Origin of the sequence: Ruegeria profundi, assembly GCF_049800715.1 — a bacterium.
GTDB classification, from domain to species: Bacteria; Pseudomonadota; Alphaproteobacteria; order Rhodobacterales; family Rhodobacteraceae; genus Ruegeria; species Ruegeria profundi_A.
Genome location: NZ_JBNAFO010000010.1, coordinates 56,896 through 114,566 on the forward strand (window position 1 = coordinate 56,896; position 57,671 = coordinate 114,566).

Consider the following 57,671-nt stretch of genomic DNA (forward strand, 5'->3'; position numbering starts at 1 on the left):
ATATGAGGACAGTTGCAACACCGATGGTCCGCTGAGGCCGCGATGGGTGAACAGAAGTGCTTCGTCAAAACTGGTGCGGTCGTTGGAAAGACGTGCGGGCAGAGAGACGCCCGACAGTTCCTTGAATCTCCCGTCCGAGAAGGTGAACGGGACCAGCGCAGCACGGGTATCTGTGACGCGCAGATTGAATTGCTGCGCGATGTCATAGGCCAGGCCGGTTGCACCCATTTTGGGGATCGATTTGCCGCCGGTTGCCAGCACAAGGTTGCGGCCGGTCAGGCTGTGCCGGGCACCTTCGCGGTCGACCTCCAGCGCGAACCCGGCTTCGGTCTTGCGCAGCGCTTTGACCTCGGTCCGCAGCCACAGGTCAGTCCCGGCCCGGGTCATCTCATCCAGCAGCATCTGAACGATCTGCTTCGATGAGTCGTCACAAAACAACTGCCCCAGCGTTTTCTCATGCCATGCGATGCCATGACGCGCGACCAGATCGATGAAATCCCATTGCGTATAGCGCGCCAACGCGGATTTGCAGAAATGCGGGTTCTGTGACAGGAAATTGGCAGGCCCCGCATACATATTGGTGAAGTTGCAACGCCCGCCGCCCGAGATACGGATCTTCTCGCCGGGCGCTTTCGCGTGGTCGATCACCAGAACCCGCCCGCCGCAATGCGCCGCGCACATCATGCCGGCAGCACCGGCCCCGAGGATGATCGTGTCGAAGGTCATGCGCTGCGCATGGCGTGGATTGACGCGGATGGCAAGGGCCAGTGAGGCTTCTGCTCAATAGTTCGATGCAGATCCAAGGGCGTGAGTTTTCGATGCGACAGGCATTGATTGCGATACCGCGCGCCTGAACAGCAACAGATTAACGTATTTTGAACCGGTGTGAGGCCTAGCACCTGTTACCTTGGCCTGAGTGACGATAAATAAGTGCCAAGTTCCGAGTTGTTTCCCGTTTTGCGGAGTGTAATCACTATGCCGACCAATGTTTTCGGTGCGTTCCGAACCGATACCGATCTGTCTGCGAATGACGTTACCTTCGATCCAACAGGCGTTGTCTTCGAGATTTCGGCCTACAGCCAGATCACTATCGAAGATGGGGCCGACGCCACAATCATCGATGGTGATGACCAGAACAACGAGTTTCCAAACGATCCAACGCAGACCTTCAATGGCAATGTGATCTTCTGGGACTTCACCATCGAAGTCACTGACGGCACCAATACGTACCAGATCGGTATCTTCGACTACGACATCGACGGCAATGGAAACTCGAACGTCATCAACGCGGAATCCGGGTTCTTCATTGGGTTTCTTGATGGCTCTGTTCCACCGCTGAACACACCTCTGACCGTCAACGGGGTTATCGACAACGGCCCCGATATTGATGTGGATACGGTGGTACCTTGTTTCGTTTCGGGCACCTTGATCGATACACCTGATGGCCCGCGATTGATTGACGATCTTGACCCGGGTGATTTGGTTCTCACTCAGGACAACGGTGCTCAACCCATCCGTTGGATTGGCAAGCAGAGCCTCGACAAAATCGACCTGACGCTGAAACCCAAGCTGAGGCCGATCCGTATCGCGCAGGGTGCTTTGGGGCAGGGGGTGCCTGCACGTGATCTTTGCGTCTCGCCGCAACACCGCATGTTGGTCAGGTCAGCCATCGCCAAACGCATGTTCGCTAAAGATGAGGTCTTTGTCCCGGCCTGCAAATTGCTCGATCTGCCTGGCGTTTCAGTGCAGACGGGAGGCGCGACGGTTACGTATATCCACCTTCTCCTTGACCGCCACGAGATCATCTTTGCCGAGGGCGCGCCGACGGAAAGCTTGTTCACGGGTCCCGAAGCGCTTAGGGCGATCGGGAAGGATGGGGTCGAAGAGTTGCGGCAAATTTTCCCGCAATTGTTTTTAGACACCCACGAGCCTGAACACGCGCGACTGGTCCCTAGACGTGGGCGCCAAATGCGCAATCTCGTTCAGCGTCACGTGAAAAACGGCAAGCCAGTGGTTCAAAGAAAGGCGCAGGCCAACAGGGGTAGATGACGCTCTTTGAGGCGCCGTTCTTCGTTTGCAAAGCTCATTTCCCTAGCCCAAACGCCAATTTCACTGTAGACTCTCAAACAGATCCCGAAAACGGGGCGCGAGTGAGGCAGTAAGTGGCGGTATCTCATGACTGAGATGGTGTATGGCGCGGTCCAGGACCAGCGCGGGGAACCGATTCTACCAAAGTGGTGGCGGACGATTGATCGCTGGACGATGTCCTGCGTTCTGATTCTGTTTGTCATCGGATTGTTGCTGGGGCTGGCCTCGTCGCCGCCTCTGGCCGGGCGCAACGGGTTTGATCCGTTTCACTATGTTGAACGACAGGCGCTCTTCGGCGGATTGGCGCTGATCGCGATGCTGCTGACCTCGATGATGTCTCCGACACTGGTGCGCCGTCTGGCGGTATTGGGCTTTCTGGGGGCCTTCGTGGCGTTGGCCTTCCTGCCGGTCTTCGGGACGGATTTCGGCAAAGGCGCTGTACGCTGGTACTCGCTGGGCTTCGCCTCATTGCAACCGTCCGAGTTTCTCAAGCCCGGATTTGTAGTCGTTGCGGCGTGGTTGCTGGCGGCCTCGCAAGAGATCAATGGCCCTCCGGGGCGGTTGTGGTCCTTTGCGCTGTGTATGGCGATTGTCGGCATGCTGGTGATGCAGCCTGATTTCGGGCAAGCCTGCCTGATCCTCTTCGGCTGGGGCGTGATGTATTTCGTGGCCGGTGCGCCGATGCTTTTGCTGGTTGGTATGGCCGGAGTGGTCGTTCTGGGCGGGATGTTCGCCTATTCCAACTCGGACCACTTTGCTCGCCGTATCGACGGATTCCTGAACCAGGAGGTCGATCCGACCACTCAGCTGGGCTACGCGACCAATGCCATCCGTGAGGGTGGTTTGTTCGGCGTCGGCGTAGGGGAGGGGCAGGTCAAATGGTCTCTGCCCGACGCGCATACGGATTTCATCATCGCCGTCGCGGCCGAGGAATATGGGCTGATCCTGGTGCTGATCATCATCGCGCTTTATTCGATCATCGTTGTGCGCTCACTGATGCGCCTGATGCGCGAGCGGGATATGTTTATCCGTCTGGCAGGCACCGGGCTGGCCTGCATGTTTGGCGTTCAGGCGATGATCAATATGGGTGTGGCCGTGCGCCTGTTGCCTGCAAAGGGCATGACGCTGCCTTTTGTCAGCTATGGCGGCTCATCGCTGATCGCAGGTGGTATTGCGGTTGGCATGTTGCTGGCCTTCACACGCTCGCGCCCACAGGGTGAGCTTGGCGATATTCTGCGCGGACGAGGCTGATGGGCAAACCTTACCTGATGATTGCGGCTGGCGGCACCGGGGGCCACATGTTCCCGGCGCAGGCTCTGGCCGAAGCGATGCTGCAAAAAGGCTGGCGCGTGCGTCTGTCGACCGATCCTCGGGGTGCTCGCTACACCGGGGGCTTCCCGCACACGACCGAGATTGTCGAGGCGTCCTCGGCCACTTTTGCACGCGGCGGTTTGGCCGCAAAAGCGCTGGTGGGGCCGAAGATTGTAGGTGGCGTAACCAGCATGGCGATGCAGATGTTACGCGACCGTCCGGACGTGGTTGTGGGCTTTGGCGGCTACCCGTCGATCCCGGCACTGGGTGCCGCGACGCTACTGAAACTGCCGCGTATGATCCACGAACAGAACGGCGTTTTGGGGCGTGTGAACCAGCTCTTCGCCACACGCGTGGCGCAAGTGGCCTGCGGTGTTTGGCCGACCGATCTGCCCGAAGGGTCCAGCGGTATTCACACCGGCAACCCGGTCCGGGCTTCGGTGCTGGAGCGGGCCGGTGCGCCCTATATCCCACCCGGCGAGTATCCGATGTCGGTGCTGGTGATGGGGGGCAGTCAGGGTGCACGGATCCTCAGCGATGTGTTGCCCGAGGCGATCGCCGCTCTGCCCGAGTTCCTGCGCGGATTCATCCGCGTCTCGCATCAAGCCCGCGACGAGGATGGCGAGAGGGTCGCGGCCTTCTACGCCGATCACGGCATTCGCGCGGATGTGCAGCCGTTCTTTGACGACGTTCCGCGCCGCATGTCGGATGCGCAGCTTGTCATCAGCCGTTCGGGCGCGTCGAGCGTGGCCGATATCTCGGTCATCGGTCGACCCTCGATCCTAATCCCTTTCGCCGCCGCTGCAGGGGATCACCAAACCGCCAACGCCCGAGGGCTGGTGCAGGCGGGTGGGGCGATCATGATCCCCGAAAAGGCGCTTGACGTTCCCTCACTGACCGAGCAAATGACCACGGTTTTAACCAACCCGGAAGCCGCACAAAAAATGGCCCATGCCGCCCTCTCGACAGGAGCCCCCGACGCCACCGAGCGCCTGGTCGCCCTTGTCGAGCAACTGGCGCAGAAGGAGACCACATGAACCCCGCAACCAAACTGCCGCAGGACGTAGGACCGATCCATTTCGTTGGGATCGGAGGGATCGGGATGTCGGGGATCGCCGAGGTGTTGCTGAACCTTGGCTACCGGGTGCAGGGGTCGGACCTGAAAGCCTCAAAAATCACGGATCGGTTGGCGTCTCTGGGGGCCGAGATTTTTGTGGGGCAGAAGGCTGAAAACCTGCAAAACGCCGCCGTGGTCGTTACCTCGACCGCGATCAAACCGGGCAATCCGGAACTGGACGAAGCGCGCGCGCAGGGCCTGCCCGTCGTTCGCCGCGCCGATATGCTGGCCGAACTAATGCGCCTGCGCTCGAACATCGCAATCGCCGGGACGCATGGCAAAACCACCACGACCACGATGATGGCCGAGCTGATGGTGGCCGGAGATTTCGACCCAACCGTCATCAATGGCGGTATCATTCACGCCTATGGCTCGAACGCGCGCATGGGGCAGGGCGAATGGATGGTGGTCGAAGCCGACGAATCCGACGGCTCCTTCAACCGCCTGCCGGCAACCATCGCCATCGTCACCAATATCGACCCCGAGCATATGGAGCATTGGGGTGATTTCGACAGGTTACGTGATGGGTTCTATGAGTTCGTATCGAACCTGCCCTTCTACGGTCTGGCGGTGTGCTGCACGGACCATGCCGAAGTACAGGCGCTGGTCGGGCGCATTACCGACCGCCGCGTGCGCACTTATGGCTTCAACGCGCAGGCCGATGTGCGGGCCGAAAACCTGACCTACAAAGCCGGCGTCGCGCATTTCGACATCCACCTGCAATACGAAGACAAGGTGATCGAAGGCTGTACTCTGCCGATGCCGGGTGACCACAATGTCTCGAACGCGTTGTCGGCTGTTGCGGTGGCACGTCATCTGGGGATGAAGGCATCCGAAATCCGCGAGGCGCTGGCCAATTTCGGCGGCGTCAATCGCCGTTTCACCAAGGTCGGAGAGATCGACGGTGTCACCATCATCGACGATTACGGCCACCACCCGGTCGAAATCGCCGCCGTCCTGAAAGCCGCTCGCCAAGCGACCGAGGGCCGCGTGATCGCCGTTCACCAACCGCACCGCTATTCGCGTCTGTCCAACCTGTTCGACGATTTCTGCACCTGCTTCAACGACGCTGACGTGGTTGCAATCGCCGACATCTTCGCTGCCGGAGAGGACCCGATCGAAGGTGCTTCGCGCGATGATCTGGTGCAGGGCCTCATCCGTCACGGCCACCGCCACGCACGCGCCTTGCTGGACGAAAACGATCTGGAGCGTCTGGTCCGCGAACAAGCTCGCCCGGGCGACATGGTCGTATGCCTTGGGGCAGGGACAATCAGCGCATGGGCGAACGGGTTGCCTGAGCGGTTGCAACGAAAACAGGCTGTTTGACGACTGATCTTATTTACTGCACAACCTGAGGGTGTGTGACCTATTGCCAAGACCGCGTCCCAGGAGGGGACAATGGACTATTCGACCATCTTTGCCGCCCTTTGGGCGATCAGCGCCACTATCGTGGCCTTGTTGCCGATGCGGCTGCAATTCCCTCCGGGTATTGTCCTGTTGCTCTGCGCGCCGGTGATGATCATCTGGCTGGGCTATGACCATGGATGGGTCTGGTCGGTTCTGGCCTTCGGAGGTTTCGTCTCGATGTTTCGCAACCCGATCCGCTATTACTGGCGCAAATGGGTGCGCGGAGAGGTGATGGAATGACCCTCTCTCTTGCCCTCGCGGCCCTTTGGGGCCTTGTTGCGAACCTTCTGGCGATGATCCCCAGCAATGACAACCACTGGACCCGCGCCTATATCCTGATCGCGGTCGGGATCCCTCTGCTTGGATATGTCACCTATGAGAATGGCCCATGGGTCGGGCTGATCGTGCTGGTGATGGGTATGTCGATCCTGCGCTGGCCGGTGATTTATCTGGGGCGGTGGCTGCGTCGGCGGATTTGACCGTTTCACTGCGGATACAGGTTGCCAACTCCCTCTGAATCCGCGAGTTAGCAGCTATGACTGTTCTTCCTGTAACTCGTGGCAAACTGTCCGAAAACCGAAGCCTCAGCGACCTGACATGGCTGCGTGTCGGCGGTCCAGCTGACTATTTGTTCCAACCTGCGGATATTGAAGATCTACAGGGCTTTTTGCGCGAGCTTCCCGATGACGTCGTAATCTTCCCGATGGGCGTCGGCTCGAACCTCATAGTACGCGATGGCGGATTGCGCGCCGTGGTGATCCGGCTGGGGCGGGGCTTCAACGGGATCGAAGTCGAGGGTACTAAGGTCACCGCAGGCGCGGCGGCTTTGGATGCGCATGTGGCGCGTAAAGCGGCGGATGCCGGTGTGGATCTGACCTTTTTGCGCACGATTCCGGGGTCAATCGGTGGCGCCGTTCGCATGAACGCAGGGTGTTATGGCAGCTACACGGCGGATGTTCTGAAAAAGGCCACTATCGTCACACGGCAGGGTGAAGTGATTGAGCTTGACCCCGAGGACTTGAATTTTCGCTACCGTCAATCCGATCTGCCTGACGGCGCGGTGCTGATCTCGGCAACCTTCGAAGGTCCCAAAGGTGACCCCGACGCGCTTCATGCCCGAATGACGGCGCAGTTGCAAAAGCGCGACGAGACCCAGCCCACCAAAGACCGCAGCGCCGGGTCGACCTTTCGCAATCCGGCAGGGTTCTCCTCGACCGGGAAGGCAGATGATGTGCATGACCTCAAGGCTTGGAAGGTCATCGACGATGCGGGCATGCGTGGGGCCAAGAAAGGTGGCGCGCAGATGAGCCCCAAGCACTCGAATTTCCTGATCAATACGGGCGAGGCGACCGCGGCGGACCTCGAAGGTCTGGGTGAAGAGGTGCGAAAAAAGGTTTACGAAACAAGCGGCATCACGCTAGAATGGGAAATCATGCGGGTCGGTGATCCGCTGAAAGAATAAAGCCCCAACCGTCAGACCATAACAGGCAATTAACGGCGACGGATCAAAGGCATAAACGCAGTACGGACCACCACATAAGGTCCGGGGACATTGAGGCGCACGTTGGGTATGTCGAGCAGGACAAACCCCAAAGTGGCGGTATTGATGGGTGGCCCCTCGGCGGAACGCGAGGTGTCTCTCAGCTCTGGGCGCGAATGCGCAGCCGCCCTTGTGGGAGAAGGCTTTGAAGTGGTTGAGCTGGACGCAGGTCCCGACCTCTACGCGCGCCTTTTGGATATCAAGCCGGATGTGGTTTTCAACGCGCTGCATGGCCGCTGGGGCGAGGATGGCTGCGTGCAGGGTCTGCTGGAGTGGATGCGTATTCCCTACACCCATTCAGGCGTTTTGGCCTCGGCGTTGGCGATGGACAAGCAGCGCAGCAAAGAGGTCTATCAGGCCGAAGGGCTGCCCATTGTTCCAAGCGTGATCGTGCCCAAGGTCGAGGTGGTTGAGGTTCACGTGATGGAGCCGCCTTACGTCGCCAAGCCCAACAACGAAGGGTCGAGCGTCGGCATCTACATCGTGCACGAAGGGTCGAATGGTCCTCCGCAATTGTCGGAGGATATGCCCGACCACATCATGGTCGAAAAATACGTCGCGGGTCGAGAACTGACTGTGACCGTTATGGGTGATCGCGCCCTGACCGTGACTGAGATCATGACGGATGGTGGTTGGTACGACTACGATGCCAAATACAAGCCCGGCGGCTCGTGGCATGTGCTGCCCGCTGACATCCCGCAGGATATCTTTGACCGCTGCATGGACTACGCTTTGAAAGCACATAACGCTTTGGGCTGTCGCGGCGTGACCAGGACCGACTACCGGTGGGACGACACTATGGGCGCGGATGGTTTGTTCCTGCTGGAAACCAACACGCAGCCCGGTATGACGCCAACCTCTCTGGTGCCGGAACAGGCAGAACACTGCGGGATGAGTTTCGGACAGCTCTGTGCCTGGATGGTGGAGGACGCCTCATGCGACCGCTAAGAGCCTCCCGCGCGCCAGTGATCCATCGGGCCAAACCTCTGGCCGGGCCAGATGCCGATTTCGAATCCGCCGATACCGAATCCCATGAAACGCAGCCTGTTCTGCGTTTGGGCGGGGTGAAGCTGTTCAACCGCACCGCGCGCCGGTCTGACCCGGCACCATCGCGCCTCAGTTATCGGTTCCAGCGTTGGATGCTGACACCGGGCATCCGCATGGGCGTCAAGCTGGGGCTGCCCGTCTGCGCTGTTGCGGCTGCCGTTGGTCTTTACTTCACGTCAGAGGAGCGGCGCGAGGCGCTCGATACCTATATCGCCGACATACGCACCTCGATTCAGGAGCGTCCTGAGTTCATGGTCAATCTTATGGCCATTGATGGTGCAGGTCCCGGCCTGTCGGACGATATTCGCGAAGTGGTGCCTTTGGATTTCCCGATCAGCTCTTGGGATTTGGATGTCGAACAGATGCGCGACACGATCACCGGGCTTGATCCGGTGAAATCGGCCACTGTGCGCATTCGGCCCGGTGGCATCCTGCAGGTGGACGTTGTCGAACGTCAGCCTGTCATCGTGTGGCGCACCCGAGAGTCTATCGAGCTATTGGATGAGACCGGCGTTCATGTGGACCTGATCGCATCGCGCAAGGAACACAGCGATCTGCCTTTGATCGCTGGCAAAGGCGCGGATGAACATGTTGCCGAAGCGCTTGAGATTTTCCGCACCTCACGCAGCCTTGGCACCCGTGTTCGGGGCCTGGTGCGTATTGGCGAGCGGCGCTGGGATTTGGTGCTGGACCGCGGCCAGCGCATCATGCTGCCGACGGACCGTCCGGTGCGCGCGCTCGAACGGGTGCTGGCCGTGAACGAAGTGCAGGATCTGTTGGAGCGTGACGTGGCCGTTGTGGATATGCGCCTCGGACAGCGGCCAACAATCAGAATGACCAAAGCCGCCAGCGAAGACTGGTGGAATACAAAAGTGACAGTGGGTAACGGGCAGTAACGACCATGATGACCGATCTTTATCAGTCCCAACGCGCCATGCGGCAAATGCGCAGACAAGCGATGCAGCGGGGCGTTATCGCCATTCTGGATGTGGGTAGCTCGAAAATCTCGTGCCTCGTGCTTCGGTTTGATGGCACCGGGCGGTTGAGTGAGGATAACACCATCGGCTCGATGGCCGGGCAGACCGGGTTTCGGGTCATTGGCGCGGCGACCACCCGTTCGCGCGGGGTGCAGTTCGGTGAAGTGACGGCCATGCAGGAAACCGAGCGCGCCATTCGCACCGCTCTGCAAGCCGCGCAGAAGATGGCGGATATCCGAGTCGATCATGTGATCGCTTGTTTCTCGGGTGCGAACCCACGTTCCTACGGTCTTGACGCGCAGGTCGATCTTGAAGGCCAGCTTGTGACCGAGGCCGAGGTTGGCCGTGTTCTGAACGCCTGCGACGTGCCCGACTACGGGGCAGGGCGTGAGGTTCTGCATGCCCAACCGGTGAATTTCGCCTTGGACAACCGCTCGGGCCTGATCGACCCGCGGGGGCAGATGGGGCAATCTCTGGCCGTCGACATGCATATGCTGACCGTCGACGCGATTTCGATCCAGAACATCGTCCGCTGCATCAAGCGGTGCGATCTGGAGCTCGCAGGGATTGCGAACTCGGCCTATGTGTCGGGTATCTCGGCGCTGGTCGAGGATGAGCAGGAGCTGGGCGCGGCCTGTATCGACATGGGCGGCGGTACGACCAGCGTGTCGATCTTCATGAAGAAACACATGATCTACGCTGATTGCGTGCGCATGGGTGGTGATCACGTCACGCAGGATATCTCGATGGGTCTGGGTGTGCCAACCGCCGTGGCCGAGCGGATCAAGACCTTCAATGGCGGTGTCCACGCGACCGGAGCCGACGATCGCGACCTGATCGATATCGGCGGCGATACCGGCGATTGGGAACATGATCGCCGCACCGTCAGCCGGGCCGAGCTGATCGGGATCATGCGCCCTCGGGTCGAAGAGATTCTGGAAGAGGTTCGCGTCCGTCTGGATGCCGCCGGGTTCGAGCATATGCCCAGCCAGCAGATCGTGCTGACCGGTGGAGGCAGTCAGATCATGGGGCTGGACGGCCTCGCGACCCGTATACTTGGCCAGCGCGTCCGTTTGGGCCGCCCGCTGCGCGTTCACGGCCTGCCGCAATCCGCGACTGGTCCGGGCTTTTCCTCGGCCGTTGGTCTAAGCCTGTTTGCGGCGCATCCGCAGGATGAGTGGTGGGATTTCGAGGTCCCTGTCGACACCTATGCCGCGCGGCCGTTTAAGCGCGCCGTTCGGTGGTTCCGTGACAATTGGTAGAACTCTGCGCCGCGCCTTGTGCGTGGCGCTTGCGCCCGGCCTCGCTTCGGCGCAGTCCGTCATCTCACCTGAGACGTTTCTGGATGCTGTGCTGGGCAAAACGGTGCAGTTCCACGAAATCCGCAGCGGTGATCTGGTGGGAACCGAGCAATTCCTGAACCGCAAGACCTCGGTCTGGCGGGTTGAAGGTGGGGCATGCGTCTACGGTCAGATCACAACACCGAATGGGCAGGTCTGTTTTCTCTATGATGATGATACAGACGGCATTCCTGTTTGCTGGTGGTCGTTCGAGTACGAGGGCCGTTTGATGGTCCGGCTGGCAGAGCTGGGCAATGGTGAAATCCAGGAGGTGCGCAGCATGACCAATCACAGCCTGAATTGTCCAAGTGCCCCAATCAGTTGAAAAACACCTTGCGGAGGCCTGCTTTATCCCTCAAGATATCCACAGGACCCGTCAGAGGTCTTGCGGCAGGACATTGAGCAGTTTTCCGCACTAGTTTTGGTTTGAATCTGGGGCGTGACGCGTAGGCCGTTCACTGCTCGGATGCTCTGTGTCTTGTAGTGTTCCGCGTTGTTTCCGCTATATTTGTCAAAGCCTGCGAAATGCCGCCGGTCTTTGCCTTATTTCGTCCATATTTTGTGGAATCACGTGATTTTTGACGTGACCTTTACGCACCACATCGCTAGAATCGAAGATGGATAGGTAAAGAAAAACACCGCTTTGGCGGAACAAAAATACAGGCGGACAGAGCATGACATTGAATCTTTCGATGCCCGGGCACGACGAACTGAAGCCTCGGATTACGGTATTTGGCGTTGGCGGCGCGGGCGGTAATGCAGTCAACAACATGATTGAAAAACAGCTGGACGGCGTGGATTTCGTCGTCGCGAACACCGACGCGCAGGCGCTGCAGCAAAGCCAGTCCTCGGCGCGAGTGCAGCTGGGTGTGAAGGTCACCGAAGGTCTGGGGGCAGGGGCCCGTCCGACCGTTGGGGCCGCGGCTGCCGAAGAAAGCATCGAACAGATTGTCGACCATCTAGCGGGCGCGCATATGTGCTTCATCACTGCTGGCATGGGCGGTGGCACAGGTACGGGTGCTGCTCCGATCATCGCGCAGGCCGCGCGTGAGCTGGGCGTGCTCACGGTTGGTGTCGTCACCAAGCCCTTCCAGTTTGAAGGGGCCAAGCGCATGCGTCAGGCCGAAGACGGCGTTGAGTCGCTGCAAAGGGTCGTCGACACGCTGATCATTATCCCCAATCAAAACCTGTTCCGTTTGGCCAACGAGAAGACCACCTTCACCGAGGCGTTCTCGATGGCGGACGACGTTCTGTATCAGGGCGTTAAAGGTGTGACCGATCTGATGGTCCGTCCGGGCCTGATCAACCTCGATTTCGCGGACGTGCGCGCCGTGATGGACGAGATGGGCAAGGCGATGATGGGCACAGGCGAAGCCACTGGCGAAGATCGCGCCATTCAGGCCGCCGAAAAGGCGATTGCCAACCCGCTGTTGGACGAAATCAGCCTCAAGGGCGCGAAGGGCGTGCTGATCAACATCACCGGTTCGCACGACCTGACGCTGTTCGAACTGGACGAAGCCGCCAACCGCATCCGTGAGGAAGTGGACCCCGAGGCAAACATCATCGTCGGGTCGACGCTTGATACCGCAATGGAAGGCGGCATGCGCGTTTCGGTCGTCGCAACCGGCATCGACGCCAGCGAGAAGACCTCGGAAGTTCCGGTCGCGCGCCGTTCGATGTCCGAGCCTTTGACGCGCACTGTTTCCGCTGAAGAGCCGGTCCAAGAAGAGGCACCCGCCGCAGCCGAGGCCGCGCCGGTTCAGACCGAAAACCGCGAACCGTCGTTATTCGAAGCGGCGGAAGAGCCGGCCCCAAGCCAGTTCCAGCCGCAGGTTGAGCAGGATGATGATGGTCTTCCGCCCCCGGCCTACCAACCGCGCGTGGCCGAGTTCGAGCCGCAGCCGGAACCGGTTGAAGAGACCCCCGAAACCTACGCTGCGCCACATCAGCATTCTGCTGGCACCCCCTCGCCCGAGGCGCTGCAGCGCCTTCAGGCCGCCGTTCAGAATGTCCCCTCAGCGGCGCAGCGCCTGACGGCCACTCGGCCACAGGAACCGGCCCCTCAGCCGCAGGCAGAACACGAAGAGCGCCCCCGCTTCGGGTTCAATCGTCTGATCGACCGGATGACCGGTCACGCGGCAGATACGCCCGCGCAACCGCCGCGTCATCAGCCGCAAATGCGCCAGGCTGACGCTACGGCACCTGTCCAGGACGAGGCTGATCCGGATCAGGATCGTATCGAAATTCCGGCCTTCCTGCGCCGTCAAGCGAACTAATCGCGGTAACAAAATCATCGTAAAGGGTCGCCAAAAGGCGGCCCTTTCTTCATGATTTACAGGATCTTAAATAGCCCTGAGCAGGGTTTTGCCGATCTGTCACATTCATGTTTCATTCAGTTGCAAAGAGTGAGTTGAGCCTGAGAGGCCTCTTCCTTAACTCAGTGTCCAACACAGCCCGCATAGGCTGGACACCACGCTCTGAGGCCCATTTTGCAACATACGCTCAAATCTCCGGTTACGTTTAAAGGCGTTGGACTGCATGGCGGTCAGCCTGCAATCATGGTTCTGAAACCGGCAGCTGCCGGTCACGGGATCTGGTTCAAACGGACGGATATTGAGCTGGGCAATGCGTTGATCCCTGCAGTTTACGACATGGTCGAGCGTACACCGCTTTGCACCCGTCTGGTGAATGACGCCGGTGTTTCCGTCTCGACCATTGAACATATCATGGCGGCGCTTGCCGGGTGTGGGGTCCACAACGCCCTGATCGAAATTGATGGTCCCGAAGTTCCGATCATGGACGGATCGTCGATCGACTTTGTGCGTGGCATTATGGGGAAGGGCGTTCGCCGTCAGGCCAGCCCGGTTCTGGCCTATGAAGTGCTGAAACCCGTTACGGCGTCTCGTGAAGGGGCCAGCGCCTCGATCAAGCCTGCGGACGGGCTGATCATCGACTTCCATATTGATTTCGAAGACGCGGCCATCGGAAGCCAAACGAAAACGCTGGACATGCGCAACGGGTCCTTCGTGCGCGAACTCAGCGATAGCCGCACCTTTTGCCGCCGGATCGACGTCGAAACAATGCGTGAGAACGGCTTGGCTTTGGGCGGGACGCTGGAAAACGCGGTGGTCGTTCAAGGCACCGAGATTCTTACACCGGGCGGTTTCCGCCACGCGGATGAAGCTGTGCGCCACAAGATGCTGGACGCGCTGGGTGATTTGTATCTGGCTGGTGGCCCGATTCTGGGTCACTTCACCGGCGACAAGTCGGGCCATTCCATGACCAACACGCTGTTGCGTACATTGTTCGAAACACCTGGCGCGGTTCGTCCGATCCTTTGTTCACCCGAGCAGGCCGACCGTCTGCCCGGTCAGGGCCTGCTTGCCGCCGAAATCCCTGCTGTCGCCTGATCTGATCAACTCTGACGACATTTCCGCCAGCGGGTGGATAAGGCGTTTTGCACCGGAATATTCTGTGCTAGACCAAGGCTCGATCCGGTTAGGATCCTGTAAGTAAGACGACTAAGGATGAGCGGTATGGTTGGCAGCAAAGCGGCAGTCAGATTCGCAAGTGCGATTCTTCTGGCAGCAGTTTTGAGCGCCTGCGGCGGCGCAGGGGGCCTGTTCAGTAGCAAAGGCGCGGATCGGGATCAGAACCTTGAAGGGTTTACACCGGAACAGATTTATACGCGTGGTGAATATGAGCTGTCGCAGAATCGCTCGGACGACGCGGCGTGGTATTTCTCCGAAGTTGAGCGTCTGTATCCCTATTCCGATTGGGCTAAACGCGCGCTGATCATGCAGGCGTTTTCGTTCCACACCGACAAGAATTACGAAGAAAGCCGTGCTGCGGCTCAGCGGTATATCGACTTCTACCCAACCGACGAGGATGCGGCCTACGCGCAGTATCTTCTGGCGCTCAGTTATTATGACCAGATCGACGAAGTCGGCCGCGATCAGGGCCTGACCTTTCAGGCCCTGCAAGCGCTGCGCACCGTGATCGAGGTTTACCCGGACAGCGAATACACCACTTCTGCCGTGCTGAAATTCGATCTGGCCTTCGACCATCTGGCCGGCAAGGAAATGGAGATCGGGCGCTACTACCTGCGTCAGGATCACTACGTCGCGGCCATCAACCGGTTCCGCGTCGTGGTCGAGGACTTCCAGACCACCTCTCACACCGCCGAAGCGCTTTATCGCCTGATCGAGGCGTACCTGTCGCTCGGCCTGTTTGATGAGGCTCAGACAGCCGGTGCGATCCTAGGGTATAACTACCAGTCCTCGGAATGGTATGATGACGGGTACAAGCTGCTGACCTCGCGTGGGTTGGATCTGAAGAGCCGTGGCAACAACTGGCTCAGCACGATCTATCGCCAGACGATTAAAGGTGAGTGGTTGTAATCGCCATGTCATCAGGCTTGGGACGTTAAAGACCCGATGCTGCGCGCCCTCGATATTCGCGACATGCTGATTATTGACCGGCTGGAATTGAGTTTTCAGCCGGGCTTGAACGCGTTGACCGGTGAAACTGGCGCGGGCAAGTCGATCCTTCTGGACTCACTGGGCTTTGTTCTAGGCTGGCGTGGACGGGCCGAGCTGGTTCGCCAAGGCGCTGCACAGGGCGAGGTTGTCGCCGAGTTCGAACTGCCTGAAGGCCACCCCGCCCATGCTGTTCTGTCTGAGGCCGGTTTGCCAGGTGGCGAAGAACTGATTCTGCGCCGGGTTAACACGGCAGAGGGCCGAAAAACCGCTTGGGTCAATGATCGCCGCTGTTCAGGTGAAGTCCTCCGCGCTTTGTCGGAAACGTTGATCGAATTGCATGGGCAGCATGATGACCGGGGTCTGCTGAATCCTCGTGGGCATCGTGTGCTACTGGATGACTACGCTCAGGTCTCGGAACTATTGGCCAAGGTCCGTCAGGCGTGGTCCGAGATGTCGCGCAGCCGCAAAGCACTGGCCGAGACAGAAGCCGCTTTGGCCGCCATGCGGGCCGAGGAGGAATTCCTGCGCCATTCCGTGGCCGAGTTGGACAAGCTCGATCCGCAACCCGGCGAGGACGCAGACCTCGATGCCCGCCGCCGCATGATGCAGGGGGCAGAGCGTATCCGCGACGACGTTGCTCGCGCATTTGATCTGCTGGGTGGCGACGGGGCCGAAGGCGCGATGTCGGATGCGACACGCTGGCTCGAAGGTGTGTCGGACTCGGCAGGTGGCCAGTTGGAGGAGCCGATTGCAGCGCTTGGCCGGGCCATGATTGAATTGGGCGAGGCGCAGGATGGTGTGAACGCCTGCCTTCAGGCGCTGGACTTTAACCCTGCCGAACTAGAAGCCGCCGAGGAACGTTTGTTCGCCATCCGCGCACTGGCCCGCAAACATGATGTGGCCCCAGATGAATTGGGCGCATTTGCTGATACGCTGCGTGATCGCTTGGGTAAGCTGGATGCGGGTGATGCCGATCTGGCAGATCAGTGTGCCGCGGTTGAGGCGGCACAGGCGACGTATGACTTGGCTGCGGCGGACCTTAGCGCTGCGCGTGCAGCGGCGGCTGGACAATTGGATCAGGCCGTCATGGCCGAGCTGGCACCGCTGAAAATGGAACGCGCGGTGTTTCGGACAGAAGTTACCACGTCCGATCCTGGACCCGAGGGCACCGACGCGGTGGCCTTTACGGTCGCCACCAATCCCGGCGCACCGTCGGGGCCGCTGAATAAGATCGCCTCGGGCGGGGAGCTCAGCCGCTTTCTACTGGCGTTGAAAGTTTGCCTGTCCGGCGACGACAGCGCCCGGACCATGATCTTTGACGAGATCGACCGGGGTGTGGGCGGTGCGACGGCTGATGCGGTGGGCCGCAGGCTGGCGTCTCTGGCACAAGGCGGGCAGGTTCTGGTCGTCACGCATTCCCCTCAGGTCGCCGCGCGCGCAGCCCATCACTGGCGTGTGCAGAAGCAGGTCACCGATGGCCAAACGCTTTCGACCGTTGTGCCGCTGGCCGCAATAGATCGCGTCGACGAAATTGCACGCATGGTCTCGGGCGATACGATCACAGAAGAGGCACGCGCCGCTGCGCGCGCTTTGTTGGAGGCTTAATGCGTCTTTGGCGCAATCTGCTGGCCTGACCGTCGCTATCTTACTTTTCTCAGACCTCGCCGTGGCTTACTAAGGGTTAAGTTATGATCCCCGAGAGCCAATGACCCAATCAACCCGCACCGTTCTGCGCAACCAGCTCAATCAGGCTCTGGCCGCGATCAAGGATGCGTTGCGGGTGATGCGTCGCCGGGGGCCAAGCCAAATCCAGTTCTGGTTTATCGCTCTGGCGATCGGGATTGCGGCGGGGTTCATGGCGCTAGGGTTCCGCAAGGCGATCCGCGGCTTGCAGGCCTATATCTACGATACCGAGGATATCCTGCTGTTGCACAGTCATGCCGAGAAGCTGCCTTGGTTCATTGTGCTGATCATTCCGATCATCGGCGGTGTGATCGTGGGCCTGATCCTCACGCGTTTTACTGATGATGGCCGTGTCCGTTCGGTCGCGGATGTGATCGAAGGGGCGGCGGTCAGCGATGGACGGGTTGAGACCAAAGCTGGCATCGCCTCGTTCTTTGCCTCTCTGATTACGCTCAGCACCGGCGGCTCCACAGGGCGGGAAGGGCCTGTGGTGCATATGGCCGGGGTCATCTCGACCTGGGTCAGCGACCGCATCCATGCAGACGGAATCACCGGGCGCGACCTGCTTGGATGCGCAGTGGCTGCTGCAGTCTCGGCCAGCTTTAACGCCCCTATAGCAGGCGCGCTGTTCGCGCTTGAGGTCGTTTTGCGCCACTTCGCCGTCCACGCCTTTGCACCCATCGTCATTGCCTCGGTCGCAGGGACGGTGATCAACCGGCTGGAATATGGCGACGTTACCGAGTTCACGTTGGATACGCCCGGCTCGCTGCAATTCTACGTCGAACTGCCTGCCTTCCTGATCCTCGGGCTGATCTGCGGGTTGGTGTCCTTGCTTCTGATGCGTTCGATCTTTTTCGCCGAGGATTTTGGCAATCATGTTCAAGCGCGACTTTCCCTGCCCGGATGGCTGCGCCCGGCGGTTTCGGGTGCAATGCTGGGCCTTCTGGCGATCTGGTTCCCGCACATTATTGGCGTCGGGTATGAAACGACGATCCGTGCCCTGACCGGCGATCTGGTGCTGACCACAGCGATCCTGTTTGCAGTCCTCAAGACAGTGGCCGTCGCGATCACGATGGGCGGGCGCATGGGCGGAGGCGTATTTTCGCCTTCGCTGATGATTGGAGCGCTGACTGGGCTGGCCTTTGGGCTGATCGCCACCGGATTGCTTCCGGATGTGTCGGGTACCCATACCCTTTACGCTTTTGCCGGTATGGGGGCCGTGGCCGCTGCGGTTCTGGGCGCGCCGATCTCGACCACTTTGATCGTGTTCGAGCTGACCGGAGACTGGCAGATCGGTCTGGCGGTGATGGTATCTGTCTCGATGTCCACCGCCTTGGCCTCGCGCCTTGTGGACCGGTCGTTCTTCCTTACCCAGCTGGAACGTCGCAATGTGCATCTGGCAGCGGGACCACAGGCCTATCTGTTGGCGATGCTGCGTGCTGGAGCGGTAATGCGACCGATTGGCGATGCGCGCTCGATCACCAAGGATGAGGCGCGGGCGCTGATCGAAAAAGGCCTCTGCGTCAAAGCAAGCGCGACACTCGAGGCGGCGATGCCCTATTTTGACCGCGATGATATTCCTTGTATCCCCGTGATCGTCATGGACGAAAACGGGACAGAGACGCCGGTTGGCGCGCTCTATCACATCGACGTTCTAAAGGCCTATAACCGGGCGCTGGCTGCGACAGCGGCCGAGGAACATTCCTAGCCGTTATACACGCTCGCCGCGTCGCCCAGGTAGTTGTCCCACGCGAACCAATAAGAGATATGCCCGGCCACGCGCGGCAATTGTGTGCCATCCGGTCCGATCAGCATCTCTTCAGACAAGGTCCATTTGCGACCGCTCTCATCGACCAGACCTCCGCCTGATGCTTTGAACCGGTGGCCCGCACGCTCGTAGGCGCGCACTGTCCGGCGGTCTGAGTTGCCGATCAGAACCAAAGGTCGATCCGCGATTGCATCGTTAATCACACGAGTTCTGTCGAAAGCGTCCAGCGGCCAGGCCCGCGCGGCGCCGAACTGGCGGATGGTGAAAATGTAGTCTTTCTGGCGATGCTCGGACTGATCCACCAAAGCTGGGAACATCAACTCGGGCGAGGCGAAATACTCGCGATACACCACGCCCGAGCCATAGTTGCGACGATGCCCGGTGCTGAGCGACAAGACGCGCGTGTCCGGGTGCGAGGACTTCCAGTTGTCCCAAGTCGTGATCACCACGGGGCGCTGCTTCAGCTCGATCCCGCTGTCCACCAGGGGGCCCACGACGGGTTTGCCCGTATACTGGTTCCACAGCGAATGCGTCTCGCGGTCGAACATCAGCTTGTTCGAGCGATACAGGAACCCCGAGGAGCCGAAGACAAACGGTTTGCGCCGCCCCGGCACCTGCGTCTCAAACAAGATGCCCGACCCGCAGAGGGTGCAATAGGCCAGCGCCACCGGCACGCCGCCGATCACCTCGTTGAACATCTCGTGCCAGCCCATGATCCGCAGCGGGTAAGCGCGCACGTCGCCGTTGATCGAGACCCCAAAGACCAGATCATCGTCTTTCAGATAGTCGGCGTCCGAGGCCGAGATCAGCGTCGGATTGTCCAGCGAAGGGATGCCATCCTTGCGCACGCCACCCCAGGTGATCTCCTCCAGCCGGATCTTCATCCGCTGGCGCTGCAGGTATTCGGGACGCAGGAACAGGTCGAAATTGTCGTCGATCTGCAGCAGGACCTCGCGCTTGAACGGGATCAATGAAGGGTGTGGGACGATCTGAGGATTCTGCTCTTGCCAGAGCATCCAGTCGAACCAGTCGGTGCCGAGTTGCTCGCCGGTCAGAGTCTCCATCACCTCAACGATATCATCGCGCCGCCGGTCGGTGAAGCGCATGGCGGTCAACAGGGCAGGGACCACATCCGGGTTCCCACGCTGTACCAGAAAGGCCATCTTGGCCTCGAAATCCGTACGACCGCCGCGCAACGTGCTGTGCAGTGCGTCCAGCACAGGGTCTTCCTGCGCCCAGCTTGTGGCAGGCGCCAGCGCGCTGGCTCCGACCATTCCAACAAATTGGCGACGAGAAACAGGCATGGCACCCTCCGATCCTTTTTCGCGCTTAGTATGAGGGCAAATGCACCGCCTTGCATGAAACAGCTGCGTGATTGGCGCGTGATCACCCGCGATCGTTGATTTGAGGGGCGAGGTCTGAAAAACAGAGATGGTATTTTTCAAAGCAGATTTCCCATGACCAATGGGACGCTGGGTGGTCAATCGCGTCCCGCGCTTTGGCTGGCAGGGAGGCCTTTCTCCAGCGCATTCCCTGACGTTCACCGTTTTGCCCATTTTCTATGTTTTGGGGCCGGACTTCCCGGCTGTGCAACCGATTTTGATCGCAACCTCTTTGCTGGCGGTAATAGCGGCTGAGGAACACTCATGAGGTTTTGGTGGCGGCCGGGCCACTATGGGCTTCTCTTTGAATTGAACACGTTGTCTGAAAGTGCGATGTCTCCTAGCCTAATTGACGAACTTCTCATGAAAGTCACTCTGATTGAGGTTTGGACATGTCTTACGAACGATTTTCTTGGCTGATAGCGGCGGTTGCGATCTCGATGATTGGTGCTGCCCAATCTCGCGCGCAGGAGGCGCCGTATGTCACTGGCTTTCTCGGTGTTACCGATATGGGCGACTATGATTTTGATTTCTTTCAAACGGTTCCTTCAATCGTGGTCGGTCAAGGCACAATCACAACCGACACTGGAATCTCCTACGGACTGGCCGTCGGAATGAAGGTCGCGCCAAATCTGCGGGCCGAATTCGAACTTTCACACGCCTCGAATGATACAAAGGAAATCGGCCGCCCGTTTACCCAGTACGACGGAAGCTTTGATGCGACATTCGGGATGGTAAACCTCTGGTATGACATCCCGGTGCAGGGCAGGTTCAAGCCCTATATTGGCGGGGGACTTGGGTTTGCGCGGGTTTCCCACGACGGTCAGTCCGGTGCTGGCGTCACATTGGTCGATGACAGTGACACCGCTATCGCAGGGCAATTGGGGTTTGGCGGCCGCTTCCAAGTAGGGGAACGCGGAAACATCGACATCGGGTACCGCTACAAGACGACCGGCGATCTTGATTTCACCACGACCCAAGTGTTCATCCCGACTGATCTCACGGATGGCCGCTACTCGTCGCACTCGCTCATTCTTGGGTACAGCTACAGTTTCTGACAGACGTAACTAGGTACTTCCGGCCCTCAAATCTGTTCGATCTTGATCGAGTCCACCGGGTAGAAAGCCAGATAGTCTTTGAGGCCGGCGGTATCCTTGCCGGGGGCCTCAAAGCTCCAGGCCGCGTTTTCGGTGACCGAGGACTTGTTCACGATCGAGAAATGCGTGGCATCGCCCTTGTGTGGGCAGTGAATCACCTTGTCCGTGCGGTCCAGGAAGGCCATCGCGATGTCAGAACGGGGGAAGTAGATCACGGGTTCCAGATCACCTTCGCGCAACTCAAGCGCGTTCGAGCTTTCGCCCAGAATGGCCCCACCGGAGCGGACGCTCCATTTGCCGGGTGCTTCGGTGATCGTGATTTCAACCATGTCTTTTCCCTCGTTTTTGTCAGGGCTTCTCCTTTGCCCATCTTATGTGACAGTCTGATGTCAGACTGGCGCAATTGCGGCATCCAACCACAGTTGAGCGTCCTCGCCCAGCCTTGGCCTGATTTTTTCCGCAACGTCGCGGTGATAGCTGTTCAGCCAATCCCGTTCTTGTGCGGTCAACAAGTCGACCAGGATCAGGCGGCGGTCAATTGGCACATAGGTTAGCGTGCGCCACTGCAACATGGCCCTTTCTGCATCGCCGTCGGGAAGCGATGGTGCTTCCTCCACGACAATCAGGTTCTCGATCCGAATGCCAAACGCGCCCTCGCGGTAATAGCCGGGTTCGTTCGACAGGATCATGCCGGGCTCAAAGGGTACATGGCTGACACGCGACAGGCGTTGCGGGCCTTCATGCACGCTCAGATACGCGCCGACCCCGTGACCGACCCCGTGGTTGAAGTCCTGCCCCGCCTGCCACAGCGGCGCGCGTGCCACGCATTCGATATCGCGCCCGGCCAGTCCAATCGGCCAGCGCAGCATCGACATGGCGATCATGCCTTTCAACACGCGGGTAAAGCAGGCCTTTTCGGTCTCTCCGACCTCGCCTATTGCGATGGTGCGCGTGATGTCGGTGGTGCCGTCCAGATACTGCCCGCCGCTGTCCAGCACCAACAAATGACCGTCCTGCAAGGTGCTGTCGGTCTTTTCAGTCACGCGGTAATGCATGATCGCCCCGTTGGGGCCGGTTCCGGCGATCGTGTCGAATGAGATGTCCTGCAGCGCGTTGTCCCGCCGACGGGCCTCTTCCAACCGGGTCACGACCTGCGTTTCGCTGATCTGCCCCGGCGTTTGCTGATCCAGCCAGAACAGCGTTTCGACAACGGCAACGGCATCGCGCAGGTGTGCCTCGGCGCTGCCTGCGATTTCGGCCGGGTTCTTGCGCGCTTTGGGCAGGGCGCAAGGGTCGCCTCCATCAACCATCCGGTCCCCAAGCGCATCCGCCACAATCTGAGGCACTGTGCCCGGATCGACCTGAACCTTACCTTCTAGGGCAGCAACGGCGTCCAGAAATCCATCAGGCTGGTGAACCGAAACCTGAGGGCTCAGATGTTCTCCCACTTCGCCTAGTTTTGCTGCAGCCATGAACAGATCAACACGCCCGTCCGCATGCAGAATGGCAAAGCCATGGGCGACCGGGTTGTAAGCAATGTCCGAGCCGCGAATGTTCAACAACCACATGATCGAGTCTGGCAAGGTAATCACCGCCGCGCTTCGCCCGCTGTCACGCAGGCCATCAGCCAGTCGGGTGATTTTGCTCTCAGCGGTTTCCCCTGCAAACTCAATCGGATGTACCTTGACCGGGTTCATCGGTGGGGCGGGCTGATCCTGCCAAATCCGGTCCACCAGATTGGCACAGCGCACCAATTCAATCCCGCTCCCCTCAAGATCTTTCTGCGCTGCTTTGATCTGCCCTGCGGCATGAAGCCAAGGATCAAATCCGACCGATCCCCCGTTCGGCAACTGCTGTTTCAACCAACTGCTCAGGCTCATATCGGGCCAGGGCACCGGAGTGTAGTCATCGGCCACCTGCGCCTTGACCTGCGTCCGATAGCGCCCGTCAATGAACACCCCGGCCACGTCCCGCAGGGCGGCGCAAAACCCGGCCGAGCCAGTGAACCCGGTCAGCCAGGCCAGTCGTTCGTCCCGAGGGGCCACATACTCACCCTGATGCGCATCCGCGCGCGGCACCAGAAACCCGTCCAAACCTTCGGGCTCTAGTTCCTGCCGCAAAGCAGTCAATCGCGGAGGTCCCTGTTCGGGCCGTGCTGTCACCTCAAAAGACTGAAACATACCTGCCTCCCTCAAGCCAAAGTGTGGTTTCAAGCCACCTCTTTATCTTTTTGAAAATATACCCGGCGGAGGCAAGGCCAGCCTCAGCTGGCCCTTTTCATCCCCATCACCCGGGCCCGCGCGCGCGGGTCGCTGTCGAACAATGCCGCCAACTGTTCGGTCATAGCACCGGCCAGCTGTTCCACATCGGTGATCGTAACTGCACGGTCATAGTACCGGGTCACGTCATGCCCGATCCCGATGGCCAGCAATTCCACCATCTTGCGCTTTTCGACCATGGCGATCACGTCGCGTAGGTGTTTCTCCAGATAGTTCGCCGGGTTCACACTCAGCGTGGAATCATCGACCGGAGCGCCATCGGAAATCACCATCAGGATCTTACGCGCCTCGCGCCGCGCCAACATCCGGCGATGGGCCCATTCCAGCGCCTCGCCGTCGATGTTTTCCTTCAGCAGGCCTTCTTTCATCATCAGACCAAGATTGGGCCGCGCCCGCCGCCATGGGGCGTCGGCACCTTTGTAGATGATGTGACGCAGATCGTTCAGGCGTCCCGGCTGCTGCGGGCGGCCTGCATTCAACCAAGCCTCACGGGCCTGACCGCCTTTCCATGCGCGGGTCGTAAAGCCCAGAATTTCGACCTTCACGTTGCAACGTTCCAGCGTCCGGGCCAGAACATCCGCGCAGATGGCCGCAATTGAAATCGGACGCCCGCGCATCGATCCCGAGTTGTCCAGAAGCAGGGTTACTACGGTATCGCGGAACTCGGTGTCCTTTTCGACCTTGAAGCTCAGCGGCGTAGTCGGGTTGGCAACCACGCGCGCCAGACGTCCGGCATCGAGGATACCTTCCTCGCGATCGAACTCCCACGACCGGTTCTGTTGCGCCTGCAAGCGACGCTGCAACTTGTTGGCCAAGCGGCTAACCGCACCTTTCAACGGCTCAAGCTGTTGATCCAGATAGGCACGCAACCGTTCCAGTTCAGCAGGCTCTGCCAAATCCTCGGCAGCGATTTCCTCGTCATGGGTGTTCAGGTAGACCTTGTACTCTGGATCAGCCTCGGACGCAGGCGGAGGGGCAGGCGGCTCCAGCGGAGCCTCTCCCTCGGGCATCTCCGCCTCATCGCCCATCTCATCCTCGGCCATCTCGTCCATCGAGACTTGGGCCTGAGATTGATCCTGCTGCTCTTCCTGCGACTGCTCGGGCGTGGCGTCAGGATCCTGTTCCTCCTGATCATCCTGTCCGGTGCTGTCGGGATCGGGCTGCTCTTCGGCGTTTTCCTCGGCCTGATCTTCCTGTTCTTCGTCCAGCTCATCAGGATCATCACCCAGCTGGTCGCCATATCCCAGATCCTTGATCACCTGACGGGTGAACTTGGCAAACTCTGCCTGATCCGAGAGGATTTCGTCGAGCTTCTCAAGCGTGCCGCCGGCCTGTTCCTCGATGTATCCACGCCAGAGGTTCATGACATTATTAGCCGCCGGCGGCAGATCACGCCCGGTGGCCAGATGCCGGATCAGATAGCCCGCAGCAACGGACAAAGGCGCGTCGGCGGGCTGCTTGCACTGGTCATAACCGCGCCGTAGGGCTTCATGGCTAATCTTGACATCAATGTTGGAGGCCGTCCCGGGCATATCCCGCGCGCCCATCGCCTCACACCGGGCGGTTTCCATCGCTTCATAAAGGTCCCGCGCCATGTCTCCCGGCGGTGCATAGCGCATATGGGTCGCGTCATCGTGATAGCGGCGCTGCAAGGCCAAGGCATCGGCGGTTCCGCGCGCCAGCAAAACCTCTTCGCGCGTCATCCGGCGGGATACCTGAGGCAACCGCATGGCCTCGCCCGAAAGGCCTGAGGGATCGACGGTATAGCTTACGGAAAGCTCCGGATCGTCGGCCATGACCTTTGTAGCCTCGGCCAGAGCCTTTTTGAACGGATCAGCAGGGTTGTCGTTCTTTTGTGCCATGTCCCCAAGCCTTTCACATTGCCGTCCCGATTTCCACCAAACAGGAAGCCGGATCCGCCTTCATCTGGCTAAAAATACCTCCGCCGGAGGCATTGCGCCCGAAACCGGGCGCAATTCGGCGTTAGCCCAAGCTCACGCTTGCCGCGCTTTCCGGCAGTTCTTCGTCAAAGCAGCGCTGATAGAACTCGGCCACGGTCTGGCGCTCAAGCTCATCGCACTTGTTCAGGAAGGACAGGCGGAACGCATAGCCCACATTGCGGAAAATCTCAGCGTTTTGGGCCCAGTTGATCACGGTCCTTGGGCTCATCACGGTCGACAGGTCGCCATTCATGAAAGCGGTGCGGGTGAGGTCGGCAACGGTGACCATCTGGCTGACGGTCTTACGGCCCTCAGCCGTGTTGTACAGCGGTGCTTTCGACAGCACGATCATCGTCTCGGCATCGTGGCTGAGGTAGTTCAGCGTCGAGACCAGAGACCAGCGGTCCATCTGTGCCTGGTTGATCTGCTGCGTGCCGTGATAGAGGCCGGTCGTATCGCCCAAACCCACGGTGTTTGCGGTGGCGAACAGGCGGAAATTCGGGTTCGGGGTGATGATCTCGTTCTGGTCCAGCAGGGTCAGCTTACCATCATGCTCCAGCACGCGTTGGATCACGAACATCACGTCCGCACGGCCTGCGTCGTATTCGTCGAACACGATGGCGACAGGGTTGCGCAGGGCCCAGGGAAGGATGCCTTCGTGGAACTCGGTCACCTGCTTGCCATCGCGCAGCTTGATCGCATCCTTACCGATCAAGTCGATCCGGCTGATGTGGCTATCCAGGTTTACACGCACGGCGGGCCAGTTCAGACGGGCGGCAACCTGTTCGATATGGGTCGACTTACCTGTGCCGTGATAGCCCTGGATCATCACGCGACGGTTATGCGCAAACCCTGCCAGAATCGCCAAAGTCGTCTCTGGGTCGAACTTGTAGGTCGGGTCAATCGCGGGCACCCGGTCGCTACGTTCCGCAAAACCTTTGACCGCCATGTCGGTATCAATGCCGAACACGTCACGGACCGAGATCTCTTCGGTGGGTTTTGCGTTGATATCAATCGATCCGTCAGCCATTCGCCTTGTCCTTATCCTTAGGCCCGTCTTGCCGGGTTTGAACCCGTGTGTGGTGCAACATATTCCGACCAAGGGCAAGGGAAAGCCGCTCGCTAAAAACGCTGACAGGATGTTTCTTATCAACTGGCCTTATCTGCGGGAAGGGCGGGGTTACGTTAGAGTGGCGATGAGCAAGCGGCTCTGGTTGGGTTCTTCAATAAATCGTCAACCTTAGGAAAACCTGATGTCTCTATTCGCGCGGCTGCTACGGCAAGTCGCGGTCCGAGCGCAGGCTTGAGTTCCTACTCAAGGACAAGTTTGAGAACCCGTTCATTCAATCATCGTTAAGAGGACGCCTCACTCCGAGACGGACAGGGATTTAAATTCAAGAAATTAAATATTTCTTTGAATGAGCCTAACTGAACGGTAAAATGAGCAAAGTCTGCATGTTTAATGGGCTATATGTAGGGGGTTAAGGTGTTCGCGACATCCTTTGTTGAGTCAGGGTGGCTTCAATTGTTACCTGTTGGCGACCGGCAAGGTGCAGTGAATGCCTTTTGACGCGCTCCTCTACACGGTGACTGAGACCGGCGGCACTGGTAACCTCATAGTTCAGGGATCAACGACACCTGCGATAATCTCAGGGCAAACGGTTTCTTTCGATGGCGGCACGACCTTCGTACCCTACACCTATCTCGGTCAGGGGAACTATCGCGGTACAAGTGAAACCGCGGATTTTATCCAAGTAGGTGGGCAGATTTACGCTTTCAATAGTGTCGATCCGACCGGGTCTCTCAGCACCGGGAATTGGGAGATCACCGTGAGTGACCTCGACCCGGTCAACCCGCCTTGTTTTGTAACCGGAACGCTGATTGACACAGAAAGTGGGCCACGACCTGTAGAGTCTTTGATGGCTGGGGATCGGGTCTGTGTGGCAGGCGGGCAAACATTGCCGATCATCTGGATAGGCAAAAGAACTCTCAGCGCGAACGCGTTGCGCAAAAATCCAAAGTTCAGGCCCGTCCGGATTCAGCGCGGCGCTTTGGGTGATGACCTGCCCAGCCAAGACTTATTTGTTTCCCCCCAGCATCGGATTGTGCTGGAAGGTTGGCGGGCCGAGCTTCTTTTTGGCGAGCCTCGGGTTTTTTGTGCCGCAATACACTTGGTGAACGATGGTTTGATCCGTCAAATGCCGCCTGTGGCACCTGTAACTTATTTCCACATTGTCTGTAGTCGACATGTGGTCCTATCGTCACATGGTTTGCAAAGCGAAAGCTTGTTTCTCGGTGATCTTGCGTTGAAATCATTCCAACGCGAAGACGTCGAGGAATTGCGTGCCTTGTTTCCCGAGCTTAGTAATCCGGCTTCGGCGCAACGACAGCGGACACACTTGCGTTGTCTGAAGCGACTCGAAGCAGAAGTATTGCGGGATTTGTTGCCAGGGTAAGAGCAGCCTACTTGAAGTTCCGGCTGTCCTTTATCTGATCCCAGGCCCAGACGACCTCTTGCAGTTGCTCTTCCTGAGACCGGTCGCCGCCGTTCATATCCGGGTGCAGCACTTTGATCAGCTTCTTGTAGGCCTTGCGAACCTCGGCCTTGGACCAGCTGTCATTGGCCTCCAGAATCTCGATGGCGCGCCGTTCGGTGGGCGGAAGGCGACGGCCACCGCCACCCGAGGTGCGGCCTTTGTTCTGGGTGCTGTTTGCCCCCAAAACCTGGTGTGGGTCTTCGATACCCAGACGCGCCCACGCACGGGCCTCGGGGTCGCCCATGGGCTTGGTTTCACGCTCCCAGACTTTGTCCTTCGTGCGTTGTGCGTTCAGTTCAGCCTCGGTCGTGCCGTCGAAGAAGTTCCACTTCTGATTGTACTCGCGCACGTGCTGCTGGCAGAACCAGTAGAAGTCATCCAGAACGTCCGGGGCCTTGGGGGCGCGGTACTTGCCGGGTTCCTCACAACCCGGATGATCACAGATTCGCACCGAGGTTTCAGATGCGCCTGACATGCCCCGGCGCCCGCGCGGGTTCTTTTTCTTGGCGCTGGAGACGGACATATCGAATCCGAAAGGGTCTGATTTCGTCATGCTGTGATCCTTAAGAACGCATCTTCTCGACTCGGAGGCAGCAGTTTAGTCTAAGCAGCCGAAAGTAGAAGAGGGGGGCGGCAAGTTTTTTGCCGCTGAGCGTAAAAATGACTGTGACTGACGAAATCCGAACCCGACTGCAGGCCGCCTTTGATCCGCGTGAGCTTGAGGTGGTGGATGACAGTGAAAGCCACCGGGGCCATGCCGGGTTTCAGGAAGGTGGTGAGAGCCATTTCAACGTACGTATACGCGCCGCCGCATTCGAGGGCCAATCTCGCGTGGCGCGACATCGTGCCGTTCACAAAGCGCTAGGGGACGTTGTGCCGCGTATCCATGCCTTGGCGTTGGATATTGGCGTTTAATCTCGCCTAAAACCGGAGTCGAAAAGCGAGGCCGACCAAAGGTGCTGTATCGTAACTCTGGCGGCTGAGTTCGTTGCCGTTTTCGTCCTCCAGTGTCAGTCGACCATCGAATTCTGCCCCGGCAAAGACGGTTAAAGACACGCCCGGATTCGGAGCATAGCTGAGCGACGCAACCACAGGGAGGCTCTTGTCTTCGCCGATCCCGTTCGGAGCCAGCCCCGCCTCGTCCAGCCGGAAGCGAATTTTTTCGGACCGGGCCGACAGTGAGAGGCTGAAATCGTCATTCAACGCGTAGCTGAGGGTGAGACCCGGCCCGCGAGTCGCACCGATTCCGGAGCCGGTGTTCAGGTTCCAGCGATCATTGATGTCCCAATCCACCAAAAGCGCGGGAAAGAAATCGACACCGCTATCCTCTAATTGCGTGAAGGCTCCAAAAGCCGGTCCTATGGTCAGGCTTTCGCTGATCTGCCACGCGATGCCCGCAAAAACACCATAGGTACGACCATCTGAAGATGCGGCGCCTTTCTGATAGTCCCACCTGACCTGAGGCGACACGAACACGCTGGCCTGCTGTCCAGCCTGAAACCGCAGAGGAGCTGATATTCGGATGTCACGAATGTCGTTCCAAGGCTGGTTGTCTGCCGCGCTGAAGTCATAGTCCAGCTGCCCGTAGCTGACCGAGATGCCAAGTGACGTTTCGCTATCAAATCGGTACAGCCCGGTGGCCCGCAGGAACGATCGCGTCGCGCTGAAGTCTCCGCCTTGATCCAGATCGGCGCTGCCCTGATATGCGGCGAGCCCGTCGATCTGGCTGACCCATCCCAGCCGTTGTTGCGCGTTGGCAGGCAACGCGATCTGGCAGGCGAATGCGGAGAGGAAACAAAGAAAAACGGTGCTAGGTTTCATCGCGGCCGGGGCCCTGTTCTATAGTTAAGGATATCTTGGAACGATACGAGCAAAACCCAGGGTCGGATGACCGCCTGAGTTTCGTTGGCTCAATTCGTGTTATCTAAACCACACCCTCTGGCCCGTTCAGTCCTGATGAGTTTTACTTGGCCTCTTCGCTCGGTTTCAACGTCAACGGCGGCTCATCTACTTCGGCTGAAATTGGTTCCGGGGCTTGAACCGCATCTGGCCCGGGAACGGGCTGAGCCAAGGGCACACCTTCGGGCGTTTCGCTTGGCGATGGTGTGGCCACAGGGGCCACTACCTCGGTGGCGTCGGCCTCAATCACCCGACGAAACACCAGCACGTTGCGCCAGTTCGTGGTTGATCCGGTCAGACCCGAGCGTTCCTCGCTGGGCAGCAACTCGGCGCGCTGGTATTCCCATCCCTGTTGGCCCATCTCGTTCAGCACCTGCTCGACCGAGGTGGCAAAGCGGCCCTCGGGCGTTTTGACGCCTTTGGCCTTCGCGCCCTTTTGCGGGGCCGGAATGACTTTGTATTCGTAGCGCGGCATCGACTGTTCCCTTGTACCTTTGGCCGACAACTTATCACGCAGGTCGCCGGGTGAAAGAGACGTTGCGCAAGTGGCGCAAATCAGCCGGTTCTCTGCGCCGCCTTGGCCACAACCGAGAGGCAAAGTTCGGTCGCCAGCGCCATGTCCTGCACCGAAATCCACTCCAACGGTCCATGAATGCACTGCATGCCGGTGAACAGGTTGGGGCAGGGTGTGCCGAATTCGGTCAGGCGAGAGCCGTCGGTGCCGCCGCGGATCGGAACCGAGAGCGGCTCGATCCCCAGCTCCTGACAGGCCTCGCGCGCCAGATCGACCGGGGTCATGTCATTCTCGAGCCAATAGCGCATGTTGCGGTATTGATGGCTGATGTCGCAGGTGATGGTCGCGCGTGGCTCGGAGGCCTGAACGGCGTCGCAGACCTTGCGCACCAGATCGCGCTGCGCCTCAAGCCCCTCCATTTCGAAATCGCGCAGGATCAGCTTGATCTCCATCTCGGACGAGCCGCCATTCATGTCGGTGACATGGATGAACCCTTCGCGCCCATCGGTGACTTCGGGGGTCAGTGTAGCCTGCGGCAGGGTCTGCACGATCTTTGCGGCCAGATGGGTGGCATTGACCATCTTTTCCTTGGCCAGACCGGGATGGATCGACACGCCGGTGACCTTGATCACCGCACGGTCGGCGGAGAAGCTTTCATATTCGATCTCGCCCACTTCCTGCCCGTCCAGCGTATAGGCGAAATCGGCCTTGAGGTCCTTGGGCAATTGCTCGGTCACGCCGCGTCCGATTTCTTCGTCCGGGGTGAAGGCAATGCGGATGGGCCCGTGTGGAATGTCTGGATTTTCGATCAGGTGCCGCGCCATGGTCATCAGGATGGACACGCCGGCCTTGTCATCAGCGCCCAATAGGGTGGTGCCCGAAGCGGTGATCAGATCATGGCCGATCTTTTCGGCCAGATAAGGGTGTTCGTCCGGGGACAGAACCAGATCGGGATCATCGGGAAAGGTGATCTCACCGCCATTGTAGCCTTTGATGACGCGCGGTTTGACGCCCGTTGCGTTGAATTGCGGGGCGGTATCGACATGGGCGAGGAACCCTACGGTCGGCCCTTTGGCGGTGCCGGGAATGGTCGCCACAACGACGCTGTCGCCGGTCATCTCGATATCCTGCGCGCCTATTTCCGTCAGCTCTTGCTGCAACAGGTTCAGCATGTCGAACTGAATGGGCGTACTAGGGGTCGAAGGCGATGTCTCGTCGCTTTGGCTGTCGATGGCCGCGTAGCGCATCAGCCGGTCTTCAAGTTCCTGATCGAATGTTCTGGTCATGGCACCTCTCCTGCGCGGAAGAAAGGGCGCAAAAGAAAACGGAGTCAAGCAGGTGGCCTGGCTCCGTCGCAAAACTCTGAAAACGGGCTTACGAACCCAGCTTTTGGGCAACCAGCTCGTTCACGGCCTTGGGGTTGGCTTTGCCGCCGGTGGCTTTCATCACTTGACCGACAAACCAGCCTGCCAGCTTCGGGTTCACCTTGGCCTTTTCAACCTGCGCCGGGTTGGCAGAGATGATCTCGTCCAAAGCGGCCTCGATGGCACCCGTGTCGGTGACCTGCTTCATGCCGCGCTCTTCGACGATCTGCGCCGGGTCACCGCCTTCGGTATAGACGATTTCGAACAGATCCTTGGCGATCTTGCCCGAGATGGCATCCGAGGAAATCAGATCGATGATCCCACCCAACTGCGCCGGAGATACGGGCGAGTCGGTGATGTCGTGGCCTTCTTTCTTCAACCGGCCAAACAGCTCGTTGATGACCCAGTTCGCGGCCAGTTTGCCGTTGCGGTCTTTGGCAACCTCTTCGAAATAGGCGGCGCTTTCGACCTCGGCGGTCAGGACTGAGGCGTCATAGTCAGTCAGGCCGAACGTTTCGATGAACCGCGCTTTTTTCTCGTCGGGCAGCTCAGGCAGCTTGGCGGCGATGTCGTCGACCCATGCCTGTTCGATTTCCAAAGGCAGCAGGTCGGGGTCCGGGAAATAGCGGTAGTCGTGCGCTTCTTCCTTGGACCGCATCGAGCGGGTCTCACCCTTGTCCGGATCGTACAGGCGGGTTTCCTGATCTACCGTTCCACCAGCCTCAACAATGGCGATCTGACGGCGAGCTTCGACCTCGATCGCCTGCTGGATAAAGCGCATCGAGTTCATGTTCTTGATCTCGCAGCGCGTGCCCAGATGCGAGAAATCCTGCGTTTCCTGGTACTTCTCATATGCACCTGGCAAACAGATCGAGACGTTCACGTCCGCCCGCAGGTTGCCGTTCTGCATGTTGCCATCACAGGTGCCCAGATAGCGCATGATCTGGCGCAGCTTGGCGATATAGGCGGCGGCTTCTTCGGGGCCACGGATGTCGGGGCGCGAGACGATCTCCATCAGGCAGACGCCGGTCCGGTTGAGGTCTACGAAGGACATATGCGGGTCCATGTCGTGGATCGATTTGCCCGCGTCCTGCTCCATGTGGATGCGTTCGATGCGAACCATGCGCGCGGTGCCGTCGCCCATCTCAACCAGCACTTCACCTTCGCCCACGATGGGGTGGTAGAGCTGGGAAATCTGGTAGCCCTGCGGCAGGTCAGGGTAGAAATAGTTCTTTCGGTCAAAGGCCGATTTCAGGTTGATATCTGCTTTCAGGCCCAGACCTGTGCGCACAGCCTGTTCCACGCAATATTCGTTGATCACCGGCAGCATGCCCGGCATCGCCGCGTCCACGAAGGCGACGTTCGAGTTCGGCTCGGCCCCGAATTGGGTGGACGCGCCGGAAAACAGCTTGGCATTGGATGAGACCTGAGCGTGCACCTCCATCCCGATCACCAGTTCCCAATCGTGCTTGGCCCCGGCAATGGTTTTGATTTTCGGCATTTCGTATGTCAGGTCGAGCATGGCGCGCCTCTAATTTCCGCAGAAGTCTAGGCTTGCGTATTAGGCCCGGCGCGCCAAAGGGGCAAGGGGTTAGTTCCCTGAGACTTGCAACCCTGTCGGCGTGAAGGTCACGCTTTGACCATTGCGAAGTTCGTCGCGCAATTGATCGGCGATCGCACGCAAGGCATCTCGGCGGCCACGGGCAGCGAAGCGCTCGGTCGAGTTGACGCGCAAGCTGTTGCTGAACCCGTTCGCCGCATGGGCCCAGATCAGGGGGTGCAGCTCGGTCAAGTGATCGCGGATCAACCAGTTTGCAGCCTCGCAAATCTGTTTACGGGCGATGTCGGCCTTAAGGTTGCGGCCCATCCCGTTTTGCAGCGTGACCGAACAATAGGCCGCCAACAGGTTGATCGTCTGCTGGTCAGGGCGGCGTTCAACGATGTCGTGCAGGCCTTCCAGAAAATACTCGACATCCACACGCGCGCAGGCTTCGTCATCCAATGCGATGGCATCGAACTGAACCCAGGTATAGCCGCCAGCGCCCCAGGTCTTTTGAGTGCGCGCGGCGTTTCGCAGGGCTTGAACTTCCAGCTGATCGTAGGTCCCGAACCTGCGTGGCAACAGATGGCTGCCCATTGCGCGCATGTGGCGATGGTTTTGCGGGTCAAGCGTGATCAGCTCTTCGTATTTGTCTGCCACACGGGTGCGTGGGCTGACATGGCCCGCCAGTAGGGCGCAATCCGCAGCGGCAATCGCTGGGCTATTCGGCATGGCAGAGCGGCAGTCCTTCAGCAAATCGGCAGCGCGGTCGAAATGCGCGGCGCAACGGGATTGATGCAGTGCGGGCAGGTCTTTGGGGTCCGATGTCCCGCGCCATGCCCAGGCTAAATCAATATGAGCCAATGCCACCACAAGGGCGATCATCGGGTCATCGGGGTGGCTCTGAATCTCACCTTCCAGTTCAGAGATACCCGCCAGAAAGTCATAGTCCGACTGAGTTCTGCCATCTGAAAGGGCATGTTCTGCAGCCAGTACAACATCCGCGCGTGCCCCGAAACCCAACAGATCAGCAACTGGCTGGCCGCAGAGTGTTGTTTCGCGTGTTTCATCCGCGGCACGCATCTCTTGCGAGAGTTCGACCCACATATCCTGACGCGCCAGATGGCGCCCGCGTTCGATCACCTGATGTCCGGCGGTGTCATCTGTTTCCGCGATCGGGATGTTCAACTGCCCCGAGGCGACAAGCCACGCGGTTGCATCCGCGACCGACGCAGGCAAAGGCGTAGAGGTGGGACTGGAAGAGCCGAAAATACGGGCGGCAGCCGCCCTGAAAGACCGAAACATGGCAAAACTCGAACTGTAACAAACGTGTAACGCGTCCAGTTTGCCAAAAACTGTGTCTATTTCAAGGAGTCGTTGCGCGCGCAAGTCCGAGGTGTGATCAATTAGCCGATGGGCTTGGTATTGTTTCAAAAAACCCTAAAATGATGACGCTCAACGGTAAATCCCGCCTGCTGCAACACGTCTTCGAACTCTTTGTGTGGTGGCAGCGACTCATCCGGTAGGCGGACGCGCTTGTCCGATTTCAGCACCGCTGAAACGCGAACCGAGAAATCCCAGCGGGTGTCAAATCGGAATCGGTCAACCTCGGACAGGTCCAGTTCGCCGCTGCGTTGGCCGGTGAACCAGCATAGTTTCTCACCGGTCAGTTCGACCCCGGCACTGGTGTCTTTCACAATATCCCAGACCGCCGGGAGTGTTGCCAGCGCGAGCAACCCCATCAACCACCAGGCCGCGTTCAGGAAAATGATCAGGCCGATCAGCACCGCATAGATGCAGATCAGCAAGATCACCACACGTGGGTTCCGGTTTTGCCGTTTAAAGCTGAACGAGGTCATGCGCCGAGGATGCGCGAGACCATCTCGGTCGTGTCGCGTGACAGGTCGGGCGTGTCGGCGATCCGGCGCAGCTGCGCGCGCATCAGCGCCTGACGGTCGGCGTCATATCGCTTCCACGTCTGGAACGCCGAACACATACGCGCTGTGGTCTGCGGGTTCACCGGATCCAACCGGATCAGCCAGTCGGCAAGCAGGGCATAGCCCGCTCCGTCTGCCTGATGGAACCCCGCATGGTTCATGGCCAGCGATCCTATCAAGGCACGGAACCGGTTGGGGTTTTTCCAATTGAAATCAGGATGCTCTGTCAGGGTGCGTGCGGCCTCGACCGTGGTCTGAGGGGCGGCCATCGAGACCTGTAAACCAAACCATTTGTCGATCACCAGCCGGTCATCTTTCCACTGTTCGTAGAAGGCACTCAGTTGCGCCTCACCTTTGCCCGCACGCAGCAGGCAGGACAGGGCGGTTAGTTGCAGGGTCATATTGTCGGCCGTTTGGTACGCGTCTGCCGCCTTGCTGCCGCCGTCCAGCCGCGAACTGAGAGCCAGTGCCGCTCCGCCCAGTGCACGTTTGCCGGATTGCGCCGCATCCGGTTGGTAGGAGGCGTCCACAAGTGTTTCGCTGTGCAGCTTGGGCAGAAGATCCTGTACGTGTTGCGCAGTGGCTTGACGGAGAGTCTCAACAGCCGTCCAAATGGCCATCGGATCGGGTGTGACGCCCTTGTCATGTAGGGCGGCGGCCAGTTCGGATTGGGTCGGAATGCCCAGCATCAAGGCCCGATAGGCCGGGTCTAGTGTCTCATCGCGCAGCACAGCCAACAGACCATCCAGATAGTCGGAATCCGGCGTCGCCTCTTCGGTGATCATGCGCAGCAGAGTGTCCTCGGCCAGCGAGCGCCCGGCCTGCCAGCGGTTGAACGGATCGGTGTCATGGGCCAGCAGAAAGGCGCGCTCAGCATTCGACGTGTCATGTTCAAGAATCACAGGGGCCGAGAAATCACGCAGGATTGAGGGCACGGGTTTGGCAGAGAGACCGGTGAAGGAAAAGCTCTGCTCGGCCTCGGTCAGCTCTAGCACTTCGGTTGCTTGGACCTCGTCTCCGTTCGGGCCCAGCAAGCCGACAGCGACGGGAATGACCTGAGGCTGCTTATCCTCTTGTCCCGGAGTCGGGTCGGTGCGTTGGCTCAGCGTCAGCGTATAGTCGCCATCCGCCCAATCCTCGGTCACGGAAACGCGCGGGGTGCCAGACTGGCTGTACCAACGTTTGAACTGGCTCAGGTCGCGGCCTGTTGTGTCCTCGAAGACTTGCAGCCAATCCTCGATCGTACAGGCCTGCCCGTCATGACGGTCAAAATAGAGATCCAGCGCCTTGCTATAGGCCTCATCCCCGACCAGACGTTTCAACATGCCGATGACCTCGGCACCTTTCTCATAGACGGTTGAGGTGTAGAAGTTATTGATTTCCTGAAAACTCTCGGGCCGGACGGGGTGCGATAGCGGGCCATTGTCCTCGGGGAACTGCCGTGCGCGCAGGTCGATGGCGTCGTGGATGCGCTTGACCGGTGCCGAGCGCATGTCCGAGGTGAATTGCGCATCGCGGAAAACGGTCAGGCCCTCTTTGAGGCACAGCTGAAACCAGTCGCGGCAGGTGATGCGGTTGCCGGTCCAGTTGTGGAAATACTCATGCGCGATGATCGCCTCGATCCGTTCGAAATTCACATCGGTCGAGGTTTCCGGGCTGGCCAGAACGGCTGAAGAGTTGAAGATGTTCAGCCCCTTGTTCTCCATCGCGCCCATATTGAAATCATCCACGGCTACGATGTTGAACACGTCCAGATCGTATTCGCGGCCGTAGACGTCCTCATCCCATTTCATGGACTTCTTCAGCGCCTCCATCCCGAAGGCACATTTGCCTTCATCGCCGGGGCGAACCCATAGGTTCAGTTCGACATCGCGACCGGACATGGTGGTGAACTGGCCCGGATGCGCGATCAGGTCTCCGGCGACCAGAGCAAACAGGTAGGCGGGTTTGGGCCACGGATCCGTCCATTCGGCCCACCCTTCGCCCTTGCCGGACGGGTTGCCGTTGGACAGCAGCACCGGAAGGTCGCCATTGATACGCACCGTGAAGGTTGACATCACGTCGGGGCGGTCCGGGTAGTAGGTGATCTTGCGGAATCCCTCGGCCTCGCACTGGGTGCAATACATGCCGTTCGACATATAAAGCCCTTCAAGCGCGGTGTTATTGCCGGGGTCGATCTCAACCTCCGCCTCCCAGACAAAGGGGGCGTCGGGGGCGGCAATCGTCAGCCCCTCGGGCGTGATTGTGGGGGACACTTCGGCACCGTCGATGGAGGCGCGGATCAGCTTCAGTTGCTCGCCATGCAAAAAAAACGTGCGATCGCTGGCCTCTGGATTCGGACGAAAGGCAATGCGGGATGTGACGCGGGTGGCATTTGCTGCCAGGTCAAACGTCAGATGCACATTGTCCACCAGATACCCGAACGGGGTGTAGTCTTTCAGATAGATGGTGGTGGGGGCGGCGTCGCGCATCGGGGGCCTCGCAAAACTTGGGTCGAGGGCGACGTTAGGGGCATCGCGGCAGGGCTGCAAGCCGCCTGTATTCGCTGTCTCCGGCGTTGTTTTGCCATTTTGGTAAGATTTTCTTACCAGAACGTAGCGGCATACGTTGCCTATCGGAAACTTTCGCTCTACATGCTGGCGGCATACAGTGGCGTACATTCGTGGGAGAGGAAGAAAATGGCCAGCAGACAGACACGCAGCGGACTTCAGGTCGATCCGGTTCTGGTCGCATTCATCGAAGGTCGGGCTTTGCCCGGCACCGGTGTCACCGCCGAGACCTTCTGGAATGGCCTGTCGCGGATGGTATCCGAACTGGGGCCCAAGAACCGCGCCTTCCTTGCCAAACGCAAAGAGATTCAGGACCAATTGGATGCATGGCACCTGGGTCGCAAAGGTCAGGACCACGACGCCGATGCTTGTCAAGCGTTCCTGCACGAGATCGGGTATCTGGTCGAAGAGGGCGAAGACTTCCAGATCGAAACCGCCAATGTCGACCCCGAGATCGCCGCAACGCCCGGTCCTCAGCTGGTTGTGCCAATCACCAATGCGCGCTTTGCTCTGAACGCCGCCAATGCCCGTTGGGGTAGCTTGTATGACGCCCTCTATGGCACGGATGCGATGGGCGATCTGCCTGCGGGCGGCGGCTACGATGCTGCCCGCGGCGCGCGTGTCATTGCGTGGGCCAAGGCGTTTCTCGACGATGCTGTGCCGTTGATCAGCGGATCCTGGGCGGATGTCACGAAGCTGAGCGTTGAGGCAGGCGCTTTGGTTCCTGCGCTGGCGGACGCCTCCAGCTTTGTGGGTCATGGCGGCGCGGCTGAAAAGCCTGAGTTCGTTCTGTTGAAAAACAACGGTCTTCACATTCAGATCATGATCGACCCAATCAGCGCGATTGGCGCTGCTGATCCGGCCAACATCTCGGACTTGCGGCTCGAGTCTGCGTTGTCGACGATCATGGATTGCGAGGACTCCGTGGCCTGCGTAGACGCCGCTGACAAGGTTGTTGCCTATGGCAACTGGCTGGGTCTGATGAAAGGTGACCTGACCGAAGAGGTCAGCAAATCCGGCAAGACATTTACCCGCCGGTTGGCGGCTGATCTGGACTTCACGGACGTGAACGGAGCAGAGGCGCGTCTGAAAGGCCGCTCGCTGATGCTGGTACGCAATGTGGGCCATCTGATGACCAACCCGGCCGTTCTGGATGCCGAGGGCAACGAGATCGGCGAGGGCCTCATGGATGCGCTCTGCACCACGTTGATCGCCATGCACGATCTGGCGCGCGACGGCGGCAACTCGGTCACCGGGTCGGTCTATGTGGTGAAGCCAAAGATGCATGGCCCCGAAGAGGTCGCCTTCTCGGTCGAGATTTTCGACATGGTCGAAGACATCCTGGGCCTGCCGCGCAACACCGTGAAGCTGGGTATCATGGATGAGGAACGCCGCACCTCGGCCAACCTCAAGGAATGTATCCGGGCCGCGAAATCGCGCGTGGCCTTCATCAACACCGGCTTCCTTGATCGGACTGGGGACGAGATCCACACCTCGATGGAGGCAGGCCCGATGCTGCCCAAGGGCGACATCAAGAACACACCATGGATCGCGTCCTACGAGGATCGCAACGTTGATATAGGTCTGGCCTGCGGCCTGAAAGGCAAGGCGCAGATTGGTAAAGGTATGTGGGCCATGCCCGATCGCATGGGCGATATGCTGGAGGCCAAGATCGGCCATCCGCAATCAGGTGCCACTTGCGCATGGGTTCCCTCGCCAACCGCTGCGACTTTGCATGCCACGCATTATCATAAGGTCGACGTTCTGGCCCGTCAGGATGAGCTGGCCGCCGGTGGCGCGCGTGGCACGTTGGAGGATTTGCTGACCGTTCCGATGCTGGGTGGACGCAACCTCAGCGATGATGAGATCACCCGTGAGATCGAGAACAACGCGCAGGGTATTCTCGGCTATGTCGTGCGTTGGGTCGATCAGGGTGTTGGATGCTCGAAAGTGCCGGACCTCAATGACATTGGCTTGATGGAGGACCGTGCGACCTGTCGGATTTCCAGCCAGGCGCTGGCCAATTGGTTGCACCACGGTGTCGTCAGCGAAGAACAGGTGATGGCGGCGATGCAGAAGATGGCAGCCGTTGTGGACCGTCAGAACGAAGGTGACGCAGCCTATCATCCGATGGCACCCGGCTTTGATGGCATTGCTTTCCAAGCAGCCTGCGATCTGGTGTTCAAGGGTCGTGCGCAACCGTCGGGCTATACCGAGCCGGTCCTGCATGCCCGCCGTTTGGAGTTGAAAGCCAGCTTAGGTTAAGTGGATAGGACGGGAACGAGGGGGCTGTCTGCCCCCTCGCGCTCCCCCGAGAATATTTTTAGCCAGATGAAAGGGATCAGGGATGGCAATTTCCTTGCGCAAGGCGCGCACCATCATTCGTAAAGCTCTGGAAGAGGGGCGCCGGTTGGAGTTGAAACCGCTTTCGGTCGTTGTGCTGGATGCAGGCGGTCATGTCATTGCGTTCGAGCGCGAAGATGGCGCGGCCCCCGGACGGTTTGGAATTGCGCAGGGCAAAGCATATGGCTCTGTCATGTTGGGTATGGCCGGGACGGCGCAGATGCAGCGGGCCGAAGCGCAGGCCTATTTCATGGCAGCGGTGAACGGCGTCTATGGCGGGCAGGTGGTTCCTGTGCCGGGCGGTGTGCTGTTGCGCGACAAGAAAGGTGCCGTGATTGGCGCCGTTGGAGTGACAGGCGACACCTCGGACAATGACGTGCTTGCTGCGATGGCAGGGATCGAAGCCGCGAACCTTGTCGGCGAAAGCTGATTTCCTTGAAGATGGAGAGAGCCTGCGCAGGCTCTTTCACCCAAACTGGACTTTTTGCATTGCACGTTTAGCGGGCAATGGGAGTCCGATTGTGACAATGTCCCGTCGGTTGAATAGATGTGCGACATTGAACAGGTACTTGCGCTGACACACAGGGCTTGTGCTATTGCGCGCTGTTGTCCCTGCCGATAGCTTTTCCACACGTTTTGGAAACAAATTGGGAAAGCAGAATGTCTCGACCCGTCGTCGGTATCATCGGCAACTCTTACTTGATGAATGACAATTACCCGACGCATGCCGGTGGCACGATGAATTCGGATGCCGTTGCGAATGTTTCGGGATGTTTGCCACTGCTGATCCCTGCTGATCCACGTTACGTCTCGGTCGAGGAATTGCTGGACGCGTGCGACGGATTTCTTCTGACGGGCGGTCGACCGAATGTTCACCCCGAAGAATACGGTGAGCCGCCTACCGAAGCGCATGGCGATTTCGATCGGGCGCGCGATGCGGTCACACTGCCGCTGGTGCGCGCCTGTGTTGAGCGCGGCCAGCCGTTCTTTGGAATTTGCCGGGGGTTTCAGGAGGTTAACGTTGCGATGGGCGGGACGCTCTATCCCGAGATTCGCGACCTTCCGGGGCGGCAGAACCACCGGATGCCACCGGATGGAACACTTGAGGAGAAGTTCGCCCTGCGCCACGTCGTAACTCTGAACGAAGGCGGCGTGTTCCACCGGCTGTTTGGTGCGCGCGAGGTGATGACCAATACGCTGCACGGTCAGGGGATCAAAGCCGTAGGCCAGAATGTCGTGATCGACGGCCACGCGCCGGATGGCACGCCGGAGGCGATTTATGTCAAAGATGCGCCGGGTTTTACTCTCTCGGTCCAATGGCACCCGGAATGGGATGCTGCGAATGACCCGGTTTCGCGCCCGTTGTTTGAGGCGTTTGGCGCGGCCGTTAAGGCCTGGTCCGCAGGATCAAGCACGCGGTTTTTGCAGCAAACAGCATAAGTTTAGGCACCGGTCCGGCCGGGAGGGGATGCCGGACCGGTGCGTCGCGATCAAATCAGGAGGTCGAACTGAGTGATCAGCGGCAGGGTTCGCGCGCGTTCTCCGGTCAGATCAAACAGCGCATTACCTAAGGCCGGCATCGAGGGGGGCGTACCGGGCTCACCAGCGCCGCCCATATGGCGGTTGGTCTCGAGAACGCGCACTTCGACCTGCGGAGCCGTGTGCATGCGAAGTGCGTCATAGTCGGGGAAGTTGAACTGCTCGACTTCGCCCTCGGCAAAGGTGATCTCGCCGTAGCAAGCGGCGCTCAGGCCGTACATCATCCCACCGAACATCTGCGCTTTGACGTTTTCTGGGTCCAACGCAAGACCCATGTCACAGGCGATCCACGCCTTGTTTATGCGGATGGTGCCGTCTTCGTCGACCACCTCGATCACCTGCGCAACCGGAGTGCCAAAGCTGTAGGTAAAGGCCACTCCGCGCCCGACGCCAGCCGGAGTTTGACCCGTCCAGCCAGACATCTCTTTCACGGCCTCAAGGCAACCTGCCGAGGGGGCGTGTTCGGTCTTCATCAACTCCAGCCGGAATTCTAGCGGGTCGCGGCCTGCGGCGTGGGCCATCTCATCCATGAAGGTTTCATGGAAAAAGCCATTATGGCTGTTGCCGACCGAGCGCCAGAAGCCAACAGGCACGTCGAGCTTCGCGATATGGCCGCTCATCCGGTAGTTCGGAACCGCATAAGGTTGGTTGAAGAAGCCCTCGACCAGAACTTTGTCAGGGCCTGCGCCGGGCATCCCGGTGTAACGCTCGACCGCTTGCTGCGTGCAGGATTGCGAGGCAACCGCACCGTCGATCAGCACCGCTTTGCCGTCCCTCACGGCGCCACGCAGCCGAGCGATTGCGCCGGGGCGGTAATAGTCGTGGCGCATGTCTTCCTCCCGGCTCCAGGTCGTCTGGACCGGAGTGCCGGGAACGGCCATGGCGACCTTTGTCGCGATTTCGCCGAAATCCAGTTCCCCACGGCGACCAAACCCACCGCCCAGATAGGTGGTGTGGATCTGCACCGCATCCGTATCCAGACCGGCGGTATTGGCCACGCGGAATTGGATCAGAGTGGGGGCCTGATTGCCGCACCACAGTTCTAGCGCGTCGCCGGTATATAGCGCGGTGGCGTTCATCGGCTCCATCGTGGCGTGGGCCAGATAGGGCAGGCGGTATTCGGCGGTGATTTCGGTTGCGCCCTCGGGTGTGACGCTGACGTCGCCGTCATCGCGCATCGTGGAGTTCGGGGAATCGTCGAACGCTTCGGCGATCTTGGCGAAGATGCCGTCGGTTTCCGGCGGGTAGGGGGCATCCCCCCAATCCACGTCGATCGCCTCAACCGCTTGATTGGCGAGCCATGTGTTGTTGGCGATGACCGCAACGCCGGTGCCCAGATCGACGATCTGTTCGACCCCCGGCATGTCTTTTGCGGCGTTGTCGTCATAGCCGTTCATCGCGCCGCCCAGCTTGGGGTTCATGCGCACGGCTGCAAATTTCATACCGGGCAGGCGAACATCGACGCCGAATTCAGCAGTACCCGTCGCTTTGCCAACCATGTCCAGACGCGGTTGGGTCTGCCCAAGATACCGCCATTCGGACGGGTCACGCAGAGGCACCTCGACCGGCTCAAGACCGGCCGCATCCATCGCGAGGTCGGTATAGGCAATCTTGTCACCATTGGGCGCGATGACATGCCCCGAGGCAGTCTGCAATTGCGACGGGTCAACCCCCAGACGGTCGGCAGCAGCCCGCTTCAGCGTCTCGCGCGCCGATGCTCCGGCCTGCCGCATCCGCGCGAACCCGTCTTTCATCGAGGTCGAGCCACCGGTGACCTGAAGGCTCAGCGCTTTGCCGAGGACACCCAGCGCCTCACCCAGATTGTGCTGGAAGTTCGAGATGTCGTAGCCCTTGTTCGGCAGTCCTTCGCCAACCAATGCAGAATTGTAATACGCCGCCGCAGCAGGGCCATGCAGCACGTTGATCTGGTCAAGATCGACGTCCAACTCCTCGGCGATCAAAGCAGCCCAGGTCGTCTTAACGCCCTGTCCCATTTCGGCACGCGGGGCGAACAGGGTCACGCCATTCTGGTCGATCAGAATGAATGGGTTCAGCGCGGCCTCACCCTCGCCGGGTTTCAGCGGGTTCGGGGCGGGACGGGTGACGTAGTAACCGCCAAAGGCCACACCGCCGACAATCGCGGCCGAGCCGATCAGGAAGGTGCGGCGCAGAATTTTTCCAACTTTGCCCATCTCTTAAGCCTCCTGCAACTTGCCAGCGGCGTCTTGGATTGCGGCGCGGATGCGGGGATAGGTGCCACAGCGGCACAGGTTGCCCTGCATCGCGTCGTCTATGTCGGCGTCAGTTGGGGTCGGGTTTTCCGCAAGCAAAGCTGCCGCCTGCATGATCTGACCAGACTGGCAGTAACCGCATTGCGCTACCTGATGATCCACCCAAGCCTGCTGGATCACGGCCATCGCCTCGGGCGAGCCGATGCCTTCGATTGTAGTGACATCGCCCCAGACATCGGACAGCGACACTTGGCACGATCGCACGGCCTCACCATCGATATGCACGGTGCAGGCGCCGCAAGCAGCTACGCCGCAGCCGAATTTGGTTCCGGTCAGGCCGACCTCATCCCGGAGAACCCAAAGCAGGGGGACGTCGTCGGGCAGGTCAACTTGATGTTGCTTGCCGTTGATCTTCAGCGCGGTTGCCATGGCACACCTCTCGTAGCTGTGGCGGTTTCTGACATAATTGCCTGAAAGTGTCAGTGTGTCAATTGACAAACTATACGAAAAATGTCAGATCGGTTTCATGACAGAAAAACAGGACGATCCGCGGCAACAGGCCATTCTTGCGTCGGCGCTTGAGGCATTTGCGGCCTATGGGTTTCGCAAAACCTCGATGGACGATATCGCCAAAGGGGCGGGTATGTCGCGCCCGGCCGTTTATTTGCACTACAAGAATAAAGAGGCGATCGTGCGCAGCCTGACGCGCGCGCATTACGCCGAAAAGACCGCAAACGTATCGCAGGCCTTGTCGGGCAGTGGCAGCGTGTCCCAGCGTTTGGCGCGCGCGATTGAAGGGCAGCTCAAGGGGTTGGCTGAGATACTGACCTCTCCCCACGGGCGAGAGATGCTGGATACGAGCAAATCGACCGCCTCGGACATTCTGGCCGAGGGTGAGGAAGAGATGACCGCGCTTTATGCCGACTGGTTGCGCCGCGAAGACAGTGCCGGACGCGTCCGTCTGCCCAACGGCCCGGAAGAGACGGCGAAGACCATCACTTCGACCCTGATGGGCGTCAAGATGACCGCAACCAACGCGGCTGAATTCGAGCAACGAATCTCGCAATTGGCTGAATTGCTGGGCGCCGGGCTCGAGGTCAGGTAACTCGCTGGCGGATTTTGTATTCTGGCTGGTCCCACAGGTTGTTGGTGATGATATCCGCCAGAATCTCTGCGGCCTGTTCCACGTCGTTTTCATCAACATAAAGTGGCGTGAAGCCAAATCGCATGATGTCCGGCGCGCGGAAATCTCCGATCACGCCGCGGGCAATCAGCGCCTGCATGGCCGCATATCCTTCGGCAAAGTGGAATGAGACCTGACTACCCCGCTGCGCCGGATCGCGTGTGCTGGCGAGGATCAGGCCGGGGCAGGTGGCCTCGACCTTTGCGATGAACAATTCGGTCAGTTCGATGGATTTCGCCCGGACATCGGCCATCTCGGCCATGTCCCAGACATCCATCGCCGCAGACAGCGCGGCCATTTGCAAGACCGGAGGGGTGCCGACCCGCATCCTCTCGATCCCCGAACCGGGACGATAGTCGAGATCGAAGGCAAAGGGTGCTTCGTGCCCCAGCCATCCCGAAAGTGCCGGGCGTACTCGGTCGGACAGGCGCGGAGCGACGTAGATGAACGCGGGCGCGCCGGGACCGCCGTTGAGGTATTTGTATGTGCACCCGACCGCGAAATCGGCATTGCACCCGGCCAGATCGACCGGAATTGCACCAGCGGAATGGGCCAGATCCCAAACCGTCACCACACCGTTGGCATGGGCCAACTCGGTCAGCGCCTTCATGTCGTGCATACGGCCAGTGCGATAGTCGACCTCGGTCAGCATCAGAACGGCGATCTCTTCGGTGATGTTTTCGGCGACCTCTTCCGGGGCGACGACGCGCAATTCGTACTCTGCGCCCAGCGAGCGCAGCAATCCGTCCGCCATATAGAGATCAGATGGGAAATTGCCGTTGTCCGACAGCACAACCTTGCGGTTCGGGTTCAACTCCAACGCCGAGGCCACGGCCTGATAGACCTTGATCGACAAAGTATCGCCGACCACCACGCTGCCTTCCTCGGCCCCGATCAGGCGTCCGATGCGATCCCCCAGACCCGTGGGCAATCCCATCCATCCGGCCTTGTTCCAACCGGTGATCAGCATCTGCCCCCATTCCTGCGTCGCCGTCTGGTGCAGACGCGCATCAACCGCCTTTGGCAACGGACCCAGAGAGTTGCCGTCAAGATAGAGAATGCCTTCGGGCAGTTCGAACATGGCTTTAGTTGCTTTGAAGTCGGTCATTCCGGCTGGGCCCTGTTGTTTATTTTTGGTTGTATCCGTTGGCTATCGGATGCGCTAAGCGCTGTCTACCGGTGCATATCTTCGAAATAAATTGCCGCGACCTTTTGATGTTTTGATCTTAAGGCCGGAAAGCGGTAGACAAACTGTCGAAAACGACACTTTCTTTAAGAGATATCGACAGGTAATCAGCGCGAATGCAGAAAATCGACATCCCTCCGATCTGGTTGCTGGGGGCGGCTTGCCTCGCGTGGTTTCAAGCGCAACACCTGTCCTTTGGGCTGTCCCTTCAAGGGTGGTTGACTGATCTTGCCAGCGGCGTGCTCATCGGGGGCGGTATTGTTTTGGCTGTTCTGGCGGTTGTCGAATTCCGCCGCCATCAAACGACGGTAATGCCGCACCAGACCCCATCCAGCATGGTGCAAAGCGGAATTTTCAAACGCAGCCGGAACCCAATCTATTTGGGGGACGTCCTTATCCTGACCGGTTTGATCCTGCGTTTCGATGCGGTGCTGTCGCTGGTTCTGGTGCCAATTTTCGTCTGGATCCTGGAACGCCGCTTTATCGAGCCAGAAGAGGATCGCTTGCGCCGCAAGTTTCGCGCTGACTTCGCCCGTTATGCGCAAAAGACTCGGCGTTGGATTTGAAGGTGTGCTGCCAATGACACAACGTAACGAATGCTGCAGTTGCGAAATAATCTTTCGCAATGTAGGTGGGGATTGAACAAAAGATGCAAAGAACTCGCGCGAACATATCGAAAGTAAAGGAGGCTCTCCGTTGAAGATAGGAACGCCAAAAGAAGTTTTTGACGGTGAGAACCGGGTGGCGATGACGCCGGACTCGGCGCGCCAGCTGCAAAAACTGGGCTATGACTGCCTGATCGAAAAGGGTGCCGGTGCTGCGGCGGGCTTTTCTGATGCGGCTTATGAAGAGGCCGGTGTCGAGGTTATGAAAACCGCGGCGTCGCTTTGGAAAGCTGCGGATATCGTCGCCAAGGTGCGCCAGCCGAATGAGACCGAGCTGAAGCGTCTGACCAAAGGCAAGACGCTGATCTCTTTCTTCAACCCGGCAGGGAACGAAGAGGGGATGGAGGCTGCCAAGTCCAAAGGCGCGAATGTCATCGCGATGGAGATGGTTCCGCGTATTTCCCGTGCGCAGAAGATGGACGCGCTGTCCTCGATGGCGAACATCGCCGGTTATCGTGCGGTGATTGAGGCGGGCAACAACTTTGGTCGTTTCTTCACCGGTCAGGTGACGGCGGCCGGTAAAGTGCCGCCTGCCAAGGTGCTGATCGTGGGGGCCGGTGTGGCTGGTCTGGCGGCGATTGGGACCTCCACGTCGCTGGGCGCGATCACCTATGCGTTCGACGTACGCCCCGAAGTGGCCGAACAGGTCGAATCCATGGGGGCCGAGTTTGTCTATCTGGACTTTGAAGAAGACCAGCAGGACGGCGCGGCCACTGGCGGTTATGCCTCGGTTCAGTCGGATGAATTCCGCGAAGCGCAGCTGGCCAAGTTCCGCGAACTGGCGCCCGAGATGGACATCGTGATCACTACCGCGCTGATCCCGAACCGCGAAGCACCCGAGCTTTGGACCAAGGATATGGTCGAAGCGATGAAGCCGGGCTCGGTCATCGTCGATTTGGCGGCGGAAAAAGGCGGCAACTGTAAGCTGACCGTCGCAGATGAGAAGATCGTGACCGACAATGGCGTGACCATCATCGGTTACACTGACTTCCCCAGTCGGATGGCGGCGCAGGCGTCATCTCTGTACGCGACCAACATCCGTCACATGATGTCTGACCTGACGCCCGACAAGGACGGTCAGATCAACCACGACATGGAAGATGACGTGATCCGCGGTGCAACCGTGACCCATGAGGGTGAGATCACCTTCCCGCCGCCTCCGCCCAAGGTGCAGGCGATTGCGGCGCAGAAGAAACCCGAGGTCAAGGAACTGACCCCGGAAGAGAAAAAAGCGCAGGAAATCGCAGCCTTCAAGGCGCAGACCAAGCAGCAGTTCACCTTGCTGGGTGTCGGTGGTGCGTTGATGCTGTTGGTGGGGCTGATCGCTCCGGCCAGCTTCATGCAGCACTTCATCGTCTTTGTGTTGGCGATTTTTGTGGGCTTCCAGGTGATCTGGGGCGTGGCGCACAGCTTGCACACGCCGCTGATGGCGATCACCAACGCGATCTCGTCGATCATTATCGTCGGGGCGTTGATGCAGATTGGGTCCGGTTCGTTCCTGGTTATTCTGCTGGCGGCACTGTCTGTGTTCATGGCCGGGATCAATATTTTCGGCGGCTTCCTCGTAACCCGGCGCATGCTCGCCATGTTCCAGAAATCCTAAGGAGGTCGGGCATATGATTGGCTTCACTTCTGCCGCTTATGTTGTTGCGGCTGTCCTTTTCATCCTGTCGCTCGGCGGCCTGTCGAACCAAGAAAGCGCCAAACGCGCTGTCTGGTACGGTATCGTCGGCATGGCGCTGGCGGTTTTCGCCACGCTGGTCGGTCCGGGTTCGGGCCTGTGGCTGCTGTCCATCCTGTTGATCATCGGCGGTGGTCTGATCGGTCAATACGTGGCGCAGCGCGTCCAGATGACCGAGATGCCGCAGCTGGTCGCTGCGATGCACTCGCTGGTCGGTCTTGCGGCCGTGTTCGTCGGCTTCAATGCGCATTTCGAGATCGGAAACGTGGCTCAGGTCATGGCGATCAAGGATAGCGCGGGTCAGGCGGACCTGTCTGACCTTGGTGCATTCGCAAAGCTGATCGCCAAGAAGACTCCGGCGGAACTGGCGATCCTGCATGTAGAGCTGTTCCTGGGCATCTTCATTGGCGCGATTACTTTTACCGGTTCGGTCGTGGCCTATGGCAAACTGGCGGGCAAGGTGACGTCTGCGGCGACCAAGCTGCCCGGCGGTCATGCGCTGAACGCGGCGGCTGCGGGGCTCTCGCTGATCTGCCTGATCTGGTACACCGCTTCGGGTGGTCTGCTGCCATTGGTCCTGATGACACTGGCGGCGCTGTTCATCGGCTATCACCTGATCATGGGCATCGGTGGCGCCGACATGCCGGTGGTTGTGTCGATGCTGAACTCGTATTCGGGTTGGGCTGCGGCGGCCATTGGCTTCTCGCTGGGCAACGACCTGCTGATCGTTGTTGGCGCGCTGGTCGGCTCGTCTGGTGCGATCCTGTCTTACATCATGTGTAAGGCGATGAACCGTCACTTTGTCAGCGTGATCCTGGGCGGCTTCGGTGGCCCTCAGGGTGAGCAGATGGCTGTCGAAGGCGAACAAATCGCGATTGAGGCCGACGGCGTTGCCGCTGCGCTGAACGATGCGGACAGCATTGTCATCATCCCTGGCTACGGCATGGCCGTGGCGCAGGCACAGCAGTCGGTGTCCGAGCTGGTCCGCAAGCTGCGCGCCAAGGGCAAAGAGGTTCGCTTTGCGATCCACCCCGTTGCCGGACGTCTGCCGGGCCACATGAACGTTCTGCTGGCCGAGGCGAAGGTGCCGTATGACATCGTGCTTGAGATGGACGAGATCAATGACGATTTCCCGGACACGGATGTGGCCATCGTCATCGGCTCAAACGACATCGTGAACCCTGCGGCGCAGGAGGATCCGAACAGCCCCATTGCCGGGATGCCGGTTCTGGAGTGCTGGAAGGCCAAACAGGTCTTTGTGTCCAAGCGCGGTCAGGGCACCGGCTATTCGGGCATCGAGAACCCGCTGTTCTTCAAGGAGAACACGCGCATGTTCTATGGCGACGCCAAGCAATCGCTAGACAAGCTTCTACCGATGATCGAGTGATCAAAACGCACAATTCAATTGCAAAGGGCGCCTGCGGGCGCCCTTTTCTTTTCTGCTTTGAAGCGGGCTTGGCCTTCGTGCCTCCATAGTTTTGCAGCCGTATTTAGCAGGCGTGATGTGTTATTTTACGTCTGACGGGCACTATGTGGGAGCAAGGTCATGGAGAAAGTAAACGGAATCGGCGGGGTCTTTTTTCGCGCCAAGAACCCCAAGGCCCTGAGCGAATGGTATGAAAAGCACCTTGGGGTAAATCACTACGATCCGATCCCTTGGAAGCAGGCCGAAGGCTATACGGTCTTTGCACCCTTCGCGCAGGATACCGCGTATTTTGGCCGAAGCGAGCAGCAGTGGATGATCAATTTCCGGGTTGATGATCTGGCGGCTTTGACACGCCAGCTACAGGACGCAGGGATCACCGTCGAAACCAATCCGGATTGGGATAGCGAGGTAGGCAAATTTGCCCGTATTCACGATCCCGAGGGCAATCCCATCGAGCTATGGCAGCCAAATCAATGAATTGGCTGGAATGTATACCGTCGCATTCTTGTAAGTATCTGAAATAAAATGGGAATTGATGTATTTTGGGTGTGCCGTATAGTGTGTCGGATGAATCGGAGCCCCGCATGACGCCAATCGATGACCACCCTCTACGCTATCGGCTAGCCAATGAACTGCACGCCCGACCTTTTCCAGTGGCGCAGGTTCCATGCACGGTTGCCTTTCTGGCGATCAAGAAGCCCGGCCCGTCGCAAGGAGGGGATCGGCAGGACGACATTGCGCATTTGATCAATCTGCTGGATCGCCACGGCGCGCCGCACCCTCAGCCCGACGCGACCCACTATGCGGGGCAGATCGGACGCTATTGGCTCAAGTGGGAACAACACACTGAGTTCGTAACCTTTACTGCGATCTCTCAGAACGTGAGTGAGCGGGCGTTCAACCCCGCCGACTTTGAAGTCTTCCCGCCCGATTGGATGATGGCCAGTCCCGGCCAAAGGATCACGTCGGCGTTGCTGCGGGTTGTTCCGCGTCCAGAGGATGAGGTCGTCCGGAACCTGCTACCGGATTGGTTCGAACCCGAAAGCCTTGCCGTGTCCCGCGTTTTGGACGATGCCGCGATCTGCGCCAGCGATTTTCGTATCGACCCGGCAGGGCATATGCGGTTTGCGCTGTTCGTCTCGGATGGAACCGGAGAGCGCCGGGTTGGACGGATCATCCAGCGCCTGTGCGAGATTGAGACCTACAAGGCCATGTCCATGCTGGGGTTTGCACGGGTCAAATCGTTGACCCCGCGCATCGGCGAATTGGATCAGAAGCTGACCGCTCTGATGGGCGAAATGACCGATGGCGGCAAACATCCTGACGATATGCTACCGCAACTGCTGAAAACCTCGACCGAGTTGGAGACGATCTCGGCACGCTGTTCTTTTCGGTTTGGGGCCACGGGCGCCTATGAGGCCATCGTTAACCAACGCGTTAAGGTCTTGCGGGAAGAGCGGTTCATGGGGGGGCAGAGTTTTGCCGATTTCATGATGCGCCGCTATGACCCTGCGATGCGGACCGTGAAGTCGACTGAATTGCGCTTGCAAGCTCTGTCCGACCGGGCCATCCGCGCCGGAGATCTGCTGCGAACACGCGTGGACGTGGAACGCAGCGCGCAGAATCAGGCCTTGCTGGAAAGTATGGATCGCCGTGCCGATCAGGCCCTGCGCCTGCAGCGCACGGTCGAGGGGTTGTCGGTGGTTGCCATCAGCTACTACGCCGTCTCGCTGGTCAGCTATCTGCTGTATCCTCTGACGTCCGCGGGGATCAGTAAGGGAATGTTGACGGCTTTGGTCACGGTTCCGGTCATTCTGGCCGTTTGGGTGGGCGTCCGCAGAATTCGGCGTCGGCTGGAATGAGCGGAGCTTGCCTCTGTTTGGTAGCGTTGTACTAGTAGCCGGGGAAGCGCATCAAACAAGCGGAGCTTTAATATGATCAGTGTCGTTGCTGCGTGGCGCGCCGTCACCGCGATGTTCGCGCTGAATGGTGCCCTGTTCGGTATCTGGGCCTCTCGCATCCCGGCGGTGCGCGATCATCTGAACCTCAGCCATGAAGAGCTTGGCTATGGTCTTTTGTTCATGGCAGCGGGTGCCGTCTGCTCCTTCCCGGTGACCGGGCGATTGACCGACCGGTTTGGGGCCGTATCGATCACGCGGATCATCGCGGTGCTGTACACATTTTCGCTGGTTTTGTTGGCGCTGGCCGACAGCTTCACCATGCTTGCGGCATTCCTGTTTCTGTTCGGTGCCTTTCATGGCTCGATGGACGTGGCGATGAACGCTTGGGCAGCCGAGGTAGAGCAGGCCTTCGACAAACCGCTCATGTCCTCGTTTCATGCGATGTGGAGCCTTGGTGCCGGCCTCGGGGCGGTCAGTGGATTTGCAGCGGTTCAGTTGGATGCGACAGTTCTGCAGCATTTTCTGGTTGCGGGAGGCGTTGTGGTGGCACTGGCCTTGGCGATGTCCTGGGTACAATGGACGTCGCGCCGCGCGGAACAGTCTCAAGGTGCCGTGTTTGCCTTCCCGTCCGGGGTGTTGGTCCTCGTTGGTTTCACGGCGCTATGCGGTGCGTTGGGGGAAGGTGCGGTCGCAGATTGGAGCGCCCTATTCCTGCGCGACGTCACTGGGGCCGCTGAGAGCGTCGCAGCCTTGGGTTATGCTGTTTTTTCGGTCGCAATGGTGGTGTGTCGTTTGGCAGGCGGCTTCCTCATCGCGCGCGTTGGCCCGGTCGCTGCGGCGAGGGGCGGCGGTGTCTTTGCTGCGATAGGGGTTTTCTGCGTGGTGTCCGCTGGTGCTGCGCCATTGGCGCTGGTTGGGTTCACGCTGATGGGGGTCGGTTATTCGGTGATCATGCCCTTGGCGTTCAGCCGCGCAGCGAACGACCCAAACACCCCACCGGGACAGGCCATCGCCAGTGTTGCAACACTCGGATATGGGGGGCTGTTGATCGGACCGCCGCTGATCGGGTTTCTGGCCGAATTACTGTCGCTGCGGATGGCGTTTGGTGTCTTGCTGCCGCTGGCGGTGCTGATCGTGGTCTGTGCCGGCGCGCTAAAGCGCGCCGACTAAGATTTATCACCGGCCGCGAATGCGCGGATCCAGCGCGTCACGCAAGCCATCGCCAAGATAGTTCACGCTGAGAACAGTCAGCGAGATCGCTAGGCCGGGCCAGAACACGCGCTCGGGGTATTGCTGCAGATAGTCGACACCATCAAAAAGCAGACGGCCCCAGGTCGGGAAATCCGGCGGGAAGCCGAGCCCGAGGAAGGACAGCGCACTTTCGGTGATGATAGCCGTCGCAATCCCCAGCGTTGCCGACACCATGATCGGAGACAGCACGTTTGGCAGGATGTGCCGCGTGATGATCTGCCGGTTGCTGGTGCCGATGGAGCGTGCCGCGAGAACGAACTCACGCTCTTTGATGGCCAGCACGTCGCCGCGTACGATCCGGGCCGTGGGCATCCATGAGGTGATGCCGATGGCGCAGACAATCAGGATGAAAATCCCACGCTCCAGCCCGAATGCTGCGGACAGAGGCTCGCGGAACAGCAGCATCATGACCAGCAGCAGCGGCAGAAGGGGCAGAGCCAGAAACAGATCGGTCAGGCGCATCAACGGCCCGTCGAGGCGTTTGAAAAAGCCCGCGACAACACCGATGAACGACCCCAGAAACAGCGCCAGCAACATAGCCGTGATGCCCACCGAGACCGAGGTCTGCCCCCCCGACATCATCCGCGCCAGAATATCCCGGCCCAGCTGATCAGTGCCGAATGGATGCGCCCAGCTGGGGCCCTGATTGCGCGACCGGATGTCGATCTGGGTTGGGTCAATGCTCCAGAGGTACGGCCCCAGATACACACCGGCGACGATGAAGATGAACAAGATCGCCCCGATCATCGCGCCTTTGTGGGTTTTGAACTGATCCCACACATCGCGCCACTGGCTGCGGGGCGGAGTGGCCAAGTCGTCCATCACGCCTGCAGTCGGCAGCGCGGTTGAGGCAGGGGCCAATCCTTCGTCGGGGACCAGCGTGTCTGATTTGTCAGTATCAGTCATAGCGAATCCTCGGGTCCAGAATGCCGTACAGCACGTCAGCGATCAGGTTGAAAAGAACGATCAACACCGCAAAGATGAAGGTCAGCGTCTGCACCATCGGCAGGTCATTGGCTTGGATCGCGCCGATCAGCAACTGGCCGATGCCGTTCACCTTGAAAACCTGCTCGGTGATGATCGCGCCGCCGAAGATGGCCGGAATACCCAGCGCAATAACGGTAACCACCGGGATCATCGAGTTGCGCAGGACATGGACCATCACAACCGTGTATTCGCTCAGCCCTTTGGCGCGGGCGGTACGAACGTAGTCTTGGTTGAGGTTGTCCAGCATTGAAGCGCGCATGAAGCGGCTCAACTGCGCCGTGATTTGCAGCGCCAGTACCATGACCGGCATGATCATCTGCTTCAGCTGTACGACGAAGCTATCCCAGCTATTCACCACGTGAGTCGTGTCATAGATCGATGGGAACCAGCCCAGCTGGACCGAGAAGATCACGATCACCAGCACGCCCGAGAAGAAGGGCGGGACTGAGAAGCCGACCATCGACACGAAGGTACCCATCTGGTCGAACCAGGAATACTGGCGGTATGCGGAATAGATGCCGATGGGCAGCGCGATCAGAATGGCGACCACGTAGGCGGTGCCAACAACCCACAGGGTCTGCGGGATACGCTGAACGACGATGTCCATAACTGGCGAGCGGGTCTGCCACGAAATCACACGCAGGTCACCTTCGGAGAAAGTGGTGCCAAACATATGGTCGATCAGAACCTGCGGCTCAATCCAGAAGAACTGCACGATCCATTTCCAGAACCGGATATGCATCGGCTGGCCAAGGCCAAGTGCCTCGCGCATCTTCTCTTTGACTTCGGGGGGGACGGTGAGGGGAACCTGAGCCATCGGGTCGCCTGGGGCAAGCTCGAGCAGCAGGAAAATGACGAGGCTGATGAACAGCAGCGTGGGTACGGCCAGCACCAGTCGTCTGATGGTAAAGTTGAGCATTCAAAGGCGCCTTTGTTGATGCGTCTTTTTGTTGGAGTGGTCTGCAAATGATCGCGCCCCGATAAAGATCGGGGCGCGATATTGCAAGAATAACGCTTAGGAACCGGTCTTGCGGTACCAGTCCGCAATGTTCCACAGCTCGCTGTCCCAAACGTTCAGGACAACACCACCCAGGGTGTTTGCATGCGCCGACAGACGGCCACGGTGCACCAGCGGGATCATACCGCCGTTTTGAACCATGATGTCGTTCAGCTGCTTGGCGATCTCCGCACGGGCTTCCAGACCCGCGGTTTCAGCCAGTTTGGCGTGCAAGGCATCAAACTCTTCGTTGCAGAAGCGGCTGATGTTCTCACCCTGCCACTGCGACTCAGGCTTCGGTGCCTTGTCGCACAGACCGTTGCCCAGATAGGACTGCGGGTCGGTGCCGTTGAAGGTATTGGCGTACATCTCAACGTCGGCGTAGAACTTCTGGAAGGTGTCAGGCGAACCCGGGTCACCACCGAAGAAGACCGATGCGTTGATGTTGCGCAGTTCGGATTCGATTCCGATCTGGCTCCACCATTCCTTGATCAGCGCCTGGAAGTCCTGACGCACAGCGTTGGTCGAGGTCTGGTAGACGATTTTCAGCGGCACACCGTCTTTTTCACGAATACCGTCGCCATCGGTGTCAACGATGCCTGCGTCATCCAGCAGCTTCTTAGCGCCTTCGATATCCTGCGTGTCACAGCTCATCGAGGTCGAGCTAAACGCAGCCGGAGCCGGAACCCAGTTACAGGTTACTTTGCCAGCTTGGCCATAGCCGATTTCCACCAGCAGCGGGCGGTCGATGGCCATGGACATGGCTTTGTAAACGGCAGGGTCCTGCAGGAATGGGTGCGGATGCGCGGCTGTTGAACGCTCGCCTTCCGGCAGATCGGGCGAGGGGTTGGTCTGGTTCAGCATGATACGCTCGACCAGCGGGCCAAAACCTGCGACCGGAGTACCTTTACCACCTTCCTGCATCTGCGCAATGACCTCAGGGGCCAGCTGCAGGTTCCACGCGTAGTCAAACTCGCCAGTTTCCATAACCGCACGACCTGCCGCTGTTGCGTCGCCGCCACCTTTGAAGGTCACGCTGGCAAATGCCGGTTTGGCAGGGTCACGGTAGTTGTCGTTGGCGGCAAATGTGATCACGTCGTTCGGCTTGAACTCGGTGACGACAAATGGGCCGGTGCCGATCGGGTTGAAGTTCTGATCTGTACATTCAGGGGCTTTTGCGCCCATGCAGTCAGCGAACTGAGCGGCCTGAATGATCGGGCTTTCACCACCCACAAACGGTCCGTAGGGGAAGGGGGTCGGTGCGTCGAACGTTACCTTAACGGTTAGGTCATCGACAGCTTCGACATCGGTGACGCCTTCAAACTTGGTCACCTGTGCACAACCGCCTTCGGGGTCCATGCAGTAGTTTGCGGTAAACACTACGTCGGCCGAGGTGAACGGTGTGCCGTCCGACCATGTGAGGCCAGGCGCAATCTTCCAGGTGATGGTGGTCAGGTCTTCGCTGACGCCGCCATTTTCAACGGTCGGGATTTCAGCGGCCAGATACGGCACCATGTTCCCGTCTTGGTCGTAGCGTGCAAGTGGTTCGATAACCAGCGAGGCTGCCTCAACATCTTTTGTGCCACCCGACAGAAACGGGTTCATGATTGACGGAGCCTGCCAATAAATGATGCTGACATTGCCGTCCGATCCGCGCTCAGCAAAGGCCGCTGGAGCCATCGCCGTGCTTGCAATCGCACCAAGCAAAAGGGTTTTGATCTTCATAAGTCACTCCCGAATTGGACACTTGCGTGTCTCGATTATCTCCGCAATGCCTGCGGATTTGGCGTTGCCGACTTGTGGCTAAGGCATTGTTAGAAATAGCAATTGCATTTCGCACAACGCGATTTCTGCCTTCGCTGGTTGTCGGTTACGCGGGTATCGAAACAGAACTTAGGAAAATTGCAAGCCTTGCCGTCACGAAATCGTGCATTGCGTTTGACTTTTCCTGGCTCACCGCCTTAGCGTTCGGCATCCATAAAAACAAAACGACCCAAAAGGGAGCGCGCGCGTGCTGGATCAACCAATTGCCCAGATCAAAAAACTGAGGGTAGAGTTTCAGACGAAAGACGGCCCGGTCGTCGGCGTTGAGGACGTCTCGTTCGAGGTGAATCCGGGTGAAACAGTTTGTATTGTTGGCGAATCGGGCTCGGGCAAATCGGTTTCCTCGCTGTCTCTGATGCGCCTTGTCGAGTTCGGCGGAGGCGAAATCGCCGGTGGCGAGCTGCTGTTTGACCGCCGCGACGGGGCCGAGATGGACCTGGCCGATGCCGATCAGGATCTGATGAAACAGATTCGCGGCAACGAGATCGGAATGATCTTTCAGGAGCCGATGACCGCCTTGAACCCGGTTTTTACCGTTGGTCGGCAACTGACCGAAGGGCTGCGCATTCACAAGGACATGTCCAAGACGCAGGCCGAAGAACGCGCGTTGGAGCTGCTGCGCCAGGTGCGAATCCCCGAACCCGAGCGCCGGTTGAAGCA

Annotated in this window: 50 protein-coding genes (2 of these 50 only partly in view); 30 read left to right on the plus strand and 20 right to left on the minus strand. The window is 59.3% G+C overall.

Features of this window, described 5'->3' with window-relative positions:
- A protein-coding gene (locus ACP15L_RS16085) for an NAD(P)/FAD-dependent oxidoreductase (RefSeq protein ID WP_425084962.1) crosses the window boundary here: on the minus strand, positions 1–726 show its 5' portion. Its footprint begins 453 nt before the window's first position; only the first 726 of its 1,179 coding nucleotides appear in the window; it begins with the start codon at positions 724–726; its stop codon lies beyond the left edge, outside the window.
- A gap of 249 nt (positions 727–975) precedes the next feature.
- On the opposite strand from ACP15L_RS16085, the gene ACP15L_RS16090 reads away from it, so the two are divergent.
- The 16 genes from ACP15L_RS16090 to ACP15L_RS16165 all read left to right on the plus strand — a co-directional run bounded on the left by ACP15L_RS16090 (position 976) and on the right by ACP15L_RS16165 (position 18,699).
- On the plus strand, positions 976–2,049 hold the full coding sequence (locus ACP15L_RS16090; protein ID WP_425084963.1) for a Hint domain-containing protein: 1,074 nt from the start codon (positions 976–978) through the stop codon (positions 2,047–2,049).
- Positions 2,050–2,175: 126 nt separating this feature from the next.
- Positions 2,176–3,339, plus strand: coding sequence for a putative lipid II flippase FtsW (ftsW, locus tag ACP15L_RS16095; protein ID WP_170374992.1), 1,164 nt, complete (start codon positions 2,176–2,178; stop codon positions 3,337–3,339).
- Positions 3,339–4,436 carry a UDP-N-acetylglucosamine--N-acetylmuramyl-(pentapeptide) pyrophosphoryl-undecaprenol N-acetylglucosamine transferase gene (locus tag ACP15L_RS16100; RefSeq protein ID WP_425084964.1) on the plus strand — a complete coding sequence of 366 codons (1,098 nt, stop codon included), beginning with the start codon at positions 3,339–3,341 and terminating at the stop codon, positions 4,434–4,436. Before ftsW ends, ACP15L_RS16100 begins: the two co-directional genes overlap by 1 nt.
- Positions 4,433–5,842 (plus strand): UDP-N-acetylmuramate--L-alanine ligase, encoded by a 1,410-nt coding sequence (murC, locus tag ACP15L_RS16105; protein WP_425084965.1) that lies wholly within the window; start codon positions 4,433–4,435, stop codon positions 5,840–5,842. The genes ACP15L_RS16100 and murC overlap by 4 nt, the downstream gene beginning before the upstream one ends.
- A 72-nt stretch (positions 5,843–5,914) precedes the next feature.
- Positions 5,915–6,163, plus strand: coding sequence for a DUF2484 family protein (locus ACP15L_RS16110; protein WP_170374997.1), 249 nt, complete (start codon positions 5,915–5,917; stop codon positions 6,161–6,163).
- Positions 6,160–6,402 (plus strand): DUF2484 family protein, encoded by a 243-nt coding sequence (locus ACP15L_RS16115; RefSeq protein WP_425084966.1) that lies wholly within the window; start codon positions 6,160–6,162, stop codon positions 6,400–6,402. Before ACP15L_RS16110 ends, ACP15L_RS16115 begins: the two co-directional genes overlap by 4 nt.
- Positions 6,403–6,458: 56 nt before the next feature.
- Positions 6,459–7,385 carry a UDP-N-acetylmuramate dehydrogenase gene (gene murB, locus ACP15L_RS16120; protein ID WP_425084967.1) on the plus strand — a complete coding sequence of 309 codons (927 nt, stop codon included), beginning with the start codon at positions 6,459–6,461 and terminating at the stop codon, positions 7,383–7,385.
- Positions 7,386–7,493: 108 nt separating this feature from the next.
- Positions 7,494–8,411, plus strand: coding sequence for a D-alanine--D-alanine ligase (locus ACP15L_RS16125; RefSeq protein WP_170460942.1), 918 nt, complete (start codon positions 7,494–7,496; stop codon positions 8,409–8,411).
- Entirely contained in the window at positions 8,399–9,406 is a 1,008-nt protein-coding gene (locus tag ACP15L_RS16130; RefSeq protein ID WP_425084968.1) for a cell division protein FtsQ/DivIB, read from the plus strand. The genes ACP15L_RS16125 and ACP15L_RS16130 overlap by 13 nt, the downstream gene beginning before the upstream one ends.
- Positions 9,407–9,414: 8 nt before the next feature.
- Positions 9,415–10,749, plus strand: a complete 1,335-nt coding sequence (gene ftsA, locus ACP15L_RS16135; protein ID WP_170678608.1) for a cell division protein FtsA — start codon at positions 9,415–9,417, stop codon at positions 10,747–10,749.
- The gene (locus ACP15L_RS16140) at positions 10,736–11,152 is read left to right on the plus strand and encodes a hypothetical protein (RefSeq protein ID WP_425084969.1); all 417 of its coding nucleotides are present in this window, start codon (positions 10,736–10,738) and stop codon (positions 11,150–11,152) included. The genes ftsA and ACP15L_RS16140 overlap by 14 nt, the downstream gene beginning before the upstream one ends.
- Before the next feature lie 349 nt (positions 11,153–11,501).
- On the plus strand, positions 11,502–13,103 hold the full coding sequence (ftsZ, locus tag ACP15L_RS16145) for a cell division protein FtsZ (RefSeq protein ID WP_425084970.1): 1,602 nt from the start codon (positions 11,502–11,504) through the stop codon (positions 13,101–13,103).
- 213 nt (positions 13,104–13,316) lie between these two features.
- A complete protein-coding gene (gene lpxC / locus ACP15L_RS16150; protein WP_425084971.1) occupies positions 13,317–14,237 on the plus strand; it encodes a UDP-3-O-acyl-N-acetylglucosamine deacetylase in 921 nt (306 codons plus the stop codon).
- A gap of 126 nt (positions 14,238–14,363) precedes the next feature.
- Positions 14,364–15,227 (plus strand): outer membrane protein assembly factor BamD, encoded by an 864-nt coding sequence (locus tag ACP15L_RS16155; protein ID WP_425084972.1) that lies wholly within the window; start codon positions 14,364–14,366, stop codon positions 15,225–15,227.
- Positions 15,228–15,263: 36 nt separating this feature from the next.
- On the plus strand, positions 15,264–16,913 hold the full coding sequence (gene recN, locus ACP15L_RS16160; protein WP_425084973.1) for a DNA repair protein RecN: 1,650 nt from the start codon (positions 15,264–15,266) through the stop codon (positions 16,911–16,913).
- Positions 16,914–17,013: 100 nt separating this feature from the next.
- Positions 17,014–18,699: a chloride channel protein gene (locus ACP15L_RS16165; protein ID WP_425084974.1), complete on the plus strand. Its 1,686-nt coding sequence runs from the start codon at positions 17,014–17,016 to the stop codon at positions 18,697–18,699.
- Here ACP15L_RS16165 and ACP15L_RS16170 read toward each other — a convergent pair.
- Positions 18,696–20,063 (minus strand): DUF3179 domain-containing protein, encoded by a 1,368-nt coding sequence (locus ACP15L_RS16170; RefSeq protein WP_425084975.1) that lies wholly within the window; start codon positions 20,061–20,063, stop codon positions 18,696–18,698. The genes ACP15L_RS16165 and ACP15L_RS16170 overlap by 4 nt on opposite strands.
- Positions 20,064–20,533: 470 nt before the next feature.
- Between ACP15L_RS16170 and ACP15L_RS16175 the strand changes: the two genes are divergently transcribed.
- Positions 20,534–21,199 (plus strand): outer membrane protein, encoded by a 666-nt coding sequence (locus ACP15L_RS16175; protein ID WP_425084976.1) that lies wholly within the window; start codon positions 20,534–20,536, stop codon positions 21,197–21,199.
- 26 nt (positions 21,200–21,225) lie between these two features.
- Here the strand turns inward: ACP15L_RS16175 and ACP15L_RS16180 are convergent, their stop codons facing one another.
- From ACP15L_RS16180 to cobS, 4 genes are all read right to left on the minus strand, one after another.
- On the minus strand, positions 21,226–21,567 hold the full coding sequence (locus tag ACP15L_RS16180; RefSeq protein WP_425084977.1) for a DUF427 domain-containing protein: 342 nt from the start codon (positions 21,565–21,567) through the stop codon (positions 21,226–21,228).
- Positions 21,568–21,627: 60 nt separating this feature from the next.
- Entirely contained in the window at positions 21,628–23,418 is a 1,791-nt protein-coding gene (locus tag ACP15L_RS16185; RefSeq protein ID WP_425084978.1) for an aminopeptidase P family protein, read from the minus strand.
- Between the two features lie 83 nt (positions 23,419–23,501).
- Positions 23,502–25,379 (minus strand): cobaltochelatase subunit CobT, encoded by a 1,878-nt coding sequence (cobT, locus tag ACP15L_RS16190; protein ID WP_170643028.1) that lies wholly within the window; start codon positions 25,377–25,379, stop codon positions 23,502–23,504.
- A 121-nt stretch (positions 25,380–25,500) separates the two neighbouring features.
- Positions 25,501–26,487: a cobaltochelatase subunit CobS gene (gene cobS / locus ACP15L_RS16195; protein WP_170375030.1), complete on the minus strand. Its 987-nt coding sequence runs from the start codon at positions 26,485–26,487 to the stop codon at positions 25,501–25,503.
- A 529-nt stretch (positions 26,488–27,016) separates the two neighbouring features.
- Between cobS and ACP15L_RS16200 the strand changes: the two genes are divergently transcribed.
- The gene (locus ACP15L_RS16200) at positions 27,017–27,913 is read left to right on the plus strand and encodes a Hint domain-containing protein (protein WP_425084979.1); all 897 of its coding nucleotides are present in this window, start codon (positions 27,017–27,019) and stop codon (positions 27,911–27,913) included.
- A gap of 7 nt (positions 27,914–27,920) precedes the next feature.
- On the opposite strand, the gene ACP15L_RS16205 is transcribed toward ACP15L_RS16200, so the two are convergent.
- Entirely contained in the window at positions 27,921–28,547 is a 627-nt protein-coding gene (locus ACP15L_RS16205; protein ID WP_170467975.1) for a J domain-containing protein, read from the minus strand.
- Positions 28,548–28,654: 107 nt separating this feature from the next.
- On the opposite strand from ACP15L_RS16205, the gene ACP15L_RS16210 reads away from it, so the two are divergent.
- On the plus strand, positions 28,655–28,909 hold the full coding sequence (locus tag ACP15L_RS16210) for a BolA family protein (RefSeq protein ID WP_170467973.1): 255 nt from the start codon (positions 28,655–28,657) through the stop codon (positions 28,907–28,909).
- A 6-nt stretch (positions 28,910–28,915) separates the two neighbouring features.
- On the opposite strand, the gene ACP15L_RS16215 is transcribed toward ACP15L_RS16210, so the two are convergent.
- From ACP15L_RS16215 to pepN, 7 genes are all read right to left on the minus strand, one after another.
- Positions 28,916–29,815 carry a hypothetical protein gene (locus tag ACP15L_RS16215; RefSeq protein ID WP_425084980.1) on the minus strand — a complete coding sequence of 300 codons (900 nt, stop codon included), beginning with the start codon at positions 29,813–29,815 and terminating at the stop codon, positions 28,916–28,918.
- A gap of 142 nt (positions 29,816–29,957) precedes the next feature.
- On the minus strand, positions 29,958–30,368 hold the full coding sequence (locus ACP15L_RS16220; protein ID WP_170467971.1) for a DUF4177 domain-containing protein: 411 nt from the start codon (positions 30,366–30,368) through the stop codon (positions 29,958–29,960).
- 80 nt (positions 30,369–30,448) lie between these two features.
- Positions 30,449–31,693 carry a peptidase T gene (gene pepT, locus ACP15L_RS16225; protein ID WP_425084981.1) on the minus strand — a complete coding sequence of 415 codons (1,245 nt, stop codon included), beginning with the start codon at positions 31,691–31,693 and terminating at the stop codon, positions 30,449–30,451.
- An 88-nt stretch (positions 31,694–31,781) separates the two neighbouring features.
- Entirely contained in the window at positions 31,782–33,293 is a 1,512-nt protein-coding gene (gatB, locus tag ACP15L_RS16230; protein WP_170467967.1) for an Asp-tRNA(Asn)/Glu-tRNA(Gln) amidotransferase subunit GatB, read from the minus strand.
- Between the two features lie 69 nt (positions 33,294–33,362).
- Complete coding sequence (locus ACP15L_RS16235) at positions 33,363–34,616, minus strand: hypothetical protein (RefSeq protein WP_425084982.1); 1,254 nt, start codon at positions 34,614–34,616, stop codon at positions 33,363–33,365.
- Between the two features lie 125 nt (positions 34,617–34,741).
- Complete coding sequence (locus tag ACP15L_RS16240; protein WP_425084983.1) at positions 34,742–35,170, minus strand: hypothetical protein; 429 nt, start codon at positions 35,168–35,170, stop codon at positions 34,742–34,744.
- Entirely contained in the window at positions 35,167–37,719 is a 2,553-nt protein-coding gene (gene pepN / locus ACP15L_RS16245; RefSeq protein WP_425084984.1) for an aminopeptidase N, read from the minus strand. The genes ACP15L_RS16240 and pepN overlap by 4 nt, the downstream gene beginning before the upstream one ends.
- A gap of 207 nt (positions 37,720–37,926) precedes the next feature.
- Between pepN and ACP15L_RS16250 the strand changes: the two genes are divergently transcribed.
- The 3 genes from ACP15L_RS16250 to ACP15L_RS16260 all read left to right on the plus strand — a co-directional run bounded on the left by ACP15L_RS16250 (position 37,927) and on the right by ACP15L_RS16260 (position 41,580).
- Positions 37,927–40,062, plus strand: a complete 2,136-nt coding sequence (locus ACP15L_RS16250) for a malate synthase G (RefSeq protein ID WP_425084985.1) — start codon at positions 37,927–37,929, stop codon at positions 40,060–40,062.
- Between the two features lie 82 nt (positions 40,063–40,144).
- Positions 40,145–40,570, plus strand: coding sequence for a heme-binding protein (locus ACP15L_RS16255; RefSeq protein ID WP_170483737.1), 426 nt, complete (start codon positions 40,145–40,147; stop codon positions 40,568–40,570).
- A gap of 230 nt (positions 40,571–40,800) precedes the next feature.
- Entirely contained in the window at positions 40,801–41,580 is a 780-nt protein-coding gene (locus ACP15L_RS16260; protein WP_425084986.1) for a gamma-glutamyl-gamma-aminobutyrate hydrolase family protein, read from the plus strand.
- Between the two features lie 50 nt (positions 41,581–41,630).
- Here the strand turns inward: ACP15L_RS16260 and ACP15L_RS16265 are convergent, their stop codons facing one another.
- Together ACP15L_RS16265 and ACP15L_RS16270 are read right to left on the minus strand one after the other, a co-directional pair.
- Positions 41,631–43,871 carry a molybdopterin cofactor-binding domain-containing protein gene (locus ACP15L_RS16265; protein WP_425084987.1) on the minus strand — a complete coding sequence of 747 codons (2,241 nt, stop codon included), beginning with the start codon at positions 43,869–43,871 and terminating at the stop codon, positions 41,631–41,633.
- Positions 43,872–43,874: 3 nt separating this feature from the next.
- Positions 43,875–44,339 carry a (2Fe-2S)-binding protein gene (locus tag ACP15L_RS16270; RefSeq protein ID WP_170461012.1) on the minus strand — a complete coding sequence of 155 codons (465 nt, stop codon included), beginning with the start codon at positions 44,337–44,339 and terminating at the stop codon, positions 43,875–43,877.
- A gap of 97 nt (positions 44,340–44,436) precedes the next feature.
- Between ACP15L_RS16270 and ACP15L_RS16275 the strand changes: the two genes are divergently transcribed.
- Complete coding sequence (locus ACP15L_RS16275) at positions 44,437–45,015, plus strand: TetR/AcrR family transcriptional regulator (protein ID WP_425084988.1); 579 nt, start codon at positions 44,437–44,439, stop codon at positions 45,013–45,015.
- Here ACP15L_RS16275 and kynU read toward each other — a convergent pair.
- Positions 45,008–46,201, minus strand: a complete 1,194-nt coding sequence (kynU, locus tag ACP15L_RS16280; protein ID WP_425084989.1) for a kynureninase — start codon at positions 46,199–46,201, stop codon at positions 45,008–45,010. The genes ACP15L_RS16275 and kynU overlap by 8 nt on opposite strands.
- 194 nt (positions 46,202–46,395) lie before the next feature.
- Here kynU and ACP15L_RS16285 point away from each other — a divergent pair, with 194 nt between their 5' ends.
- From ACP15L_RS16285 to ACP15L_RS16310, 6 genes are all read left to right on the plus strand, one after another.
- Entirely contained in the window at positions 46,396–46,845 is a 450-nt protein-coding gene (locus ACP15L_RS16285; protein ID WP_170660679.1) for a methyltransferase family protein, read from the plus strand.
- Between the two features lie 130 nt (positions 46,846–46,975).
- The gene (locus ACP15L_RS16290; protein ID WP_425084990.1) at positions 46,976–48,547 is read left to right on the plus strand and encodes a Re/Si-specific NAD(P)(+) transhydrogenase subunit alpha; all 1,572 of its coding nucleotides are present in this window, start codon (positions 46,976–46,978) and stop codon (positions 48,545–48,547) included.
- Between the two features lie 13 nt (positions 48,548–48,560).
- Positions 48,561–50,012: an NAD(P)(+) transhydrogenase (Re/Si-specific) subunit beta gene (locus ACP15L_RS16295; protein ID WP_170554271.1), complete on the plus strand. Its 1,452-nt coding sequence runs from the start codon at positions 48,561–48,563 to the stop codon at positions 50,010–50,012.
- Between the two features lie 159 nt (positions 50,013–50,171).
- Positions 50,172–50,528 carry a VOC family protein gene (locus ACP15L_RS16300; RefSeq protein WP_425084991.1) on the plus strand — a complete coding sequence of 119 codons (357 nt, stop codon included), beginning with the start codon at positions 50,172–50,174 and terminating at the stop codon, positions 50,526–50,528.
- Between the two features lie 107 nt (positions 50,529–50,635).
- Positions 50,636–51,913 (plus strand): DUF3422 family protein, encoded by a 1,278-nt coding sequence (locus tag ACP15L_RS16305; RefSeq protein ID WP_425084992.1) that lies wholly within the window; start codon positions 50,636–50,638, stop codon positions 51,911–51,913.
- A gap of 72 nt (positions 51,914–51,985) precedes the next feature.
- The gene (locus ACP15L_RS16310) at positions 51,986–53,122 is read left to right on the plus strand and encodes an MFS transporter (protein ID WP_425084993.1); all 1,137 of its coding nucleotides are present in this window, start codon (positions 51,986–51,988) and stop codon (positions 53,120–53,122) included.
- 6 nt (positions 53,123–53,128) lie between these two features.
- Here ACP15L_RS16310 and ACP15L_RS16315 read toward each other — a convergent pair whose 3' ends face one another.
- From ACP15L_RS16315 to ACP15L_RS16325, 3 genes are all read right to left on the minus strand, one after another.
- Positions 53,129–54,109, minus strand: coding sequence for an ABC transporter permease (locus tag ACP15L_RS16315; protein WP_425084994.1), 981 nt, complete (start codon positions 54,107–54,109; stop codon positions 53,129–53,131).
- Complete coding sequence (locus tag ACP15L_RS16320; protein WP_170375080.1) at positions 54,102–55,109, minus strand: ABC transporter permease; 1,008 nt, start codon at positions 55,107–55,109, stop codon at positions 54,102–54,104. The genes ACP15L_RS16315 and ACP15L_RS16320 overlap by 8 nt, the downstream gene beginning before the upstream one ends.
- Before the next feature lie 96 nt (positions 55,110–55,205).
- On the minus strand, positions 55,206–56,912 hold the full coding sequence (locus ACP15L_RS16325) for a peptide ABC transporter substrate-binding protein (protein WP_170375081.1): 1,707 nt from the start codon (positions 56,910–56,912) through the stop codon (positions 55,206–55,208).
- Positions 56,913–57,198: 286 nt separating this feature from the next.
- On the opposite strand from ACP15L_RS16325, the gene ACP15L_RS16330 reads away from it, so the two are divergent.
- Positions 57,199–57,671: the 5' portion of an ABC transporter ATP-binding protein gene (locus tag ACP15L_RS16330; RefSeq protein ID WP_425084995.1), read on the plus strand. Its footprint extends 1,348 nt past the window's final position; the window shows 473 of its 1,821 coding nt (coding positions 1–473); its start codon is at positions 57,199–57,201; its stop codon lies off the right edge, out of view.

Bases quoted from the DNA above. Each gene is read 5' to 3' on its own strand.
- ACP15L_RS16115 (WP_425084966.1), top strand. From the start codon at position 6,160: ATGACCCTCTCTCTTGCCCTCGCGGCCCTTTGGGGCCTTGTTGCGAAC.
- gatB (WP_170467967.1), bottom strand. From the start codon at position 33,293: ATGCTCGACCTGACATACGAAATGCCGAAAATCAAAACCATTGCCGGG.
- ACP15L_RS16295 (WP_170554271.1), top strand. From the start codon at position 48,561: ATGATTGGCTTCACTTCTGCCGCTTATGTTGTTGCGGCTGTCCTTTTC.
- ftsA (WP_170678608.1), top strand. From the start codon at position 9,415: ATGACCGATCTTTATCAGTCCCAACGCGCCATGCGGCAAATGCGCAGA.
- ACP15L_RS16305 (WP_425084992.1), top strand. From the start codon at position 50,636: ATGACGCCAATCGATGACCACCCTCTACGCTATCGGCTAGCCAATGAA.
- ACP15L_RS16275 (WP_425084988.1), top strand. From the start codon at position 44,437: ATGACAGAAAAACAGGACGATCCGCGGCAACAGGCCATTCTTGCGTCG.
- ACP15L_RS16255 (WP_170483737.1), top strand. From the start codon at position 40,145: ATGGCAATTTCCTTGCGCAAGGCGCGCACCATCATTCGTAAAGCTCTG.
- ACP15L_RS16240 (WP_425084983.1), bottom strand. From the start codon at position 35,170: ATGACCTCGTTCAGCTTTAAACGGCAAAACCGGAACCCACGTGTGGTG.
- ACP15L_RS16130 (WP_425084968.1), top strand. From the start codon at position 8,399: ATGCGACCGCTAAGAGCCTCCCGCGCGCCAGTGATCCATCGGGCCAAA.
- ACP15L_RS16220 (WP_170467971.1), bottom strand. From the start codon at position 30,368: ATGCCGCGCTACGAATACAAAGTCATTCCGGCCCCGCAAAAGGGCGCG.
- ACP15L_RS16235 (WP_425084982.1), bottom strand. From the start codon at position 34,616: ATGTTTCGGTCTTTCAGGGCGGCTGCCGCCCGTATTTTCGGCTCTTCC.
- murB (WP_425084967.1), top strand. From the start codon at position 6,459: ATGACTGTTCTTCCTGTAACTCGTGGCAAACTGTCCGAAAACCGAAGC.
- ACP15L_RS16200 (WP_425084979.1), top strand. From the start codon at position 27,017: ATGCCTTTTGACGCGCTCCTCTACACGGTGACTGAGACCGGCGGCACT.
- ACP15L_RS16300 (WP_425084991.1), top strand. From the start codon at position 50,172: ATGGAGAAAGTAAACGGAATCGGCGGGGTCTTTTTTCGCGCCAAGAAC.
- ACP15L_RS16125 (WP_170460942.1), top strand. From the start codon at position 7,494: ATGTCGAGCAGGACAAACCCCAAAGTGGCGGTATTGATGGGTGGCCCC.
- ACP15L_RS16185 (WP_425084978.1), bottom strand. From the start codon at position 23,418: ATGTTTCAGTCTTTTGAGGTGACAGCACGGCCCGAACAGGGACCTCCG.
- cobS (WP_170375030.1), bottom strand. From the start codon at position 26,487: ATGGCTGACGGATCGATTGATATCAACGCAAAACCCACCGAAGAGATC.
- kynU (WP_425084989.1), bottom strand. From the start codon at position 46,201: ATGACCGACTTCAAAGCAACTAAAGCCATGTTCGAACTGCCCGAAGGC.
- ACP15L_RS16210 (WP_170467973.1), top strand. From the start codon at position 28,655: ATGACTGTGACTGACGAAATCCGAACCCGACTGCAGGCCGCCTTTGAT.
- recN (WP_425084973.1), top strand. From the start codon at position 15,264: ATGCTGCGCGCCCTCGATATTCGCGACATGCTGATTATTGACCGGCTG.
- ACP15L_RS16215 (WP_425084980.1), bottom strand. From the start codon at position 29,815: ATGAAACCTAGCACCGTTTTTCTTTGTTTCCTCTCCGCATTCGCCTGC.
- ACP15L_RS16250 (WP_425084985.1), top strand. From the start codon at position 37,927: ATGGCCAGCAGACAGACACGCAGCGGACTTCAGGTCGATCCGGTTCTG.
- ACP15L_RS16205 (WP_170467975.1), bottom strand. From the start codon at position 28,547: ATGACGAAATCAGACCCTTTCGGATTCGATATGTCCGTCTCCAGCGCC.
- pepT (WP_425084981.1), bottom strand. From the start codon at position 31,693: ATGACCAGAACATTCGATCAGGAACTTGAAGACCGGCTGATGCGCTAC.
- ACP15L_RS16165 (WP_425084974.1), top strand. From the start codon at position 17,014: ATGACCCAATCAACCCGCACCGTTCTGCGCAACCAGCTCAATCAGGCT.
- ftsZ (WP_425084970.1), top strand. From the start codon at position 11,502: ATGACATTGAATCTTTCGATGCCCGGGCACGACGAACTGAAGCCTCGG.
- ftsW (WP_170374992.1), top strand. From the start codon at position 2,176: ATGACTGAGATGGTGTATGGCGCGGTCCAGGACCAGCGCGGGGAACCG.
- ACP15L_RS16260 (WP_425084986.1), top strand. From the start codon at position 40,801: ATGTCTCGACCCGTCGTCGGTATCATCGGCAACTCTTACTTGATGAAT.
- ACP15L_RS16155 (WP_425084972.1), top strand. From the start codon at position 14,364: ATGGTTGGCAGCAAAGCGGCAGTCAGATTCGCAAGTGCGATTCTTCTG.
- ACP15L_RS16285 (WP_170660679.1), top strand. From the start codon at position 46,396: ATGCAGAAAATCGACATCCCTCCGATCTGGTTGCTGGGGGCGGCTTGC.
- ACP15L_RS16110 (WP_170374997.1), top strand. From the start codon at position 5,915: ATGGACTATTCGACCATCTTTGCCGCCCTTTGGGCGATCAGCGCCACT.
- ACP15L_RS16090 (WP_425084963.1), top strand. From the start codon at position 976: ATGCCGACCAATGTTTTCGGTGCGTTCCGAACCGATACCGATCTGTCT.
- murC (WP_425084965.1), top strand. From the start codon at position 4,433: ATGAACCCCGCAACCAAACTGCCGCAGGACGTAGGACCGATCCATTTC.
- ACP15L_RS16170 (WP_425084975.1), bottom strand. From the start codon at position 20,063: ATGCCTGTTTCTCGTCGCCAATTTGTTGGAATGGTCGGAGCCAGCGCG.
- ACP15L_RS16325 (WP_170375081.1), bottom strand. From the start codon at position 56,912: ATGAAGATCAAAACCCTTTTGCTTGGTGCGATTGCAAGCACGGCGATG.
- ACP15L_RS16270 (WP_170461012.1), bottom strand. From the start codon at position 44,339: ATGGCAACCGCGCTGAAGATCAACGGCAAGCAACATCAAGTTGACCTG.
- ACP15L_RS16265 (WP_425084987.1), bottom strand. From the start codon at position 43,871: ATGGGCAAAGTTGGAAAAATTCTGCGCCGCACCTTCCTGATCGGCTCG.
- cobT (WP_170643028.1), bottom strand. From the start codon at position 25,379: ATGGCACAAAAGAACGACAACCCTGCTGATCCGTTCAAAAAGGCTCTG.
- ACP15L_RS16175 (WP_425084976.1), top strand. From the start codon at position 20,534: ATGTCTTACGAACGATTTTCTTGGCTGATAGCGGCGGTTGCGATCTCG.
- ACP15L_RS16100 (WP_425084964.1), top strand. From the start codon at position 3,339: ATGGGCAAACCTTACCTGATGATTGCGGCTGGCGGCACCGGGGGCCAC.
- pepN (WP_425084984.1), bottom strand. From the start codon at position 37,719: ATGCGCGACGCCGCCCCCACCACCATCTATCTGAAAGACTACACCCCG.
- ACP15L_RS16320 (WP_170375080.1), bottom strand. From the start codon at position 55,109: ATGCTCAACTTTACCATCAGACGACTGGTGCTGGCCGTACCCACGCTG.
- ACP15L_RS16180 (WP_425084977.1), bottom strand. From the start codon at position 21,567: ATGGTTGAAATCACGATCACCGAAGCACCCGGCAAATGGAGCGTCCGC.
- ACP15L_RS16310 (WP_425084993.1), top strand. From the start codon at position 51,986: ATGATCAGTGTCGTTGCTGCGTGGCGCGCCGTCACCGCGATGTTCGCG.
- ACP15L_RS16315 (WP_425084994.1), bottom strand. From the start codon at position 54,109: ATGACTGATACTGACAAATCAGACACGCTGGTCCCCGACGAAGGATTG.